Source organism: Sphingobacterium shayense (assembly GCF_013179575.1).
Classification (GTDB): domain Bacteria; phylum Bacteroidota; class Bacteroidia; order Sphingobacteriales; family Sphingobacteriaceae; genus Sphingobacterium; species Sphingobacterium shayense.
Genome location: NZ_JABMCQ010000014.1, coordinates 1 through 43,320 on the forward strand (window position 1 = coordinate 1; position 43,320 = coordinate 43,320).

At 39.2% G+C, this 43,320-nt stretch carries 45 protein-coding genes and 1 tRNA gene; 15 read left to right on the forward strand and 31 right to left on the reverse strand.

Features of this window, described 5'->3' with window-relative positions; genetic code table 11:
* Positions 1 to 596 (forward strand): SbcC/MukB-like Walker B domain-containing protein (locus HP439_RS03295; protein ID WP_281358166.1); only part of this gene is annotated, 596 nt, incomplete at its 5' end.
* Between the two features lie 24 nt (positions 597 to 620).
* A complete protein-coding gene (locus HP439_RS03300) occupies positions 621 to 1,307 on the forward strand; it encodes a 2-C-methyl-D-erythritol 4-phosphate cytidylyltransferase (RefSeq protein ID WP_172388924.1) in 687 nt (228 codons plus the stop codon).
* Positions 1,308 to 1,327: 20 nt separating this feature from the next.
* Here the strand turns inward: HP439_RS03300 and HP439_RS03305 are convergent, their stop codons facing one another.
* The 9 genes from HP439_RS03305 to HP439_RS03345 all read right to left on the reverse strand — a co-directional run bounded on the left by HP439_RS03305 (position 1,328) and on the right by HP439_RS03345 (position 8,025).
* A complete protein-coding gene (locus HP439_RS03305) occupies positions 1,328 to 1,480 on the reverse strand; it encodes a lmo0937 family membrane protein (protein WP_172388925.1) in 153 nt (50 codons plus the stop codon).
* Positions 1,481 to 1,572: 92 nt separating this feature from the next.
* Positions 1,573 to 2,337 carry an MBL fold metallo-hydrolase gene (locus HP439_RS03310; protein WP_172388965.1) on the reverse strand — a complete coding sequence of 255 codons (765 nt, stop codon included), beginning with the start codon at positions 2,335 to 2,337 and terminating at the stop codon, positions 1,573 to 1,575.
* A 1-nt stretch (position 2,338) separates the two neighbouring features.
* Entirely contained in the window at positions 2,339 to 2,605 is a 267-nt protein-coding gene (locus tag HP439_RS03315; protein ID WP_172388926.1) for a hypothetical protein, read from the reverse strand.
* A 58-nt stretch (positions 2,606 to 2,663) separates the two neighbouring features.
* Entirely contained in the window at positions 2,664 to 3,659 is a 996-nt protein-coding gene (locus HP439_RS03320) for a glycosyltransferase family 2 protein (RefSeq protein WP_172388927.1), read from the reverse strand.
* Position 3,660: 1 nt separating this feature from the next.
* Positions 3,661 to 4,608, reverse strand: coding sequence for a glycosyltransferase family 2 protein (locus tag HP439_RS03325; protein WP_172388928.1), 948 nt, complete (start codon positions 4,606 to 4,608; stop codon positions 3,661 to 3,663).
* 61 nt (positions 4,609 to 4,669) lie between these two features.
* Positions 4,670 to 5,302: a DUF4199 domain-containing protein gene (locus HP439_RS03330; protein WP_172388929.1), complete on the reverse strand. Its 633-nt coding sequence runs from the start codon at positions 5,300 to 5,302 to the stop codon at positions 4,670 to 4,672.
* Positions 5,303 to 5,306: 4 nt separating this feature from the next.
* A complete protein-coding gene (locus HP439_RS03335; RefSeq protein WP_172388930.1) occupies positions 5,307 to 5,975 on the reverse strand; it encodes a hypothetical protein in 669 nt (222 codons plus the stop codon).
* A gap of 3 nt (positions 5,976 to 5,978) precedes the next feature.
* Positions 5,979 to 7,247, reverse strand: coding sequence for a dihydroorotase (locus HP439_RS03340; protein ID WP_172388931.1), 1,269 nt, complete (start codon positions 7,245 to 7,247; stop codon positions 5,979 to 5,981).
* 211 nt (positions 7,248 to 7,458) lie between these two features.
* Entirely contained in the window at positions 7,459 to 8,025 is a 567-nt protein-coding gene (locus HP439_RS03345; protein WP_216657753.1) for a UbiX family flavin prenyltransferase, read from the reverse strand.
* A gap of 501 nt (positions 8,026 to 8,526) precedes the next feature.
* Between HP439_RS03345 and HP439_RS03350 the strand changes: the two genes are divergently transcribed.
* A complete protein-coding gene (locus HP439_RS03350) occupies positions 8,527 to 9,180 on the forward strand; it encodes an ankyrin repeat domain-containing protein (protein WP_172388932.1) in 654 nt (217 codons plus the stop codon).
* A gap of 214 nt (positions 9,181 to 9,394) precedes the next feature.
* Positions 9,395 to 10,270, forward strand: coding sequence for a PPK2 family polyphosphate kinase (locus HP439_RS03355; RefSeq protein ID WP_172388933.1), 876 nt, complete (start codon positions 9,395 to 9,397; stop codon positions 10,268 to 10,270).
* A gap of 53 nt (positions 10,271 to 10,323) precedes the next feature.
* Here HP439_RS03355 and HP439_RS03360 read toward each other — a convergent pair whose 3' ends face one another.
* The 3 genes from HP439_RS03360 to HP439_RS03370 all read right to left on the reverse strand — a co-directional run bounded on the left by HP439_RS03360 (position 10,324) and on the right by HP439_RS03370 (position 16,361).
* Positions 10,324 to 11,112, reverse strand: coding sequence for an SDR family oxidoreductase (locus tag HP439_RS03360; protein ID WP_172388934.1), 789 nt, complete (start codon positions 11,110 to 11,112; stop codon positions 10,324 to 10,326).
* 134 nt (positions 11,113 to 11,246) lie between these two features.
* On the reverse strand, positions 11,247 to 13,115 hold the full coding sequence (locus HP439_RS03365; RefSeq protein ID WP_172388935.1) for a RagB/SusD family nutrient uptake outer membrane protein: 1,869 nt from the start codon (positions 13,113 to 13,115) through the stop codon (positions 11,247 to 11,249).
* A 12-nt stretch (positions 13,116 to 13,127) separates the two neighbouring features.
* Positions 13,128 to 16,361, reverse strand: coding sequence for a SusC/RagA family TonB-linked outer membrane protein (locus HP439_RS03370; RefSeq protein ID WP_216657755.1), 3,234 nt, complete (start codon positions 16,359 to 16,361; stop codon positions 13,128 to 13,130).
* Between the two features lie 761 nt (positions 16,362 to 17,122).
* Between HP439_RS03370 and HP439_RS03375 the strand changes: the two genes are divergently transcribed.
* Complete coding sequence (locus HP439_RS03375) at positions 17,123 to 17,503, forward strand: hypothetical protein (protein WP_172388936.1); 381 nt, start codon at positions 17,123 to 17,125, stop codon at positions 17,501 to 17,503.
* Here the strand turns inward: HP439_RS03375 and ribD are convergent.
* A complete protein-coding gene (gene ribD, locus HP439_RS03380; protein ID WP_172388937.1) occupies positions 17,500 to 18,558 on the reverse strand; it encodes a bifunctional diaminohydroxyphosphoribosylaminopyrimidine deaminase/5-amino-6-(5-phosphoribosylamino)uracil reductase RibD in 1,059 nt (352 codons plus the stop codon). The two genes, HP439_RS03375 and ribD, sit on opposite strands and share 4 nt — an antisense overlap.
* Positions 18,559 to 18,621: 63 nt before the next feature.
* On the opposite strand from ribD, the gene prmC reads away from it, so the two are divergent.
* Both prmC and HP439_RS03390 read left to right on the forward strand, forming a co-directional pair.
* Positions 18,622 to 19,491: a peptide chain release factor N(5)-glutamine methyltransferase gene (gene prmC / locus HP439_RS03385; RefSeq protein WP_172388938.1), complete on the forward strand. Its 870-nt coding sequence runs from the start codon at positions 18,622 to 18,624 to the stop codon at positions 19,489 to 19,491.
* A gap of 144 nt (positions 19,492 to 19,635) precedes the next feature.
* A tRNA-Lys gene (locus tag HP439_RS03390) sits at positions 19,636 to 19,708 on the forward strand.
* 98 nt (positions 19,709 to 19,806) lie between these two features.
* Here HP439_RS03390 and HP439_RS03395 read toward each other — a convergent pair.
* The 6 genes from HP439_RS03395 to HP439_RS03420 all read right to left on the reverse strand — a co-directional run bounded on the left by HP439_RS03395 (position 19,807) and on the right by HP439_RS03420 (position 23,193).
* The gene (locus HP439_RS03395) at positions 19,807 to 20,352 is read right to left on the reverse strand and encodes an OmpA family protein (protein ID WP_172388939.1); all 546 of its coding nucleotides are present in this window, start codon (positions 20,350 to 20,352) and stop codon (positions 19,807 to 19,809) included.
* A 461-nt stretch (positions 20,353 to 20,813) separates the two neighbouring features.
* Positions 20,814 to 21,287, reverse strand: coding sequence for a helix-turn-helix transcriptional regulator (locus tag HP439_RS03400; RefSeq protein ID WP_172388940.1), 474 nt, complete (start codon positions 21,285 to 21,287; stop codon positions 20,814 to 20,816).
* A 175-nt stretch (positions 21,288 to 21,462) separates the two neighbouring features.
* Positions 21,463 to 21,867: a VOC family protein gene (locus HP439_RS03405; protein WP_172388941.1), complete on the reverse strand. Its 405-nt coding sequence runs from the start codon at positions 21,865 to 21,867 to the stop codon at positions 21,463 to 21,465.
* An 11-nt stretch (positions 21,868 to 21,878) separates the two neighbouring features.
* The gene (locus HP439_RS03410) at positions 21,879 to 22,328 is read right to left on the reverse strand and encodes an SRPBCC family protein (protein WP_172388942.1); all 450 of its coding nucleotides are present in this window, start codon (positions 22,326 to 22,328) and stop codon (positions 21,879 to 21,881) included.
* A gap of 45 nt (positions 22,329 to 22,373) precedes the next feature.
* Positions 22,374 to 22,751 carry a DoxX family protein gene (locus HP439_RS03415; protein WP_172388943.1) on the reverse strand — a complete coding sequence of 126 codons (378 nt, stop codon included), beginning with the start codon at positions 22,749 to 22,751 and terminating at the stop codon, positions 22,374 to 22,376.
* Positions 22,752 to 22,767: 16 nt separating this feature from the next.
* The gene (locus HP439_RS03420) at positions 22,768 to 23,193 is read right to left on the reverse strand and encodes an SRPBCC domain-containing protein (protein ID WP_172388944.1); all 426 of its coding nucleotides are present in this window, start codon (positions 23,191 to 23,193) and stop codon (positions 22,768 to 22,770) included.
* Between the two features lie 141 nt (positions 23,194 to 23,334).
* On the opposite strand from HP439_RS03420, the gene HP439_RS03425 reads away from it, so the two are divergent.
* Positions 23,335 to 24,312 (forward strand): GlxA family transcriptional regulator, encoded by a 978-nt coding sequence (locus HP439_RS03425; protein ID WP_172388945.1) that lies wholly within the window; start codon positions 23,335 to 23,337, stop codon positions 24,310 to 24,312.
* A gap of 111 nt (positions 24,313 to 24,423) precedes the next feature.
* Here the strand turns inward: HP439_RS03425 and HP439_RS03430 are convergent, their stop codons facing one another.
* Positions 24,424 to 24,783: a DUF2200 domain-containing protein gene (locus HP439_RS03430; RefSeq protein WP_172388946.1), complete on the reverse strand. Its 360-nt coding sequence runs from the start codon at positions 24,781 to 24,783 to the stop codon at positions 24,424 to 24,426.
* A gap of 465 nt (positions 24,784 to 25,248) precedes the next feature.
* On the opposite strand from HP439_RS03430, the gene HP439_RS03435 reads away from it, so the two are divergent.
* Together HP439_RS03435 and HP439_RS03440 are read left to right on the forward strand one after the other, a co-directional pair.
* A complete protein-coding gene (locus HP439_RS03435; protein ID WP_172388947.1) occupies positions 25,249 to 26,238 on the forward strand; it encodes an aldo/keto reductase in 990 nt (329 codons plus the stop codon).
* Between the two features lie 104 nt (positions 26,239 to 26,342).
* On the forward strand, positions 26,343 to 27,191 hold the full coding sequence (locus HP439_RS03440; RefSeq protein ID WP_172388948.1) for an aldo/keto reductase: 849 nt from the start codon (positions 26,343 to 26,345) through the stop codon (positions 27,189 to 27,191).
* 236 nt (positions 27,192 to 27,427) lie between these two features.
* Here HP439_RS03440 and HP439_RS03445 read toward each other — a convergent pair whose 3' ends face one another.
* The 9 genes from HP439_RS03445 to HP439_RS03485 form a co-directional block, all read right to left on the reverse strand.
* A complete protein-coding gene (locus tag HP439_RS03445; RefSeq protein ID WP_172388949.1) occupies positions 27,428 to 28,582 on the reverse strand; it encodes a glycoside hydrolase family 130 protein in 1,155 nt (384 codons plus the stop codon).
* Between the two features lie 34 nt (positions 28,583 to 28,616).
* Positions 28,617 to 29,894, reverse strand: a complete 1,278-nt coding sequence (locus tag HP439_RS03450; RefSeq protein ID WP_172388950.1) for a sugar porter family MFS transporter — start codon at positions 29,892 to 29,894, stop codon at positions 28,617 to 28,619.
* The gene (locus tag HP439_RS03455; protein WP_172388951.1) at positions 29,891 to 30,748 is read right to left on the reverse strand and encodes an ROK family protein; all 858 of its coding nucleotides are present in this window, start codon (positions 30,746 to 30,748) and stop codon (positions 29,891 to 29,893) included. Before HP439_RS03455 ends, HP439_RS03450 begins: the two co-directional genes overlap by 4 nt.
* A 590-nt stretch (positions 30,749 to 31,338) precedes the next feature.
* Positions 31,339 to 32,556 (reverse strand): mandelate racemase/muconate lactonizing enzyme family protein, encoded by a 1,218-nt coding sequence (locus HP439_RS03460; protein WP_172388952.1) that lies wholly within the window; start codon positions 32,554 to 32,556, stop codon positions 31,339 to 31,341.
* A 498-nt stretch (positions 32,557 to 33,054) separates the two neighbouring features.
* Entirely contained in the window at positions 33,055 to 34,263 is a 1,209-nt protein-coding gene (hmpA, locus tag HP439_RS03465; protein WP_172388953.1) for an NO-inducible flavohemoprotein, read from the reverse strand.
* Positions 34,264 to 34,321: 58 nt separating this feature from the next.
* Entirely contained in the window at positions 34,322 to 34,759 is a 438-nt protein-coding gene (locus HP439_RS03470; RefSeq protein ID WP_172388954.1) for an RrF2 family transcriptional regulator, read from the reverse strand.
* A 36-nt stretch (positions 34,760 to 34,795) separates the two neighbouring features.
* Positions 34,796 to 35,134: a cupin domain-containing protein gene (locus HP439_RS03475; RefSeq protein WP_172388955.1), complete on the reverse strand. Its 339-nt coding sequence runs from the start codon at positions 35,132 to 35,134 to the stop codon at positions 34,796 to 34,798.
* A gap of 181 nt (positions 35,135 to 35,315) precedes the next feature.
* Positions 35,316 to 35,831 (reverse strand): DinB family protein, encoded by a 516-nt coding sequence (locus tag HP439_RS03480; RefSeq protein ID WP_172388956.1) that lies wholly within the window; start codon positions 35,829 to 35,831, stop codon positions 35,316 to 35,318.
* A gap of 76 nt (positions 35,832 to 35,907) precedes the next feature.
* Positions 35,908 to 37,152: an aminotransferase class I/II-fold pyridoxal phosphate-dependent enzyme gene (locus HP439_RS03485; RefSeq protein WP_172388957.1), complete on the reverse strand. Its 1,245-nt coding sequence runs from the start codon at positions 37,150 to 37,152 to the stop codon at positions 35,908 to 35,910.
* A gap of 301 nt (positions 37,153 to 37,453) precedes the next feature.
* Between HP439_RS03485 and HP439_RS03490 the strand changes: the two genes are divergently transcribed.
* Positions 37,454 to 37,735: a GNAT family N-acetyltransferase gene (locus tag HP439_RS03490; RefSeq protein ID WP_172388958.1), complete on the forward strand. Its 282-nt coding sequence runs from the start codon at positions 37,454 to 37,456 to the stop codon at positions 37,733 to 37,735.
* Positions 37,736 to 37,775: 40 nt separating this feature from the next.
* Here the strand turns inward: HP439_RS03490 and HP439_RS03495 are convergent, their stop codons facing one another.
* Both HP439_RS03495 and HP439_RS03500 read right to left on the reverse strand, forming a co-directional pair.
* Positions 37,776 to 38,771 (reverse strand): metallophosphoesterase family protein, encoded by a 996-nt coding sequence (locus HP439_RS03495; protein WP_172388959.1) that lies wholly within the window; start codon positions 38,769 to 38,771, stop codon positions 37,776 to 37,778.
* Between the two features lie 801 nt (positions 38,772 to 39,572).
* A complete protein-coding gene (locus HP439_RS03500) occupies positions 39,573 to 39,980 on the reverse strand; it encodes an NUDIX hydrolase (protein ID WP_172388960.1) in 408 nt (135 codons plus the stop codon).
* 127 nt (positions 39,981 to 40,107) lie between these two features.
* Here HP439_RS03500 and HP439_RS03505 point away from each other — a divergent pair, with 127 nt between their 5' ends.
* From HP439_RS03505 to rimK, 4 genes are all read left to right on the forward strand, one after another.
* On the forward strand, positions 40,108 to 40,605 hold the full coding sequence (locus HP439_RS03505) for a DNA-deoxyinosine glycosylase (RefSeq protein WP_172388961.1): 498 nt from the start codon (positions 40,108 to 40,110) through the stop codon (positions 40,603 to 40,605).
* A gap of 116 nt (positions 40,606 to 40,721) precedes the next feature.
* Positions 40,722 to 41,900 carry an AIR synthase related protein gene (locus HP439_RS03510; protein WP_172388962.1) on the forward strand — a complete coding sequence of 393 codons (1,179 nt, stop codon included), beginning with the start codon at positions 40,722 to 40,724 and terminating at the stop codon, positions 41,898 to 41,900.
* A gap of 2 nt (positions 41,901 to 41,902) precedes the next feature.
* Positions 41,903 to 42,349 (forward strand): ATP-dependent zinc protease family protein, encoded by a 447-nt coding sequence (locus HP439_RS03515; RefSeq protein WP_172388963.1) that lies wholly within the window; start codon positions 41,903 to 41,905, stop codon positions 42,347 to 42,349.
* A 46-nt stretch (positions 42,350 to 42,395) separates the two neighbouring features.
* A partial coding sequence (rimK, locus tag HP439_RS03520) for a 30S ribosomal protein S6--L-glutamate ligase (protein ID WP_172388964.1) occupies positions 42,396 to 43,320 on the forward strand: 925 nt, incomplete at its 3' end.

Here is a 43,320-nt window from a genome sequence, read left to right on the forward strand (position 1 = left end):
GTCTCACAGCAACGTTAGACAAAGAAAACCTTAGATTGCAGTCCGAGTTTTCTAAAAAAGAAAAACTACTAGAAAACTATGAGCGTCTAAACACACGAAAAAGTAACCTCACTACACTCGAAAACCTATTCCGTGGTTCTGGCTTTGTAAACTATGTTTCAAGCATACATCTACAACGACTCTGTGAGATCGCTAACATACGATTCCATCGACTAAGTAAAAACAGGTTAAGCCTTGCAATAAATGACCAAAATGAATTCGAAGTTATTGACTTTCTTAACAACGGCCATCGTCGCTCAATAAAAACCCTTTCAGGGGGACAAAGTTTTCAAGCATCATTATGCTTGGCTCTAGCGCTAGCTGAGAACATACAGTCGCTAAACAAAGCCGATAAAAATTTCTTCTTTATAGATGAAGGTTTTGGAACGCAAGATGCCGACAGTATAAATATCGTGTTCGAAACACTTCAATACTTACAACGGGAAAATCGCATCGTAGGTATTATCTCCCACGTAGATGAGTTAAAAGAGAAAATAAGCCGAGCTATAACTGTGGTCAATGATCCTGAACTAGGAAGCCAGGTTAGTTACAGTTAGCTCGGAAAAATGGTAACTTCGAAGATGATGAAAAAATATGCAATTATTGTAGCTGGAGGAACTGGAAGCCGTATGGGCGGTGAACTACCTAAACAACTCCAAAATCTAAATGGCAAGCCGATACTCATGCACACAATAGAAAAATTTGCTAACTCCAAGAGCAATCCGATAATCATTGTAGTGCTTAATGAGTTGATGAACGAGAAATGGACTGAACTGTGTGGGATACACGATTTCAATGTTCCCCATAGCGTAGTATTCGGGGGACAAAGTAGATTTAAAAGTGTCCAAAACGGATTAAAAGAAATCCAATCGCTAGAAGAGCTTAATATCAATAACGCGTACATTGCAATACATGATGCTGCGCGCCCACTAATCACCAGCGCATTAATCGACAAGTGTTTTGATTCAACAAAAATAAATGGTGCGACTGTACTTGCTGTCACTAGTAATGACTCCGTGCGCAAAGGGAGCTCCACGCTGAACGAAACTGTCGATAGAGATTTAGTGTGGCTGGTGCAAACACCACAAACCTTTAGAGGTGATATACTAGAAGAAGCATTCAGACAGAAAGAATCCCCCTCATTTACCGATGACGCTTCAGTTGTAGAAAAATTAGGCTATCCAATTTATCTAATTCAAGGGGATCATAAAAATATTAAAATCACCTATCCTGAGGATATAAAGATAGCCCAATTATTTTTGCCTTAAATAATGTAATGTCTAAGCGATTAAACGCTACCTCGAATAACCCGTAACAGAATAGCTATAACGGCAATTACCAATAACACGTGGATAATACCACCTGTAGCATATCCGCCGAAAAAACTCACGGCCCAAATTATCACTAGGATAACGGCAACTAAATAAAGAATATTTCCCATAACTTTTCAAATTGATGTATGTTGTTTCATTAAAATCTATTAAAACAACAGTCATCTCCGAGGAAATGTTTTTAAATCTTTAAGATTTCTAGTTATATGTCGAGTATTAGACCATCATAGGCGAGCAAAATACCCTCAGGAAGCCGTTTTTGAATTTCATCGTGTTTTCCAAAACGGTGACTAATATGAGTAAAATAAGTTGTAGTCGCTCCAATCTCCTGGGAAAAATCGATAGCCTCGTCTCTCGTCAAATGAGAAATATGAGGCTCTTCTTGCAGTGCATTGACTACCAAAATTTGAACCCCCTTCAAAAGTGATTTAGATTCTGATGAAATGGTCTTTGCGTCAGTAATATAGGCAAAATCCCCCATTCGAAAACCTATAACCGGCATTTTATAATGAAGTACTTCTATAGGCATCACGCTCAGATTACCTATACGAAATGGCTCTCCTTTGGAAATTTGTCGTAATTCTAATCGGGGAACTCCAGGGTATTTAATTTCTCCAAAAGCATAATAAAACTCTCTTTTTAATGCAGCATGAGTCTCTTGTGTCCCATAAATTGGTATGGACTGCTGCTGTTGATAATTAAATGCCCGCACGTCATCCATCCCAGCAATGTGATCTTTGTGCGAATGGGTTACAAGTACAGCATCCAGTTGCTGAACATTCGCACGGAGCATCTGGTATCTAAAATCGGGCCCCGTATCAACAACAATATTTAAATCTTCATATTGTATTAAGATCGATGTTCGCAGGCGTTTATCGCGCCTATCGTCGGATAAACATACCGAACATCCACACGCTATCACTGGGACACCTTGAGAAGTTCCAGTACCTAAAAATGTAATTCTCAGATTAGGCATTTAACTTATTTAGTGTCTTATAAAACTCTTTCTTTTTTTCATCTAAACTACTGATATCAATAGTCATACTTAAAAGTAGTTGAATTAATGACTGAATTTTAATCTCGAGATTAGAAAATCGGTTCACAACGATAACTTTTGTGTGTTGGAGCACACATGCGCCTGTTCTAAATGAACCTTTTTCATACCGTACCTTATACCCCAGGTCCGAAAAAAGATCCTCAATTTTCCCCAAATTATGTTGTGTAAATGCAATCACGTCTTTAAATTTCTGACAAAATATAAAACTTTATTTACTTTATCGCTCACGATCCAGGCTATTTTTTCAACACTACTTTTTCCACATAATGGCTAATAAATCCTATTCCATACGCGCATAATTGAATGTAAGCCGCTATAACAGACAACCCCGCGATCCGTAGGCTTCTAGTTTTCGTTAAGGAATGTAAAAATAAAAGTAACGTATATATAACGACCGACGTACATCCTAAAATGCTTAAAAAAGAAAATATATTATTATGGCCTTTAAACATAACATTTATCGCCACACAGAAAAATAGCGCAGCAAGTCCCATGACGAAAACTGCTGGCAAAGTGTGCACCAATTTTAATTCATTCGGGAAGAGTTGATATATATCGATCCTCCCTCGACCGAACGACTGTGTTTGGTAAAAAAACTGGACAAAAGTAGCTCGTCGCTTATGGTAGACAAATGCATCTGCAATGAGTCCAACGCGAAAACCAGATTCGATCATCCGTATACTGAATTCTATGTCCTCTGAGCGTCGTGACAACTTAAATCCGCCTGTTTTTTCATACACTTCGCGCGAAATTCCCATGTTAAAACTGCGGGGGTGGAAGGCACCAACATGACTTTTATTTCCCCTAATTCCACCTGTGGTAAACGGACTTGTCATAGCGTACGATATAGCTTTCTGAATGGGCGTAAATGATTCATGCGCCGCATCAGGCCCGCCGTAAGCGTCTAAATTTTGCGCAGATATCCCTTGAAGCACACGGTTTAGATAACACTCAGGAACGATAATGTCAGAGTCAAAAACAATGAACCAATCGCCTTTGGCCCTTGCAAAACCATCATTTCTGGCGAAACCCTGTCCTTGGTTATCTTTACGGCAATAGCAAATGTCTAGCCTGTCCTTGTATCCTTCAACAACACTCTTCGCAGGTATATTTGAACCATCTTCAATCACGATCACTTCAAAATTAGTATAGCTTTGCCTCGTCAACGAATCAAGCATTTCGTCAATTTCTTGCGGTCTGTTATAAAGAGGAACAATAATTGAAAAAAACATATTATAACACCTTCTCAATATGGTATTTGTTGCGTTCAGTTGCGTTCCGTGACAATAATTCAGCGATAAAACCGGTCAAAAACAACTGTGTCCCAATCAATATAGCTACCAACGACAGATAGAATAACGGCTGATCCGTCACATTCCTATAAACTGTACCGTGCGCAATACTGATCAGCTTTTCTACGATAAGATAAATCGTGATTACAAAACCTACAAGGAAGCTTAATACGCCAATAGCGCCAAAAAAATGCATAGGACGTTTTCCAAATTTCCCAACAAAAAAAATGGATAAAAGATCTAGGAATCCTTTGATAAATCTCCCCGGACCAAACTTAGTTGTACCATATTTTCTCGGGTAGTGTTGTACGACCTGCTCTTGAATATTTGTAAATCCCGCCCATTTAGCAAGTACCGGGATGTATCTGTGCATTTCGCCATAAACCTCGACACTTTTCACCACGGCTTTCCTGTAGGCTTTCAAACCACAGTTAAAATCGTGTAGATTATGGATCCCAGACATACTTCGGGTCACCGAATTAAATAGTTTTGTTGGAATAGTTTTTGTCGGTGGATCGTATCGTTTCTGCTTCCAACCGGAGACTAAATCCGCACCATTCGCGATTCTCTGATACAGTTCCGGAATTTCGTCAGGGCTATCTTGCAGATCGGCATCCATCGTAATGACAACGTCCCCCTCCGCTGCAGCAAATCCTACGTTTAAGGCTGCCGATTTTCCATAATTTCGACGGAACTTAACCGCAGAAATCTCTGAATGAGATTCCTTTAATTTTTCAATAACGTTCCAAGAAGAATCGTTACTCCCATCGTCAATCAAAATAATCTCGTAGGTAAAATTATGTTGATGCATGACACGACGGATCCAATCGGTTAACTCTGGCAAAGATTCTTCCTCATTGAATAAAGGAATGACTACTGATATATCCATATGAAATAAAAAAGAGGGTATTCGGTTAGAGATACCCTACTTAAAGTGCTATTAATTCAAATTAAAGATTCTCTTGCGATAATGCATCTGCGTTATCACTAGACGCATTTGGTACATTTAAGAACCCTGGGCGCTCACGCTTAAGGATCGCGGCAAGTATTAACGCGAAGACAAAATACATAATCAAGCTTATGGCAAGGCCTTTTACTGTTTGACCTATCGAGAAGCCTTTTAATGAATCTCTCGTTTGTTCTAATTCTGCAATCTGACTATCAATAAGGTCTTCGTCCGCCCCCAACCCCTCCATTGTCTCAATCGTCATATTAATTGTTTTGTCAAAAATAACCTGCTGTGGCTCCGGATCCACTAGGTTAAATATTGCCCCGCCGATACTAGAAATAATGACAGCAATAGCAAGCATTACAAATATACCTTTCAAAGCTTGGCTAAAATTCCAAAAACCACCAGCTGCCCGCCGTAACAAAACAGAGAAATAGGCTGAAAGGCCAATCATGATTAAAAAAGTTAACCCACCAGTGATCATCGAACTCGTCTTAAAATCCGTACTATTCATCAGTACATATAATGAAACGATACTAATAACAAGCGCAATTATACCGAGATAAATACCAAATTTAATTCCTTCGGATTTTACTTCCTGACTTGGAAATGAAGTGTTAAAGTCTTGACTCATCTTATTATTTATTAAAGTTTACAATAATTTGGTAAATAGCTGTGTCAAACGACGGGTTAATAGATGCCGCTTTAAATTCGGCGATCTGTTGTTCCGTAGGATCCAATTCGCTAAAAAATGAGACCAACGGATAAAACAATTCTTTAAGGTCATCTTGATAAGATAAACTTGTCGCAACTTTACTAATCTCCCCGTAAGAACTGTCTACTAATATTTGATTAGCAATAACCTGTTCATAAATCGCATACTCATCTTGGAATTCATCCTCCTCGATCAATAAAAATTCTTTAAGATAGTCATCCAATGATGGTTCTACCTCATCATCCGCGCATTCTCTAAGATATAAAAATATATTTAACAGTTCGGTACCTCGATCAATTGTTTCTTCTTCAATTGCTTCCCACTCTGGAGAATCAAGATAATCTTCTTCCAACTTTTGCACATCTTCGGCAAAAAAATTCACCATGAGTAGGTCAAAACTAACTTCACGTAATTCTTCGAACTTTTGGTGATCGTCAAACGTCGCATCAAGTAACGACACCTTTTCCATAAATGACGCTTCATGTTCAAACGCTTTTGTTAAATCTGCAATGATTTCCGCAGCGTCAATATTTTCTGACTGTGCATAAGAGTTAATACCACCAAAAAGTGCCTTTTTTACTTTTACATCCATAATCTATAAGTTTTCGACCAATTGGCCATGATTAATTACCGCTCGAACTTTACCTATTAAAGTTTGTCCAAAAACAGGACTATTTGCACATTTTGACTTATTTGTGCTCGTATCGTATACCCACTTCTGGTTTCTGTCAAAGATAACTAAGTTTGCTGGACTTCCCGCCTCACAAGTTGGCACTTCTTTGCCCACGACTTGACGCGGTCCTATCGAAAGTTTTTGAACAATTTCTTGATCTGTCAATCCCGCTTTCACTAAAAACGGTAACGCGGTTTGTAGCCCAACTATTCCATATTTTGCAATCTGAAATTCCACATTTTTAAATTCAATCTCATGGGGCGTATGCTGAGATACTATTGCGTCGATCGTACCATCCCTCAACCCTTTGATCAGCGCTTTAAGATCCTTCTTAGTACGTAAGGGAGGTGACACTTTGAAGTGACTGTCAAATCCCATTACTTCCTGATCTGTGTAGACCAAGTTATGTGCTGCCACGTCACAGGTAACTTTGATGCCTTTTGATTTTGCCCTTTTTATAAGTTCGACCGCCTCATGCGTGGATATACTGGTAAAATGTATCGGAGCCTCGTTGTATTCGGCCAAAAATAAATCACGAGAAATCATCAATGATTCGGCCAAATTAGGCACTCCTTTCATCCCCAAATACGTGCTAACATCCCCCTCGTTCATTTGGTTATCGGCAGCAATGGAATCATCTTCTGCAAACGCGATTATTAATCCATCAAATCCCTTTGCATAAAGTAAAGCTCGGCCCATTAGACCTGCCTGCTGCACGCTATGATTTCCATCGCTGAACGCAATAGCCCCAACGGATTGCATATCATAAAGTTCAGCGAGTTCTTTACCTTCAGTTTTACGGCTTATCGCTCCAATCGGATAAACATCGACGATATTATTTTTCGCCGTATTTACAATAAGTGACACTTCCGAACGGCTATGAATTGGCGGATTAGTATTCGGAAACACCGCAACAGCAGTAAATCCGCCAGCAACAGCAGCAGCCGTTCCTGTCGAAATATCTTCTTTCGTTTCTAACCCCGGTTCACCAAAATTAGCATGCAAATCAAAGAATCCAGGGCCTACCGAACAACCGGTAGCATCGATTTGATATACTTTGCCAATTTCATGCTTAATTTTTTTGTCTATTCGACTAATATTTCCCTTTTCAACTAAAATATCGACGATCTCCCCGTTTTTAGAATGACCGGGCAATACAAGAGTAGCAGAAGAAATTAAAATATTATTCATAGATTTCATTTATTCAAATAAGTATGTGGTATGTTAGGGAAAATAAAATACAAGGTAAAGCCAGCTCAAGGCAGGAAAAATGTTGATTTTTTTCGATAGAAAAACCAATGAAATATGGCGTGAGTGCATCCAAAACTGCGAGCTGTTTCATTGAAAAACAAATGTACAAAATAAATTGGTAGCCCCCTTTTAAAAAATAATGTTTTTCAAACTATTCTCCCCAGGCATAGCTATCAATTTGGATATCACACAGCGAGAGTACGCGATCAATAACTGTTGCAGCTAAATCCTCCATCGTTTTAGGTTGACTATAGAACGACGGGCTCGCTGGGCAAATAATTCCACCTGCTTGCGTTACTAATCCCATGTTCTGTATATGTATCGAACTTAAAGGCGTTTCTCTTGTAAGTAAAACAAGTTTACGTCGTTCTTTTAAAACAACATCCGCCGCACGAGTCGTTAAATCAGAAGATATTCCATGCGCAATACGCGCTAAGGTCCCCATTGAACAAGGACAAACGATCATCGTATCGTAATTAGCGGATCCGGATGCAAAAGGAGCCATAAAGTCTTGTTTGTTATAAAAATCGAACGGATAATTATTAAAACTCGACGTCTCTAATTCAAACTTCCAAACCTCTTTCGCATTATCGGACATTATAATACCAACATGAGCTATCTGTTCAGATAGCTTCGTTAGTTTGTCCAATAGCACTTTCGCGTAGATTGAACCACTGGCTCCAGTAATTGCAACAACGACTTTTTTCTTTTGCACCATATTCTAAAACAAATCTAACAAAAAAGGGTCGAATATAAATATTCGACCCTACATCTACCTATGAAAAACATGCCCTTGGGGAGGGCAATACAAAAGTACCCTTTACTTTAGTATCTACCAATATCAAAATAGTTTTTCTAGTAACTTGTAGAACAAATACTACGCTTAACCATCGTCGAAAAATCGCCAATCGTCCCACGCAGGCATTGACAAAACTGCAGGCAACAGCATTAGGATTAAGCTTATGACCCGCCGCTTATGTAGAAGAATCATAAGTTACACGCTCGATCCAGACCACATTAACAACAGTTAACTAAACAACTTAATGTAAAAACAAGCTTAAATACTTTGAGATGTAGTCACGTTGCAAGTATATCAATCGCCGATCTCTTCAAACGAGCCTCCCGGAAGTATGAAATGTTAATAAACACCCAAAGTTTCTCACAATTCATCTATTTTTCGTATCTTTTTTGTTTATTCGTAGTCGTCAAAGAACACACGATGAGCTTATACAAGATCGAAGAATATATAGAGACTGGAAATCACCACGATTTAGAAACACTACTTAGAAGCGATTCGTCGCTTTTGCGAGAAAACACGAGTCATGATATTTCTCCACTGTTGTTGGCCTGTTACTACCATAAAGAACAGGTCATAAAGACTATCTTGAACCATTTAACGACCATCACAATTCATGAGGCTTGCGCGATTGGATTAGGGGATCAAGTAGAGCTAATGCTTCATCAAAAGCCTGAAATAATTGATGAGATTTCTTCTCACGGCTTTACACCTTTAGGTATTGCTTCCCATTTTGGACAAGAGGCAGTCGTTCGCATCTTGCTCGCAAAACACGCAGATCCGAATATTTGTTCGCAAAATGGTTTTCAGGTATATCCGTTGCATACTGCATTAACAGGAAAATTTGACAGCATAAGTAAGATGCTTATTGAGGCTGGTGCTGAAGTAAATATCGTTCAAAATGCCCGTATCACTCCATTACATATTGCGGCACAGCAAGGCAATATTGAGCTTATAATATTACTGTTAGAAATGGGCGCAGATATAACGATTAAAACCGATCAGGGCGCTACGGCCTCTGACTTAGCTTTTGAAAAAGGCTTCAAGGAGATTGCGGAAATCTTACAAGTAGCATAATAAAAACCTTTTCGTATTGAGGAAATGACGCATTCTATTGTATGAACGAGTGTGTCTTTTTTAATTGAAAAAAAAGAACATTTTACCTAACACGTCCGATAACCCAACAGCAAGCATAGATTTTTCAATAGGATTAGGTATATTTAGCATAAGGTGTATCAAGTTTTTAGCGATTCTTTTAAAAAGGATGCGCTCTATATTTAAACTTCGACGTATGAGTAAATATTCAAAGAAATTAAAAGCGACAAGGTCGTTCAAACTTAATGCCTATCCAACGGATGTCACCGACGAGATAGACCAAACGCTAGCCAAGCAGGAACTTAAAAACCTAAGGAAGGAATTGGCGAAACTACAGGATGTAATGTATGCGCACAACCGATATAACGTTTTAATATGTTTACAGGGTATGGATACTGCAGGCAAAGATAGTCTAATCCGCGAGGTTTTTGAGGAGTTCAATGTACGCGGAGTAGAAGTAAAAAGCTTCAAAACACCCACTACATTAGAATTACAACATGACTATCTTTGGCGCCACTATGTAAATCTTCCCCCAAAAGGTAAATTCGGGGTATTTAACAGGACACATTATGAAAACGTATTAGTTACTCGGGTTCATCCCGAATACCTATTAAATGAAAATATTCCGGGCATCGAGAAAGTCAGCGATATATCGGCTAATTTTTGGAAATTACGGTACGGGCAAATCAAAAATTTCGAAAAGCATCTGACAGAAAATAAGACGATCGTATTTAAATTTTACTTGCACCTAAGCAAAGAAGAGCAAAAACAACGCCTTTTACGACGGCTTGAAAAGGAAAAACATAACTGGAAATTCTCGCCGGGAGATCTAAAAGAACGTGAACTTTGGGATCAATATATGGAGTATTACGAACAAGCTATCCAAGCTACCAGCAAACCCAATGCTCCGTGGTATATCATCCCCTCCGATAACAAAGAGGTATCAAGATACTTAGTTGCGAAAATCTTATGGGAAGTACTATCCAATTATAAGGACATTAGATATCCGGAATTAGATGAAGATATTCAAGAACAACTAAAATTCTACAAAAAACAATTGGAGAATGGTTAGTATTTAGGCGAATATCCATGAACAAGACGATTACCCCGTAGATACTTAAGAACTTATATCAGTCCCACGCTAGCACCACCATCTAGTGGAATCGCTGTCCCGGTAAGAAAATTAGCATAAGAAGACGCTAAAAATGCCACTAACGAGGCATACTCTTCGGGTTCCCCTAGCCGGCCGACCGGAATGTTCGCGATTTTAAGTTCTTTTACTTTTTCAACCTCCAATCCAGTACGTTCCGCCTGTAAGCGCATTAAACTGTTCAATCTTTCAGTATCAAAAAACCCGGTAAGAATCGAGTTTACCGTTATTCCGTCTTTTGCCACAGCATTTGAGAGGGATTTCGCCCAGCTTACCAAAGCGGTACGCATCGTGTTTGATAAAACAAGCGCATCACTAGGCTCCTTTACAGTCATCGATGAGACGTTGATAATTCTTCCATAGCTCTTTTTCCGCATCGACGGCAACGCAAGATTCGTAGTGTATACAGCATTTTGGAACAACAATTCGAATGCCTGTTGATAGTCTATAGTGCCTTTAGAAAACACATCACCTGCAGATGGTCCATTGGTATTGTTGACTAAGATATCGATCTGATGATCGTCAAAATACGCCTCCATTATCTGCTGATGCTGTAGATGGTTGTTAAAATCTGTCACAATGAAACTATGGGACTGCCCGTGATCGACGGCAAGTTTAGTCATTGCGGACTGCAGTTTCTTTTCATTTCGTGCCATCAGTACAACTTGTGCACCGCATTCTGCCAACACTTTTGCAATCGCAAAACCAATACCGTCGCTACTGCCACCCACAAGTGCCGTCTGTCCTTCTAATGATATTTCCATTAAATTAAAGTTTAAAAATTTCTCAATCAAATCGAACTGACCCGAATATACGACAATGGACTCAAAAAAAACAAAGCGGGAGCGTCCAATCGTTGGAAACTCCCGCCAAATAAAAGCATTAAGCCCGAAGGCTATTAATAGCCTGGATTTTGTACAAGTTTTGTATTCCTATTTAGCTCATCGCGGTGTAACGGCGAAAAATACATTTTGTCGTTCCAATTTCTATTTTCGATTCCTGGGTCAATAGTACCTACAGTGTATGTATAGTCATAATTACTTTTATCGTATTTGTACCTTTCAACAGATTTTCCTGGCTTTAATTTACCTTCAATACGAATAATAGTTGCTTTCCGGCCTAATGTTTCCGGCGCAGTCATCCATCGCCGAGCATCAAAATAACGATGCTCTTCATATGCAAGCTCAACACGGCGTTCATTTCTATAACGTTCCTTTAGTTTTACTCCGGCATCAGTTATCTTTGGCATGCCTGCACGGAATCTGATTTTATTTAGCCATGCTGTTGCTTCAGCTTCTTCGCCTAGCTCAATACATGCTTCAACATAATTAAGCACCGCTTCTGTGTAACGTAAAATGGGCCAGGGGATACTTTGTCTAGTGTTCTGATCTTCTATAGTAGGATCTGAATCGACAAACTTACTATAATAATACCCCGTATATGAGCCGTTCCAATCCTCGACCGGACCGTTTCTTGTGTCTAAGCCAGGCTGAATAACTTTTTTACCTTCAATCACAACCTCATATTGCCCTGTCTGAATTTGATTACTAGGGTCACGTCCCGCAACATCTGCGGCACGTGGCTTCCAATTGGCGCCATCATATAAAATTGATGCATAGAAACGTGGATCACGATTCTCATATGGCGCAGATTTGTGAGTGGCCAACGTCCAATCGAACCTGCTTCCATTAATCATCTCATAATCGTCTACCAGCAATTGCGTCGGCGTATTTCCAGACCAGCTATGGTAACCGTTCGGCCCATTATCGCGTCCGACCCATCCGCCGCGTTCATCTTTTAAATCGATAAAAAAGCGGCCTAATATCAAATCTTGCTTCCCGCTGGCATCAGCAACTTTACTGCCTCCCCCCATAGCGATAGCGCGATAATTTGCCTGCCCCTCAGCTGCGGAAACAGGCGCCGTAAGATTCAATTTATAAGCATACTCAGCATGGTCTAATACAGCTTTACTTGCCGCTTTCGCAAGCTCCCAACGCTCAGTACGGCTTCCAGACTCATACCCAAGCAATTCGGGATTAGAAAAACCTGCAATAGCTGGAGATTTTGCTTTTGCAGTCGAGACATCATGAAGATCGCTGGCAGCGTATGTCAACACTCTTGCTTTAAGAGCTAAAGCCGCTACGTCAGTAGCCCTTCCGTCTACACTCGGAATATCATCAAGCAACATAGCAGCCGAATCGCAATCGTCAATAATAAAATCTATACACTCCTGATAGCTATTTCGAGCTATTGTATAGTCTGCTTCTCCAAGTTCATAAACAACATCCACTAGCGGAACTGCGCCATACAACCGTACTAACTGTTGATAATAGTAGCCCCTCAAAAAATAAGCCTCACCCAATAATCTCGATGCAAGTGCCTCGTCGTCAAACTTCGGTTCGCGAAGGTTTTTGATGGCTACATTCGTCGCCCGTATCCTTGTATACATTTGGCCATACAAATATGTATCCATAATATACCCTGGATCTGCGGCGTTTGCTCGACCCTCGTTGACCGTATTAATCCCTCGACCAGGGTGAGTAAACAGCGCCTCGTCCGTCATAGATGCTAGTTGCTGCTCGTAAAATCCCCCTACACCGAATCCATTATAAATTTCAAAAACAAAAGCCTGTGCCAATGGTCCATCAATCCATACTTCTTCTTCAGGCACCTCCTCTAGAGGCTTCGTGCTGACAAAATCGTCATTACAGGAAGATAACCCACCGGTTATCAACCCTATATATAATAAATATTTTAACTTTTTCATACTTCAATATCATTAAAATGAAACCATTACTCCTGCATTGATCAAACGTGACTGTGGATAATATTGGCCTAATTGATTCGTTGATTCGGGATCGTAGACTTTATTCTTACTCCAAGTCAATAAGTTCATTCCACTTACATATAAACGTAGGTTACTTATTTTAGCTTTCTCTAAGATGCTAGAAGGAAGGTTATATCCCAACTCAACATTTTTTAAACGAATATAGTTTGTGCTACGTAGCCAATAAGTATTATTATTCGAATAGTATTGATCACTTCTATCCGTAATACGGGGGTGCTCGCTACTTGGATTATCAATGGTCCAACGGTTTTCATAAAAATCGGCCAAATAGTTACCGATCGCACCTGACTCATCCGTGCCCACACGAAGTTCTCCTCCTGTTGCCCCCTGAAACAACACACTCAGATCAAAATTTTTATAATTCAATCCTAAATTGACCCCGCCTTGGAAAGTCGGATCTGTATTTTTATTGCGTCGTACTCGGTCGTCGGCCGTTATTTTACCGTCACCATCATAATCTTGATATTTCATGTCTCCTGGACGAAGATTTCCTGTAACATCCGTATAATCAATTGTATTCGCATCGATTTCTGCCTGGTCACGAAAAACACCATCGTATATATAGTAAAGGCCTGCATTAATAGCATTACCTGTACTCTTTTGCCATTCTGGTGCACCCGGAGCTTCATCCCAGAAAATAATTTTATTTTTAGCATAACCGCCATTTACGGCCACTCGATAGCCGACTTCTCCAACTTTATCCTGCCATCCGACGTTAAACTCCCATCCCGAGTTATCAACTTTCCCTATATTCTCTGAAGGAAGACTCATGCCTGTACTTGCTGGGACAGACGCATTTCTTCGCCACAAAATACTCGTACGGCTATTTTTGAAAAAATCAATTTCAGCATTCATCTTTCCATCAAAAAACTGAAAATCAAAACCTAAATTGTAATTATTTGCAACTTCCCAAGTAATAAACTCATTAGGAACACGCAATTCCGCTAAAGACTTTTCTTCATTACCACCGATGATATAACTATCAAAACCATACGTTAGAAAGTACTGATATTCCTGAAGTTCATCGTCATAGTAGACGTTATCATTACCCATTTGTCCGTAGGATGCACGAATCTTAAAATAATTTATGAATGGCACATTATCCTTCCAATAGTCTTCATTAGAAACCATGTAACCTAACATCACTCCAGGGAAAAAACCATATCTGGAATCGTCGGGAAACATATAGGATCCGTCATATCTCCAAAGAAATTCAGCGATGTATTTCTGTTTATAATTATACCCCGCACGTCCAAAGTAGTTTAACCGCGCTCGTTCCCACGCGCCCCCCCCATTGTCTTTTTCTAGGTCTCCTCCAGCAAACATATAATCAATGTTTTGCGAAATAAAATACCTTCTATATGCCGATAAGTAGTCATTACGAATTGTTTCTCGGTTCACGCCCGCTAACAAATTTAAGGTGTGGTCCCCTATTGTCTTGTCGTAACTTAGAACTGCCCCCATCAAGATGTTTAGTTGGTCCTCATCCCCTTGCGTTAATCGTGGGTCTGCCGGACCTCGAATTCCTTCGACTAACTTCGGAGTAGTCCCATCAGCTTCATATTCATCCTGCCAGGTATATAAATACCACGGAATCTCCCATCGTTTCGTTTTCTTAATATACTTATCAACTGAAGCATTTAAAGATAGTTTCAATCCGTCTATCCAAGGATTGGTGATATCAACCTGCCCATTCGTTTGAAGGTAGTAACGTTTATCACGATCATATCCAGTCTGATTTGTAGTAATTACGACTGGGTTTTCCCCGTGTTCAATATCAGGTCCGGGTTTTCCATTCGGCCAGAACGCCGGCATTGTCGGGTTACCTCGCATCAACATACGAAATATAGTTCCTGCAGGCTTGGTTGGGAATTCGCGATCTTCCTGCCGTCCAAGTACGCCAAACTGCGTTTTTATATAAGGACTTATTTTTGCATCAAGATTAATCCTAAAATCATATTGACTATATCCAGTGGCCGAATTCTTATAAAACGCGTCTTGATCCTGGTAGCCCAATGACAATAAATATTGCATGTCTTCGGTTCCTCCATCAATCTGTAAATTATGTTTTTGTTGAGGCGACCAATTTTTTAAGGCCGCATCATACCAATCTGTATTCGGATGTCCCCAAGGATCAGATCCATTGGCGAAGGTCTCAATATCCTCAGGTGAGAATGGAGCGTTAAGCATCGTTCCACCTTCTCGACGATAGTTTCCTTCGGTATTAAAACCTTGAAGAGCAGCTTGCCACTCGTTTACCGGTAGCTTATAGATCTCAAGCTCATTACGCATCTCAGCGTACTGCATAGCATCTGCAAGTTTGGGTACCATCGTAGGTTGAGAAAAACCTTGGTTAAAGCTATAGGATAATTTTGGCTTTCCTGTCTTTCCTCGTTTTGTGGTTACCAAAATAACACCATTCGCAGCACGAGCACCATAGATTGCTGCTGACGCGTCTTTAAGCACAGAGATATTTTCAATATCCGCAGGATTGATACGGTCTATACCACCTTGACGAGCAGGTATACCATCAATAACAACCAAAGGCGAACTATCTCCTAACGTATTGGTTCCCCGAATTTTAATATTTGAACCGTCATATCCAGGCTCGGCACTGCCGTTTGTGGCAATCACACCAGGAATACGGCCAGCAATACTATTAGAAACGTTTAAAGCAGGAGATTTTCGCAATTCTTCACCTTTTACTGCGACAACAGATCCCGTTATTGTTTCTCGCTTTTGCGTGCCATACCCAACGACGACAACTTCATCAATACTAGCATTAACGTCAATTAGCATGACATCAATATTCGTTCGTCCTGCTACTTTTTCTGTGATTGATTGCATACCAATCATATCGTAAGAAATTTGTCCTTGAGCAGGGACATCTTTGAGTTCATAGTAACCTCGATTGTCAGTAGTCGTTGCAGTCGATTGCCCCACGATCGATACGGTTACACCTCCAATAGCATCCCCCGAGGCTTGGCTCTTTACGATCCCTTTCACTGTAATTTTCTCTTGGTTAAGGAAAATTGAAGTCACGTCGTTTTTCACATGAGCATACCCATTTACCGGAGTAAAAGAATAGCTCAAGCAGGCCAACACCGATCCTCCCATCCAAAAAAACCGTCTCAGGTCTTTCTTGTAGTTTCGTTTGTTACGCATAAATTTGAGTTTATAGATTTAGAAAATTGATAGTTCGCGTTCTTACTTCGTTTACAGGATCAAAAACATGATTCACTGATTTAAAGCGGAATACTTTGATGTTAGCATTCATAAAACCATTATAATATTTCAGTACAACAGAATGCAGGAATTACCTTATTTGTAAAAAAAATACAAATAAATGTTGCCTCCACCCGTATACGGACAAATTAGATTAGACTCTGCAGCCAGCGGCCAGCGTCATCTCACATTCATAAATAATTGTAGAACTGGTTAAATCATTCCAGTCGAGGAAGTATTCTTCAATACTTTTAGGTAAAAAAAGTTGTAGTGCTGCATCGTGTTTGTTTAAATTGAGTTAAGTTATAGTTTATAGTTGTGGCTTAAAGATATGAATCTTTAATAAAAGAATCTAAACATTTCAAGATTACGGCCGCAATAAATTGTTAATCAGACACTTATTTATAACAAAAAAGTCACAAAGCAACATAAGGAACGCTAACCTTCTCATTATAAATGGCATTAAAGATTATCCGTTAATATCTAAGGCTTAGTCACGATCTTCCGTTTTTGAGTAAAATCGAATCGCATGTGATACAACGTAAAAGCTTCACAACCGCAAATCAACTGTTTATGTTTAAGCTAATATCATCGCATGAAATTCTTAATCTTTTGAACCTACAACTTCAGAAAAACCAAAAAGAGCTTTTATTTTCATTTGATATTTCTTATTTTTAGATACATTATAAACTTCTACAATTATGCACACTAAAACAGAATTCCTTATTTGGGATAAAATCGTCAATAGTGCTAAAAAAAGAATTGATTTATCGGAATACGGAGAGAAAGCAACTACGATACAAGACGAAATATTAGATACGTTAATTCTACACATAATTGCGGCTTTCGCGTCTGGTGAGGAGCACTGTACAATTTCAACAAATTTACATAATGAACTTCAACATATTGGGATAGAAGTCAATGAAGACTTTATAGATCGCATTATTGAAGACAAACATGTAACCTTCAGCGCGGAAATTTATGCTGCATACCTTACGTTTTCTATGCTCGAGGACGGGCATACCGAGCATGAAGTTTTAGGATATGTGTGTGACCTACTCGACAGCCCAAAAATACATTAGCTTTTATTTCTATAATAGCGTTGTAACAGGTCGTTACCAACTTTAGTAGTAATAGAATCAGTCGTAGGCAACAAAGGTGATTTCCTCCCTACACCCCACCTCAAAGGTGACACGAAAACACGCGCTTCGTCCCAAATATCTGCATCGATAAATGACTGCAATGTTTGAATACCTCCTTCTATTATTATCGATTGAATATCCATAAGATATAACTGATACAAAATAGTCTGTGGAAGATAGAAATCAAAATTTTCTAGGGCGATCAATTTTCTGTTACCCCCCCAATCGGATCGAAGCGAATTAAATACGATTGTTTCGGCCAAACCTGTAAATACCGCAGCGGCCTCTGGCACTTTCAGCTCTTTGTCGATCAAAATTCGTTTAGGGTTCTTACCTTTCCACGCACGCGTGGTGAGCGAAGGATTATCTATAAGCGCTGTCGAGGTTCCAATTAGTATACTATCTTCTTCCGCTCTCCATTTATGTGCAAGCTGCTTGCTAGCCGAATTACTTATCCAGCGTTGGATATCATCCAGGGGAGCAAAATATCCATCGCGTGTTTCCGCCCATTTTAATATTACGTACGGACGTTGTTGTTCAAGTCGAGTGAAAAATCTTCTGTTGACAAACTGACTTTTCTTCTCCAATACTCCAACTTGTGTTTCAATTCCCCCCAAACGGAGCTTTTCAACCCCTCTGCCATTTACCTTCACGAACGGATCTAAACAACCGATGACAACTTTCTTAAAGCCGCATTCAACTAACTTGTCCGCACACGGAGGAGTTTTCCCTTGGTGTGCACACGGTTCCAAACTTACATAGATCGTTGAAGATTTAAATAGTAACCTTGCCTCAGTGTCTCCGAATTTCCTTAAAGTCTCTTCTATTGCATTTATTTCGGCATGTGGCCCACCGAATGGAGAGGTATATCCTTCACCAATAACACGACCATCGCAAACTATGACAGCTCCGACCATAGGATTAGGGCTGACAGATCCCGCTCCCAGAACCGCTAAATCAAGACATCGCTGCATATATTTCTCATCATAGTTCATGCTACAAAGCTACTACTTAATTGAATAATTTAGAAAGTGTTTAACCTTTTGTAAGTTTGTAGCATGGAAAACCTTAAGGGAGTAAGCAAGTTATTTGAACAAAGTCTTAATCATTTGTATGAGCAAGACGAAATTCTTCATCTTTGCCGAATGACATACTGTTCTATCACAGGTCGGCCCGCTGTACGGTATGCTCTGGAAAAAAATAACAATTTAACCACCGCGGAATATGAACAGTATATTAACGTCCTTAATCAACTTAAGACCGGACGTCCCATCCAATATATCCTCGGTAAAGCTGATTTTTATGGAAACACGTTCTTGGTGAATGAGTATACACTAATTCCAAGACCTGAAACCGAGGAATTAGTAGACTGGATCGTAAGAGATCTTGAGTCCTCGCGCACAGAAAGTTTAACCATTCTAGATATTGGAACCGGAAGTGGATGCATAGCAATTTCCTTGCAAAAAAGGTTCCCTCGAAGTCGTATCCTCGCACTGGATGTATCTGCGGAAGCCATAAAAATAAGTCGCCAGAACGCAAAAGAACTCGAATCAAACATAGAAATTATCGAAACGGATATATTAGAATGGGACACGGTACTCGCAAACAAAATGAACTTAGATATTATAGTTAGTAACCCTCCATACATTACACCAAGCGAGCAAGCAGAAATGCATAATAATGTGCTACTATTTGAACCTCATTCTGCGTTATTTGTAGAAGAACACAACCCGTTAGTTTTTTATAGTACGATAGCTGATTTTGGGAATTGCCACCTCAACCCCAATGGTCTTTTATATTTTGAAATCAATCAGCACTTAGGTGCAGATACATGTGATTTATTAAGGAAGAAAGGGTATAAAAATATTGAAATTCGTAAGGACATAAATCATGTAGACAGAATGATCAAGGCTCAACTTTCTCCGTAACGATTTTTTTTAACTGAAAAACAACCGTTTAAAGGACAACTAAGAAAAAATAGACCATTCTGTTTGGCACAAATCAACATTTTTTCTACCTTTGCATCACTCCAAACAACGAAAGAGTAATGATTTAGAAGAATGGGGTATAATGATTCTGTAGCTCAGCTGGTAGAGCAATACACTTTTAATGTATGGGTCCTGGGTTCGAATCCCAGCGGGATCACAAAAAAAGCCACTCTATTTTAGAGTGGCTTTTTTAATTTAACGGTGTCGGTTTGATTAGATTATGGAATATGGATCATAACGAATTCTTTAATCCTTCTATTGTACGACTGATATTTCTACCCGCCGATTTTGTTCTCTCCCGCTTTCTGTATCGTTAGATGCAACTTGCTTGGAAGCACCAAACCCTCTGGCACTAAGACTTTCGGATGGCACTCCGGCATTGACGATATAGAGCATGACCGCATTGGCTCTATCTTCGGATAGCGATTGGTTATATTCGGCCGTACCCTCGACGGACGAATGACCATCGATGATAAAATTGGCCGACGTATCTTTCAGCATTTCTCGGACGATATTGTCCAACACAGTGTAGGACTCAGTTTTGAGTACACTAGAATTAAATTCAAACAGGACGTTCTTGAAATTGAAATTCGGTTTTTCGACCACCGGTTCAGGGTCTTTGCGAGGCTCTTCCTGAGCAATGACAGGCTCTTCCACCGTCTCTATAGGTTCTTCCCGTACGGGCGTCTGTTCAATCTGGCTACTTGGATTAATTGCGATTTTTTTAGACTTGCAAGCTGACAGGTTTAAGACCAATAGAGCGCAACTTGTTGCTAAAAGGCTTTTTATTATACGCTTCATAGTATGTTCTTTTATTAATGTGTATACCCCAAAGGTACCATATATTCTCTTATTCTCCCTAGCAAAACGTATGATTTTGGCCTGCGCCGTACCTTTCGTAGGCAAACTATTATTTTATTGCCTCGTCAATAAAATTGGCCTCCTCGGCTAACAATTCTTTTCTCATCCTTGGATTTAGTGAACGATATTTATATCTTTTTGATTGTTGGGCTATCTTTTAGCAGATTTATTGTGCGTAACTCAGCTAAAAAGCGGTTGGGATGAGATACCAATAGGTTCACCTTGAAATAAGTCTAAAAACGACACACGTGTCCGTTTTTTTACCCTAGTATTATGATATATAAGCGTTATCTCAAAATTTACTCGGATCAAGAACAAAAGTTGTTTTTAAGCAAATCTATGGGTATCAGTCGGAATTTTGATTGAGATTATAATTTCCGAAAGCCAATCTCAAACTGTTTTCAATTCTTTTTTTCAATCTTTGGTCCTAAAACGGTGATAAATTCACCCAAACCTAAAATCATTCGTTCTAGCTCAAAATTCAATTGCACGCAAATTCGAAAAGTCGTTCCGCTTTGGTCTTCATCAACAACTACTTGGGAATGATGAAAAGGCTTTGTTATGACATAGGGCGCATGAGCTTTTACCACTTTAAAAAACACATTTTGGCAGCGTTGGCGTTCAGAAATAGTCACGCCAATTACTTCGCTGAAATAGTCATCCGCATTCACATTTTTATCTTGATAGTCTGTTTTTTCATCCGTTTCTATTCCAATAATTCGATCCAATGCAAGATTAATCACTTTATGTTTGTGCCAACAAATCAGAAACCAACGGTTATTATACTCCTTTAATAATTGAGGATGCACAACATAATAATTGCTCTCCAACGCCTTGAAACTTTCAGCTCCTTCGACAGCCACGTATACCGACAACAAAAATAATTTCTTTATCGAAGTGTGAGTTAAATTTTTGCACCAGCAAGAAGCCGTTTCTGGTGTTATCTTTAAAGCACAGCCATTTGCCCCCTCTTTTCCGATAGATCTTCTATTCCCTTCCGAAAACTCCAGCCTGTCTGAACCGCTAGAACACTATCCAGAAACAACGTGGCTAAATCCCTATTACCCACCTTACGTCAAATGCATCGACTATCTCAACTAATTTTTGATCATTCCCTATTTTTTCAAAAACTTCGCTTTTGCCAAGAATTAGTTTGTTAATTAGCGCCTCTCGATCACACATATTTGTACACTGCAAAAAAATGGACATATTATTCCCTAGTTGCCTTCCTTCATCGTGAACTAGATCTGACCCATAAATAATTATGCTATCGGAAACTAGTGACCCACTAACGACAGGTGTCTCTGGATAATCTTTTAGTTCGTTTTCAAAAGTCTGGAATTTCAAGGTGCCACCAAAACAGCTTTGATAATATGTAAGTGCTCTCCTACAGTTCCCAGGAAACGTAATAAGAATCGCACTTGCATATTTATTTCGTTTAGGGTCATCATTCATAACGAATAGGTTTAGGCATCAGGAATTTCTGATTCAACTAGTTTTATAAGTTTCTCCAGTGATTCTTGCCAACCCAAATAACACATTTCCGGGGGAATCGCCGAAGGAATACCCTCCTGCAGCACTTTAAATTCCGTGCCACATGAAACTGCATTCAACCATATTGTTGTCGTTATTTCCCCTGGAAGATTCGGATCATCAAACGTGTCGTTGTATTTGATCAATTTATTAGTTTCTATATCCAAGTATGATCCACCAAAAGAATGCGCAGTTCCAGTGCTAAAGTTGATAAATGTCATGTGGAATTTTCCTCCTATTTTAAAATCCAATTCTTGGACTGTACATATAAATCCATAAGGAGGCAACCACGTTGAGTGAGCTATTGGATCTACGAACGCACGAAATATTTTTTCTGGGCTTGCCTTGATAACCCGATGTAACGAAACAGTTTGATTTTCCATTTTTTTTAAATTTAATGATCGATTATTAATCTCTTCGTATCTTCTTTAATTTCTGTTTTTCAGAATTTTGCGGCTATAAATATAAGAAATCGCTAAAATTGCCAACACCACTAAAGGCAAAAACATATACCAAAAGTTTTGATCGACGCACGCATGACTAATGAACGCAAAAATCAAATTATAAGTAAGTCCAGCATATGCCCATTCCCTTAATTTTTCTGGCGTTTTAGGGAAAGCTATAGCGATCACACCAAGCGCCTTGGAAATAATAAGCGCATAGGCAAAGTAATCAGGATAGCCCAACGGCCGTGTACCAACGGTGGCCTGCTCTGGTGCAAAAAGAAGAGTGCTGAGTGGCATGATACCTTCCCATAGGATGATTATCGTTGTCGCAACCCAAAAGATAGTTTTGCTCTTTTTCATAAGATTAAATAGTAGGTTATAAATCGGTTGATTCAACGTATTTTATAAAGTTCTGCAAAATAGCCTGCCATCCCTGTTTTTGAAACTCGGGATCATTTTCTGTCTCGGCATCGAAAGTAGTTGTTATAAGAGCCTTACCATTTTCTGATGTAAATAACGTAGTGACCGTTCTTCCATCAGACATTGTGTATGTAATCTCTTTATATAGCTCTACCCTATCATAGATCCCTTCAAAGTCAAAACCAAAGCTTCCATCTTTTGCTTCCATTCGATTCTTAAACTTCCCGCCAACTCTCAAGTCGTTTTCGCTGCTTGTCGTGTGCCAGTCAGGCGCGGGAGTGTTCCACTTCATGATGTCGCTTGGGGTATTCCATACTTTCCAAACGTTTACTAAGGATGCATTTGCTACTCCTTCAACTGTAATTCTTGTTACTTGTTCCATGTGATATAATTTTAGTTTATTAATTATTATAATTCAAAGTTAAGACTGTATATAAAAACATGGCTGTTGTGAAAACGACAAACATAGGGGTGGATTATGACAAAACTATTTTTTACCTTGTGATCTAATATTTTCGTGACTATGCAGATTTCTGTTTTTGTACCTGAGTATGGGGTAATTGAAGCGGTTACACCACCCTTCAGGACCTTCCATACGGCAAACGAGTTTCTAACCACATTTGGTAAAAAACCAATTTTTAAAGTCGAATATGTTGGCTTACAAGAATATGTACCCGCTAATAACGGTGAATATGTTATAAAGACAGATCGACTGCTCAAAGATGTGACTACGACGGACTTACTAATCATACCTCCCGCTTTTGGTGATACCTCTAAAGGTATTCGGGCAAATATTGCAGCGATCCCCTATTTTAAGAAATTATACGAACAAGGCTCTAGCCTTGCTAGTTTGTGTATTGGAGCTTTCCTTCTAGCGGAAACAGGGCTGTTAAACGGGAGAAAATGCTCGACACACTGGGCTCATATTAACGAATTTAGAGAAAGATACCCAGAGGTGGAAGTAGAAGATGGGGCAATCATAACTGAGCACGATAATATTTACAGCAGTGGTGGCGCGAGTAGTTTATGGAATTTAATTCTGTACCTCGTTGAAAAATTCGCAGATAGAGAAACAGCGATCATGATTTCAAAATATTTTGCGTTAGACATTGGAAGAGATAGTCAATCTCAATTTGCAATATTCAAGGGGCAACGGAACCATGGACACGAAGATATTACGAAAGTACAGGACTATATCGAAAAACACTACTGTAGTAAGATATCAATAGACATGTTGGCAAAATTGATTAATACAGGCCGCAGAACTTTTGAACGAAAATTTAAAGAGGCCACCAACAATACACCTATAGAGTATATACAAAGAGTTCGAATAGAAGCCGCCAAAATTTTCTTCGAAGCATCCCGAAGGAACGTATCTGAGATCATGTTCGATGTGGGCTATACAGATACGAAAGCTTTTCGAGATACCTTTAAAAAGGTTACAGGCCTTACGCCAATAGAGTATAGAAATAAGTTTGCAAAGGTCGCAAATGAGGTATAACGACTTTTAGACGATTTATCTGTACTGACATTAGGCGCAGATGTAGTGTCTTAAAACATCACAACGCAGGCATTTAAGCTTACGTTGAAAATATTTTCAAATGCTTAATAACTATCTCAAAATTTTTTCCATCTTTTTCCCTTTAGCTAATTCATCTACCAATTTATCTAAGTACCGGACCTGCTTTGTTAATGGGGCTTCGATGTCTTCTATTCGATAGCCACAAATAACACCCGTTATAAGGTGTGCGTGGGGATTAAGTTTCGCTTCTTTAAAAAAGGCTTCGAATGTTGATTTTTTTTCAATGAGTTCCTCTAACTTTTTCCTATCGAAACCGGTCAACCATTCTATTACTTCGTTTAATTCCTCTATTGTTCTGCCTTTGCTTTCCACTTTGGTAACATAATGAGGGTACACCGATGCGAATATCATTTTCGCAATCCGTTGATCGTTTTGAGTACTCGTTTTCATGTCGTATGTTTTTGCTGGTTTACGAATTTACAAAAAGCTTAAATAATAAAACAATTTCCAATGCAGATCGCAAAGAACCCTAAGAGAAATCTCAGCGTAAAGCGCTATTTTTAACTCAAATCTTTAGTCGCTGGTTTAGTCGACAAAAAATTAGAAACTTTTGACCAAAAAATCTGTCATCGAATAACTATATTTAGTAGATTGTTCGTTCAATAGGAGACGTTCCGAACAGATAGTATCCGCGGAGATTGCTATGAACCCTGTGCGAAAAAGAAATTAATATGGCTGGCTTAAAAAGTGTATCGCCATATTATAACGATAAGGGTTTCTAAATTTATCGAATCATCGACAATAGTTATTAATGATGACAATTTTCGCTGCATCGTCTAACTAAATCCGGGCTATTTCTTACAGCGGAGAAAGTAGATTAAATTATAGAAGCGAAGACACTAAATAATACATAAAATGAAATATATAAAATTAGGGAATAGCGATTTAGAGGTGTCAACAATTACCTTTGGCGCCTGGGCGGCAGGAGGATGGATGTGGGGAAGTACCGACAGAGACGAGGCAGTAAGAGCTATAAAAGCCTCATACGACCTTGGTGTAACCTCGATCGATACTGCACCAATATACGGACAAGGAACAAGCGAAGAAATTGTCGGGGAGGCTATAAAAGGAATTGAACGCGATAAAGTTCAAATTCTGACAAAGTTTGGTATGCGATGGGATATAACAAAAGGAAACCTTGCTATGCATACAAAGAATAATAGCGGAGAGGAAATCGACGTTTATAAATACGCTGGAAAAGAAAGTATTATATATGAATGTGAACAAAGTTTAAAAAGATTGGGCACAGATTATATTGACCTATATCAGATCCATTGGCCTGATATTTCCACACCCATTGATGAAACATTTGAAGGTGTCTCAGCGCTGATAAAACAGGGAAAAATTCGTTTTTCTGGGGTTTGCAATTATAACGTAGAGCAAATGGCTGAAGCCGAAAAGATCCTACCATTAGTATCGAATCAAGTTCCCTTCAGTATGGTAAATCGCGGAATAGAAAACGAAATCATCCCGTACTGTATCGAACATCAAAAATCGATTTTGGCTTACAGCCCATTAGAACGAGGTCTTTTGACGGGGAAAATCCACAACAATTATAAATTTCAGGAAGGCGATCACCGCGCTAATCATAAACATTTTCAACCCGAATTTATTGAAAAGACAAATGCCTTATTGGAAAAAATTAAACCAATTGCAGAAGAGCATAATGCTACATTGGGCCAGTTGGTCTTACGCTGGACAGTCGAAAGATCAGGAATTACTATAGCTTTAGCCGGCGCTAGAAATGCAAAACAAGCCATTGAAAATGCAAAAGCTATTGCCATTAATTTATCAAAAAAAGAAATTGCCACAATTGATAGGTACGTCAACGCATTTAACCTATAGTTGGGGCTTCAGCTACGAGGTCGCCAAGAGGTACCCGAAGAATACTATACTTAATTGATAATGAAACTCGACGCCTTTAATACGGCGTTTTAAAAACACTTTGTATGAAGGATATAAAATTAAATGACGGTCATATCATTTCACCCATTGGATTCGGAACTTACAAAGCTATTGAAGTGGAAGGAATCGAATCGGTACAAAGAGCATTGCAAAGCGGCTATCGTCTGCTTGATACCGCTTCGCGATATCAAAACGAAGAAGCTGTTGGAAAAGGTATTAAACTGAGCGGGATTCCGCGCGAAAACATTTTTGTATCAACCAAAGTGTGGCGGGAGAATTTAGGCTATAAAGAAACCAAAGAAGCGTTCGAGACATCCAGAAAAAAACTAGATTTAGATCATGTTGACCTATATTTAATTCACTGGCCGGCCAATTTCAAAAACTTCGGACAAAACTGGAAAAAAGCGAACGCAGACACATGGCGCGCAATGGAAGACCTACAAGCGGAAGGAAAAATAAAATCTATCGGTGTTAGCAATTTTTGGGAAGAACATATTGATGCTTTACTCGAAACGGCAAGAGTAGTACCCGCAATCAATCAAATTGAGTTTCATCCAGGCTATTGGCAGCCGGAACTAAAAAGATATTGCATGGATAGAAACATTATTATAGAAGCGTGGTCGCCCCTGGCACGGGGACGTGTTTTCGATAATAGACTCCTTCAATCTATTGCAGAAAGACATCAAAAATCGATTTCCCAAGTTTGTTTAAGATGGTGTCTTCAGCACGATACTATTCCTATACCAAAATCCACAACGACCGAAAGAATAACAGACAATATTCAAATTTTCGATTTTGAATTAACCCCAATAGAAATGGAACAGATCAATCAAATTCCCAAAATGGGTTTTAGTGGAGAACTTCCGAACGAATGGCCCGATTATGTTCAATGAACATCCCATAATTGATTTTAAAACGACTTGCTTTTTCACTGTCGATCGCCATTCGCTTATTATTCTCTGGTTAATGGTAGAATCGTACCTGAAGGCTATATAGTGACTGTATTCTTACTTTGTCCCGACTATTCCTTTTCACAAAATATAAAAAAACTTCTACCGCGAAAAAAGCCTTCGCCTGCGGGCCAATCACCAAGGTTTTCCACCACAAATGTCATAAGATTAGGGTTCCTTTAGGGTAAAGGATCTAAATTCGCTGGTTTTTCGGGATCATAAATTGCAACGCCAACTTTAGAGTCTGCACAACCGTAATACAGCAACCATTTCCTTTTAAAATATACAAGACCCTCGATGAACACAGTTCCGTCGACATACTGCCCACTTTTCTCGAATGATTCCAATGGTCTCAGAAACGGAACATCTAAGCGGTTCAAAACCACTGTAGGGTCGTTAGAATCGAAAAGAACTTGCCCTGCGGAATAAGTACCTTTATTAAAGCGCTTATCTCCATTTTTTAAATCGTTCTTGCCATTATACAATAGCAAAATGCCTTTCTCTGTCTTTACTGCAGGAGGACCGCATTCAGTGAGTGCACTATCGAAATACCCCACCCGTGGACGGATAAATGCCTTCAGCGCTCCATAATCATCAACTATCGGTTCCCAGTCTATCAGATTGTCCGAGGTCGCGCCGTATACGCCATTTTCACCCCAATACAACCAATATTTTCCATTGACTTTTGCAATCACCTGCTTGTTATTTATAACCTCAGTAACTATCGACGCAGATTTATGGGGTTTATCCACCAGTGAAGGAAACATCTTTGATTTGCGAAAGATGGGTCCGTGCTTAACCCATGTTTTCAAATCTTTTGAAATAGCAACACCTATACGAGGTGTTTTTCGATTCCATTGCGTATAAAACATAACATACTGACCATCGGTAGTCTCCGCGATACGCGGATCTTCTGTGCCTCCGGGCCATTCATACGCTTTTTGGTTATCGTTATCTGGATAGAAAACAGGCGTGCTTTGACGTATAAAACGTATTCCATCAGCACTTCTTGCAAAACCTAAGCGTGATGTTCTATGTCCAATTTTAACTCCGGATTTATCTTCTGCCCGGTATAATACATACACACTATCTCCTTTCACTATGGCGGCCGGATTAAATGTATCATTTGCTTCCCAGCGAACGCGTTTTCCACTCATTGGATCAAGAAAAACGGTTGTACTATCAGGCTCAATTATAGGGTTAACGCCTTCGGGCCGAACGAACCCGCCGAACACCCAATCAGGGGTTTTATACCTCTGTTGAAATTGAGAGCTACAACTAAATACGGTCGATAATACCGCGATAAAAATAATCGGCTTAAATAACTTCGTCATCTCTATCTATTATTAGAATTCATTTTCGGGTATATTAACGTATTTCTTCTAGAGATTTACCTTTTGTCTCCGGCATAAAGAGAAAAAATATGAAAGACCCAACAACCATAATCGTGTAGAACAAGAACACATAGTAACCGCCAAGTATACTACCTTCTACAATGACGGGAAATACCCAAGAAATAATTGCTGCAAATACCCAATGCGTCGTACTCCCCAAGGAAGACCCTTGGGCACGAACTTCATTAGGAAAAATTTCTGCGAGAAACACCCAGATAACCGCGCCCTGCGATAATGCGAAAAATGCAATAAAGCCTAGTATATAATAAAGTAAAAATTCCGCGTTTATACCCTTAAGACCAAAGGCAGTAAGCAGCAAGAATATAAACATTCCTACGGCGCCTGTTAACAATAATTTTTTACGGCCAAAACGATCAATTATAGTCATACCGACTATAGTAAAGAGCAAGTTCGTCCCGCCGATAAAAATTGGCTGGAGATATGCTAATTCAGCACTAAAACCCGCCATATCAAATATCCGTGGGGCATAATACAGAATTGCGTTAATACCAGTCATCTGATTGAAGAAGGCTAAAAGAACAGCAAATAATATAGGTTTTGAATACTTAGACTGAAATAGATTAGTACTCGATTTGTTTGTTTGCGGGTGATTCGCATCTATTGTAAACATTTCTCCCAAACGAAGATAACTTGCTCGTGCTTTTTCCAATTGACCACCATGTTGTAGCCAACGTGGGCTTTCCGGAATTTGTTTAAGCAAAAAGATAAAAAAAAGCGCGGGAACAGCCATGATCCCAAGCATATAACGCCACGAATCGAGTTCAACCCCCATAAATAAAAAATTGGTCAGATAGGCTGTAAAAATTCCAAGAACAATCATGATCTGGAATGTACCAGTAAGCTTTCCTCTGTCTTTCGCAGGAGCAATTTCTGAAGTATATACAGGCCCGACGACTGAGCTAATCCCCACAGCCAAGCCACCCAATAGACGAAACAATAAAAAGAGTTCCCATATGGAAGCTAGCGCACATCCGATTGCAGAGAGCAGATAAAAAAGTGCCACAAAGTAAAGTACAGGTTTGCGTCCATAATAGTCCGCGACGCGGCCAGCGAAGATCGCACCTACAATTGTCCCCACCAAAGATATAGACACTGTAAGTCCATGACGCATCGAGTCGAGGTGCCACAGCTTTTGTATGATTTGCTCGGCACCAGATATGACGGCTGTCTCAAACCCGAATAAAAAGCCTCCTAAAGAAGCAATAAGTGTAAATTTCCAAACTGGTCTCATGGGTGTTCTGGAATGAAAGTTAATCCTAAAAATAAATTGCGCTCATCGAACGATGCAATTTCAATGTTTTGCCCTTGAGGTATATTTAAAGATTTATAAAAATACATATGGGCTTTAGCGATACTACCACCTATAACAATCAAGTCCGGAGATAATGGGACTATATATCGCTTAATAAAAAGGCTTAAATTGCGACTTAAAAAATCAAATACCTCTTTTCTTTCCCTTGCAAGCGATTCCTCATCCACGAGTTTTTTGATATTATCCACAGAGACCTCGCCAAAAAGACCCTGTAGATGGGCAAGCATTCCTCGTGTTGAAATAAAATCCTCCGCGATTCCGCCTGCGAATGATGCCGATCCGTAATTTAGATCCCTTACCTTACCATTCTCGTAAATCGAAGATCCTAAACCTGTTCCTAGGGTAAGTCCAACGACGCACTGTCTTTGTATTTTTCGACAATATATCTCCCCCAATAAAAATGCTGTTGCATCATTGTAAAAATGTATATATCCCGAATTAATACCCAGAATATCAGAGAAATGGTCTTTTAAATTATAATTCAGTAGGTCTTGGTATTTATTCATCCCGTCCATCAAAGATATTCCATTTTGATAGTCAAACGGACCGGGACAAGAGACAATCATTTCGGACGGACTAATTTTGTACTTCGATAACGTCTTATGGATAACGTGCTCTATTTGAGAAAGTATTTCTTGTCGACTAGCATTAGAATTAACATCTCCCCGGAAATAGGAGCCCTCGACAACACGCTCTTCTCTACGATTAATAAGAATCGAAGAACAATGGGTTCCCCCCAGATCTATACACAAAGTAATATTTTGTTTAGACATTGATCTAGAATTGGTATATATAACCGGTCCGCAAAACCGGTTTAGCTTAATATCAAATATAGCATTAAAATTATATTATCAGAACTTTTTAAAGGAGAATAGATTATCTCATAAACTACTCGAATATTGTCCTAAGTGCGATCGTTTCAGCAAAAACACGGAGGCCAAACGATGAGAAACGTAAATATACCAACATCGTGTATACTTCTTCATCTTTTATCACCAATGTCGTAAGTCACTTGTTAAAGGAGATTATATGAAACCGAGCTAGATCAAAGTGCATATCTTATCCGGCAGATCTTCTACTTATCTTTTACAAATAGCGGCTAGATCGAACCAAGAATCTATTCGTCGAATAGTGCTAGTACCTCCGGCATTAATCGGTGAGTGTGTTGGCACAAAAATATTTCTCACTCAGGCTGGGTGCTTTGTTCGGTCAAAAGCTAAGGCGTCTCTTAATATCACTCCAGAACACACAGTCAAAAGGTTAGAATATCGCGTAAACCCCATCCACCAATAACTGGAAGATGGGATTTACACTCATTCTTCTATAAAACATGCCCCAACACGCTGATAAAACAGTGGGCCTTCTATACTTTCTTTAAGAGTGGTATCCCAAAACCAGCGGTAGCCGGAGGGATTAATTTACCATTGGAAACTTTATAACCTGAAAAGTCAACGTCATCCGACGTACTAGTAACGCCTTCGATCGTCACAGTATTCCCCAGACCGCCTGCTAAATGCGCAGTATAATATGTTTTCAACAAAGAGCCCCAGGCATGTGGCGATGCTTGCGCTCCCAATTGTTTCAATTCCGGCATCAATTTCCTCCAATTGGTAAAACCAAGCCCTTCAATATCGGTCAAATGTACATCCAAAAGCTTTTGCTCAAAGAGTTGCCGCAACAATACGGGATCCGGATCTGCCTCTCCGTCGGCCAGCAACGTACTGATACCTTCACTTCGAACATAACTCCGCAGTTTTTTATAATCAACAACCGTTTCATGAAACGGTTCTTCAATCCAAAATAAATCCACGGTGGGTATCCCTTTGAGGTATTGGATAAATTGGTCAACCGAAAATCCATTATTTCCATCCACTAAGATCCTACAATCCGGAAAGGCTTCTGCAACCGCATTCGTCACCTCAATATCTCGCTGCAACCCTTCTTTAAATGGCATCCATTTATGGCCTCGCCCGATTTTTAACTTAAACTGCCTGTATCCAACACCATAGTCGTACTTACATTCTTCCAAGATACGATCGATTCCTGCCGGTTTATCTTTAGGTTCCAAATCATCGAAATAAATCATACCGCTATAATAATCTGTTATAAACGGTTTCTCTCTTCCAAGCAACTGGTATACTGGCTTTTGTAATATCACGCCTGCGAGATCATGTAAAGCGATATCAAAAGGGATATACCTATCCTCGGAGATACCACTATTGACAGCAAACACTTCTGAAACTTTTTTTCCCAACATATCGCTAGCTATACTTTCTGCATCCCGTTTCGATCCACGCAGCGAAGCCCATCCCATAGCCCCTTGATCTGTTCTTATCACACAAATCTCGACGTTTGGACCATATCCATGAAGATCAAGGCGAGCATTTTTTCCAACCAGACGCGGATACTTCAGTTGTACGTTCGAAAATTTTATCTCCTGGATACGATGATAGTCCAACTCTTTCTCTCGATCGGAAAAGTTCGGAAACGATGTTAGTGTCGTCCCAAATATGTCACCGTTATAAAGTGTAGCAGATGCAATTCCGAGGTTTAGCGCTTGTAAGAATGTTCTTCGTTTCATAGTTAACTTCTTTCGTGTGTTTAAGAAAATGGTTTATTTCGGTTATTATCGTCTAAATAAATAGGCGTATTAAAGATTTGCATTCCATCGGGTTATATCCGCCGAAACTTAAAATCTTTTCAGTAAATATACATGGTAACCTACACTCTTTTATAGCAACTACAGTTCAATAGATTGACAATTTGTATCAAAAAAAATCAATTAAATGTTTTTACAGGACGGAGAAATTAGTTTTTGAACCTAAATAATTACTTTGATGCCCCATAGACAAAACTGCGGTTTTTAACTGACCCTATTAAAAAAACAAAAGTGTTTACCTATCGAAAGAAATTTAATTCTCGCACCCCCGTCACAAATACATTTATCTTCGGACCCTTCTCAATTAGTGATATGATCCGTTTTTGTTCTGGAAAATTCTATGCCTACCCGAGAATAGTGACCCGAAGAAATAAGGCATTAAAACCCACCTAGATTTCTTCGGATTAATTACATAAACTATTAATTCATGTTCAACGACGCTGGTCCGAATTCTTCAAAGTGAATAGCCTCTCTAGGAACACCATTCCCCACGAGATAGTCATAGTGTTTCGCAATAAATGGAGCCGGACCACAGATATAGTATTCAGCCTGTTCGTGTAAAACATGCTCCTTAATCCTTGCTAATTCCACCCATCCCTTGTGAACAACTCCACTCTCCTCTTCGAGGTCATCGTAAAAAATATGTGGCCTAACATTAGAGAATGTATTTGCAATTTCCTTAACGCGGTCTTTAAATGCATGTACAGCCTCATTTCGACAACCGTGAATCCATGTGATAGGGTTGTTTTGACTGCGTTGCTCACTCAACAACTTTTCTAGCATTGCGATCAATGGTGTTTGTCCTACCCCCCCACTAATGAATACTTTTGCCGATATTGACCCTTCGTCCAAGATAAACACTCCCGCAGGAGCAGAAAGATCAACGATATCACCTTCATTAACAAAATCATGTAAACGGTTGCTAATCATTCCATCGGGATGTGTACTTCCACTTTCGCGCTTGACTGAAACACGATAGAATTCTCCGTTTGGCGCGCAAGATATACTGTATTGACGTGGCTGTAAAAGATTCAGTTCCGGAAGAAACAAACGCAAGCTAATATATTGCCCTGGTTTATAGTCAGCAACGGCTCCACCATCGGCAGGATAAAGATAAAACGAAGTAATTTCGTTCGACTCTTTAATCTTTTTACGTACCGTAAATGGCCTCCATCCTGCCCAACCTCCCACTTTGTCAATTTGCTTTTGATATAAATCTTTCTCGTGGCCTGTCATTAGGTCTGCGAGTTGACCGTACGCTACTGTCCATGCATCAACCAATTCAGGTGTCGCGGCCTCTCCCAACACCTCCCCTATGGAGGCAATTAAATGTCTCCCGACTATCGCATAATGTTCAGGACGTATATCAAGACTTGTGTGCTTATGTCCTATATTGTTTATTACGGGTAACAACACCGATGGATCATCTATATGTTCAGCATAGGCTAAGACAGCTGTTGCTAGGGCCGTCTGTTGTTTACTATTTTGCTGATTACCCATATTAAATACGTGTTTTAATTCGGGGTTATGGTCGAACATACGTTTGTAAAAATGCGTAGTTAACAATACACCGTGTTCTTTCAATACTGGCACAGTGGCCTTTACCAATTGTTTTTGTTCTGTTGTCATATTAATTGTTAAAAAAATAAAAGACATTTTTGTCCTCTATTGTGATAAAAAAATTTTTCTACTTATTTAAAGTTAACTGCCCACGAATTAATTCGTTATCGAACTGACTTATACTAGTCTTGTATAGCATATTTGTGATACGATTGCGTACGTTTTTAAAATCATTATGTAATGGGCACGGGTTTAGCTCAGAGCAATAGCTTAATCCCATCGCGCACCCCGTGAATATCTCATCGCCATCGATTGCGGTGACTATATCGGAAAGTGGTCGCTTAAAACTATCAGCGTCAATATAAAATCCGCCGTTTGGACCTTTTACGGAATGGACAATCCCCGCTTTCGCCAATTTTTGTAGAATTTTAGCCAAAAAAGGTTCCGGCGAATCTATACTAGCCGCTATTTCCTTTATTCCAGCCTTATACCCTTCATGTGTCCGTTGCGATATATAAAATACGGCACGAATTGCATATTCACATGTTTTAGAAAATATCCCCATGATCGTTTTTTTAGTTTTCGCGTATAACAACTTTGCTTATACTCCGATTCCCGATTTCGCTTGGTCCTTAGAACCTTTATGAATGCTCAGCCGTACGATACTACGCTCAATCGCAATTAAGTCATGTGGGATATTTGCCTCCAACGCAACTAATGCTCCTTGTTTGAGTATATGGCGTTCATTTACAAAACCAAAATCGATAATACCCTTAATAATATGCACAACAATAGGAAATTGCGATTCATGCTTTTTCATCTGCTGCCCCTGGTCAAAGACTATCCGAAATTCTTTCACTGAGTTATTTTCTAGCAATAACTCAACGGATGGTCGGCCATCGCGGTATTCAATTTTATCTAATATCGAAATTATCTTCATATCAAAATAAGCTATCAATATACTAACCGTCTTACTGCTGTTGAAGTCTGACGTCTCAAATACAAAGATAGAAAGTAGTTTTAAAATAAAAGACTAAAAAGTCTTTTATTTTAAAACTACTTTAATAATTAAAATTCTTCCTCTCGTACTGACCTCTCTGCCAATTCAATTAACGATCTGTTTATGCAAACATATCAACTCTGTCTTTATATAAATTCCAAAAATTGTAATCAGTTAAAGGGGCATCGACGACGCCGAGTGCTCTGCCAATCGTCACAACCTGCCCCCTATGATAAGCCGCATGATACGTCAGCTGCTGAACATATTCAAATTTCGAGAAATTACAAGTAAACCACTCGTTTTTTATTTCAACAGTTTTAAGCAACTCCTCTTGATCAAGTTCCTTGAAATAAGAGACTAGAAGTCTAGAGCTACCAATTAGCGAATCAAATATTTGACCCCTATCTAAATCTGTTACTTCTCTCTCAACAGCTATATCCTGCTGTTCCTTGATGACGGACCACCAATACTCTTGGGTTTGTAAAATGTGATGCAAAGTATGTAGAATACTTGAGAAACTCGATTCTACGTGCGTCGTCAACAGGATATCGCTTTTGTCCGACAACCATTTATAGTACTGTTCGTTAACCCATAAATTATATTCTAGGCTGTTTAAGATAATTTGTTTTAGGTACATGTTTTTCAGTTTAATTCCTTTAACAAAAATACCCAGGAGATTGACAACAGTATGTCAGCATCCGATAAAAAATCTATTAAACAAATTGCTTTTCATTTAAAAACACAGATTCAATAACAGAAAGAGCCGTATTCAGCTGCTCCGTGGTGTGCAAGGCCGAGAGACTCATTCGAACCCTAGCATCTTTTTTAGAAACAGCAGGGTACAATATCGCATTCGCGTAAATTCCTTTTTTGAAAATTGCTTTGTTCATAGCGACAGTTAGATGCGGGTCTTTTAATTTAAGAGGGAAAATTGCTGAACTCGTCGTACCAATATCAATGCCTATGTCTAGCAATCCAGAACGGAAGTGGGCCATATTTTGTCGCAATTTTTCTTGCCACTGTGGTTCTTCATCGATCAGTTCTATTGCTTTAACGATTCCCAAACTAACTGGGCCAGCGGTAGCGGAAAATATTTGCTGGCGAGATTGGAACTTCAAAAATGCCGCATTCTCGGCGCTACAGATCACATATCCTCCAATGGCACCAAAGGTTTTACTAAATGTACCTGTAATAAAGTCCACTTCTTCCAAAAGTCCTGCCTCTTCTAACGCCCCTCTTCCGGTCTTACCTATTACACCTACACCGTGTGCATCGTCAACCATGACATAAGCTCCATACTTTTTACATAACGCAACGATTTCCTTCAACGGCGCAACATCTCCGTCTTGTGAGTAAACGCCATCTACAATAACCATACGCGTACGGTATTTATCTACTGTATTCTGCAGTATACGTTCTAAGCTTTCAGTGTCGTTATGTAAAAATGTTTTCTTGTTGGTCAAAATACATCCCTCATGGACGCTGGTATGAACAGCCATGTCAACTATGGCAATATCTTCTTTCTGTAATAAGCTTTGTAAAGATGCGCTATTGGCGGTGTACCCTGTCGTATAAATAACAGAACAATCTTCTTGTCTACCGAAAAATGCTGCAATCTTTTTTTCTAATAATCTATGATAATCAAAAAAACCACCTATTAACGGAGAAGCCCCCGCACCGGTACCGTACCGTTCAATGCCTTCAATAGCAGTTTGTTTAACTTTAGGATGCTGCGTAAAACCTAGATAATCGTTAGACACAAAACTAATAAAAGAATCTCCGTGCTTACTTTCAAGAGTCATATTCGCATTGCAGCCACTCTTACCAACAATACGATAACTTTGGAAATCATCAAATCCCATATGCGTGAGATACTTTTTAAAAATCTTCGAACGGTCATTAAGATCTAATTCGGGGATATTTTCAAAATCTTTAAAAGTAAGTTTATCAAAATTCATGTTGTGTCAGTTTTATTGATTAAAAAATTATATTAGGTAGAAAATCTAGTTAAAATTATCATTTTTGCATGAAATAGATGTAATTAAATTAAATTATTTTTTTAAACATAAGATTGTTTGATATTTTCCACAAGTTGTCGCATTAAAATTATTAATCATTTAATATACAAACCCTTATAATTTAACAAAACCACTTATCAATACTGATTTTCCAGCGATAGCACGGCAGGTCTATTACATAATTCAAAATCGCCGTATGTTAATCAAAGTTTCTTATATTTAAATAAAAAAGAATCAGTTTATGACAACAATTACGAACAAAGAAGGTAAAAAAGGATTATTCGAAATTTTCGAAGATGGACAACTTGCAGGAGAAATGAGCTACACTTGGGCAGGAAATACAAAATTTATAATCGATCATACAGAAGTGTTCTCGGGAAATGAAGGAAAAGGATTAGGCAGAAAGCTTGTTATGGCCGGAGTTGATTTTGCTCGCGATAAGGACGTCAAAATTTTACCGTTATGCCCATATGCCAAAAATGTATTTGATAAAACGCCAGAAATTAAAGACGTCTTATTTTAAAGAAAAAATCACCTTGCTACCTTGTAACATATAGAGAATATTACTTTTGTTGCCCTAAGTCCGAGCGATATACCACCCCGTTAAAACCAGTGATTGAGTCCGGGAGGTTCCGATGCGGAATTTGCTGATGATCTTCGGCATAAAAGCCTCTAATTGCCCTAAAATCGACACCAGATCCCTTTGGAATATCGATAATACTATAAGATTTGGAACCCTCTAAACTTTGTCCCAACAACCGCCTCGGCCCACCGCCTAAACACCCATTGTGTAGCAGAATTACATTATTTTTTACACCCGGAAAATAGGCATGTTGATGCCCCGATACATAGATCTGAACATTATATCTTTTTAAAAATGCAATCGTCTGATCTGCTCTGTCAAGCACTTCACCGGTTTTATTTTTTGACTCCACAATTGCATATAATGGTAAATGCCCCATAACAACTCTCGCCCGCGCGGAGGTCGCAAGCGTCGAGGTAAGCTGCTGTTCCATCCATGAGACAACGTTTGCAGGAATAATTGAGGAGGATGCATCCCAACTAATGAAAAAGACATCATTCTGTCTATAGGAAAAATAATACGGGTAGTTCGTATCATCAACGAAATCTAGATTTGTTTTATCTTTTTGCTCTTTCCAAAATATAGAAGCCTCTGCTCTGTCATTCTTAAAATTTGGTGAGGCATCGTGATTTCCCATTGTAAACGCAAATGGGATACCTCTAAGAGTGATAGGATCAAACACTTCGCGGGCGAACCCGTGCCACATCGCTCGAATTTCCTGACGAGTTAAACTAGCTTTTTGACCCGCAACCATATCTCCTCCACAAAGAATAATATCAGGTTTAATAGAGTCGATTTTCGCTACAACCTCACGCACGTCCGAACTATAAGTAATCGAACCATAGGAATCATTTAAATCGGAGATAACCATAACGCGCATATTATCACCGCTATCTGTCGCCCGCTCACTTTGCGCAAAACACGGAAAACAAAGAAATGTCGTAAAAACGGCTATTTGATATATCAGAATTTTCATAAAGAGTAGACGCATTTAAGAAAGTTACAAAAAAACATAAAAAGATAAAGGACTAGGTGAAAATAGATATACACTCGCCCATAAGAAAGAAAGTTTTATTTTACACACCTCAACAAAAAAAATTAACCCGAGAACTTTCGCCAGCGGGTTAACTTTTATAACATAATTTTCATAAGCTATATCCGCAGACGGGCTGCCTTCCGGATATACAACAAAACTACACATTAAATACATTCTTTAAAATATTTTTTTTTAAATAATTTGGTAAAAATAAAGATACAATATTTAATCAATAATTAAACAAACAAACCTAAATACGCTAAAAACAGAGTATTTAACATCTTTTAACACTTTTAATTTCTTGAAAAGAAAAATATAACTACACGTATATTAAAATACTATAAGATAAATTAAATACAACCTACAAATGGCTGCAATATTTCATCACACTATTCTTTTTTAGCAAAAAAAACGTTTTAGTATAAATTATTGGTTATCTTTTTTTCACGCAGAAAGAAATTAGCTTCTAATCCGCAAAAAGAAGTTACCAATGCAACCATCAACGTCTTTCATAAATATCAGAATAAACTATTAAAATTCACCCAAACAGTTCATAGTTCGCGGCAATTACAAAACTAAAAAACAGAACGTCGTCAGCTACACTGATACGATATGGCAACTTAAAATGTTCGCTAAAATACTCCAACATAATATGAGCGACTATTTAGTATTTAGATATAACGACCGCTCCTCCTTCTTTGCGCATCTCTAGCGTTAAAACAAACTCGACATAAATATCATCTATACGCCGGCATTCAACCAACGGGGTAAAGCAAATTCTTCTAAAAGATGTGCTAATTTATATTGACGATAAGTATCCCTAGTTAACCATACGATCTCTTCTATTTCCGATTTTGCAGAAATCTTAAACGGATCAAAAATATGTAACAAAAAAATATTAGCCTCAACCATAGTATGCTTTTCGTTTACCGCGATAGCTCGATGAGAACCTATAAAATGCAAATCCGTTAACTGAATCGCTAGCCCCAGCTCTTCATTCAGCTCTCGCGCCAATGCTTCAGGATAAGTTTCATTCGGTTCAATTTTACCTCCCGGCATCATATAATATAACGACTTCTTCTTTCGCACTGCCAGTAATCGACCTTCTAGGTCCATTATCATTACCGTAGCTAAATTGATTGTATCCATATTAAACTTGATTTATAATTTCCAACTTCGCCAATAATATACCCCTTCTCAAAGGCCTAGTTAAGAAATTAAATCTTTGTCAAACAAAGGTATTAAATACCAGAAAAGAAAGTACTATTTTTGAGGAATGCTCAAAAAATCATTCGCCCCTGTTATTGCTACTAATCCTAAAATTTTAATTTTAGGGAGTCTCCCTGGAGACCGCTCACTAAAAGAAAATGAGTATTATGCCCATCCACAAAACCGATTTTGGCCGATAATAACGGATATTTTGAACGCCAACCCTGGGCTCGATTACAATAAACGCATCCACTTGTTGCAAACCAGCGGAATTTGCCTATGGGACGTCTGTGAAACTGCACTGCGCATGGGGAGCATGGATACTGACATCCTTAAAGAAACACCGAACGATATCTCTACCTTACTCGATAAAAACCTGTCAATATTCGCAATTTTGTTTAATGGCAAAAAAGCGGAGCAACTGTTTGATCGGTATCATCGGCGCCGTGCGAATCTACAATACTTTACCCTCCCCAGTACAAGTCCAGCAAATGCTCGATACCGTAGAGATCAGCTAGTTCAGGCGTGGGACATCATTTCTGAACTGCTACGCTCCGATAACTAAAAATCCACCAGTTGAATGTCATTTGTGAAACAAATCGTCCAATAAATGTTATACTGGATACTTTTTAAACAGAAGGTTATAAGAATATCATTGTGTTTGTTATTTTTGCAAACGAGATGTCAGATTTAAAATACAACCAAAGAGGTGTGTCCGCAGGAAAAGAGGATGTACACAATGCGATAAAAAATATCGACAAAGGACTATTCCCGAAAGCCTTCTGCAAAATCATACCAGATATTTTAGGCGGTGATGCTGCTTGGTGCAACATTATGCATGCTGATGGCGCCGGTACAAAATCGTCCTTAGCATACATCTATTGGAAAGAAACCGGTGACATCTCGGTATGGCGAGGTATTGCACAAGACGCGATCATAATGAACGTTGATGATCTTCTTTGTGTTGGCGCTGTTGACAACATACTACTTTCTTCAACAATCGGAAGAAATAAAAATCTCATTCCAGGCGAAGTTCTGGCTGAAATCATTAATGGCACGGAGGAAATTCTTGCTGAATTACGTGGATTAGGACTAGGTATTTACTCTACAGGTGGGGAAACAGCTGACGTCGGTGATTTAGTACGCACCATTATCGTTGACAGTACCGTCACCTGTCGAATGAAACGGGATCAGGTCATTTCCAATCATAATATTAAAGATGGAAACGTGATAGTTGGTTTAGCTTCCTCTGGACAAGCAAGCTACGAAACGGAATATAATGGTGGCATGGGTTCAAATGGATTAACTTCCGCTCGACATGATGTCTTTCATAAATATGTTGCTGAGAAATATCCCGAGAGTTACGATCCGGCAGTACCTTATGAGCTGATATTTTCGGGGAGCTGTAAACTAACTGACGAGATTCAAGTGGAAACGGGTGAGCGCGTTACAGCCGGCAAGCTAGTACTCTCTCCAACACGTACCTACGCACCCGTTATTAAATCCATCTTAGATAAATATCGTAAACAGATCGATGGAATGGTACATTGCTCGGGCGGAGCGCAGACTAAAGTACTTCACTTTGTCGACGAAGTTCATATAATTAAAGATAATTTATTTCCGATTCCAACACTTTTTAATCTTATACAAGAACAGTCCCAGACACCTTGGGAAGAAATGTACAAAGTTTTCAATATGGGACATCGCATGGAGCTTTATGTGCCACAAGAAATTGCAGAGAGCATTATCAACATTTCGGAATCCTTTGGTATCCCGGCGCAAATTATTGGTCGAGTTGAAAAGTCTGAATCAAAAAAAGTAACCATTCGCTCTGAATTTGGCGAGTTCATCTACGAATAACTATGGTCGTCCTCAAGGATAAACCCATAATCGGCGCTGTTGAAGTTGTAGACCTGCCAGAGTTAGGACTGTACAACATTTATGCAAAGATAGACACCGGGGCTGAAACATCAGTACTCCACTGTGAACACTTTGAGGTGTTTGAAAAAAATAACCACCGATATATCCGTTGTTACGTCAACGAGCATCCAGAAAGCCAGTCGGAAAATCTCATGACGTTAACCTTTCTTATCCATCGGGAACGAGAAGTAAAAAATTCATTTGGTCAAGCTGAAACGCGGCATATCTTTATTACCAAGATTAGATTGTTTGACACCCTATTCGACATAAAATTATCTGTAAGAGACCGTTCAACGATGTCTTACCCGATGCTGCTTGGCAGAAACTTTATAAACGGTAAGTTTCTGGTTGACGTATCCAAAAAAGAGCTAGCAAAAAATAGCCTTTAAAACTTATTCTAGATTTATCTGTTCTTAACCTTAAAAGAATTATCCAGTGAACATCGCCGTATTATCGACGAATAGAAATCTCTATTCAACCAAACGCTTAGTCGAGGCAATCGAAGCATCAGGACACGAAGCTCAAGTTATAGACCACAGTAAATGCTACGTGGGCATACAACAGGGGAAACCTACTATACATTACAGGGGCCACGACTTAGCGCATATAGACGCAATAATTCCACGAATTGGTAACTCTTTAACATTTTATGGTTCTGCCATTGTGCGTCAATTTGAGGTAATGGATGTCGTCTCAGCGAATCCTAGCCAAGCAATTACCCGGTCTCGCGACAAACTTCGTTGCATGCAAATCCTATCTGGCGCTGGCTTAGGTTTACCCATAACAGGGTTTGCACGGTCTGTTTCCGATGTAGACGACCTAATTAGTATGGTCGGAGGTGCTCCATTAGTGATCAAATTATTAGAAGGCACTCAAGGTATCGGCGTCGTATTAGCGGAGACAAAAAAAGCGGCTTCCTCAGTAATAGAAGCTTTTTACGGCCTGGGAAACAATATACTAATACAGGAATATATCAAAGAAGCAAAGGGCACCGATATTCGCGCATTTGTCGTGGATGGAAAAGTTGTGGGCGCGATGAAAAGAACCGCTAAAGAAGGCGAATTCCGCTCCAATTTGCACCGTGGAGGGTCGGCCGAAATTGTAAAATTAACCAGAGCAGAAAAAGAGACTGCAATATCCGCGGCAAAGGCCATGGGATTGACAGTTGCTGGTGTAGACATGCTTCCCTCTGCCCGAGGACCTCTAATCCTTGAAGTGAATTCTTCGCCTGGTCTAGAAGGAATTGAGGCAGCCACTGGAAAGGACATTGCAATTGAAGTGGTCAAATATCTAGAACGGCAATATGCAGTAAAACAGGCCGCAAGACCGGCAACGGTAAAAAGAAAAGTCAAGAAAGAAA

Bases quoted from the DNA above. Each gene is read 5' to 3' on its own strand.
- HP439_RS03300 (WP_172388924.1), top strand. From the start codon at position 621: ATGATGAAAAAATATGCAATTATTGTAGCTGGAGGAACTGGAAGCCGT.
- HP439_RS03305 (WP_172388925.1), bottom strand. From the start codon at position 1,480: ATGGGAAATATTCTTTATTTAGTTGCCGTTATCCTAGTGATAATTTGG.
- HP439_RS03320 (WP_172388927.1), bottom strand. From the start codon at position 3,659: ATGTTTTTTTCAATTATTGTTCCTCTTTATAACAGACCGCAAGAAATT.
- HP439_RS03325 (WP_172388928.1), bottom strand. From the start codon at position 4,608: ATGGATATATCAGTAGTCATTCCTTTATTCAATGAGGAAGAATCTTTG.
- HP439_RS03330 (WP_172388929.1), bottom strand. From the start codon at position 5,302: ATGAGTCAAGACTTTAACACTTCATTTCCAAGTCAGGAAGTAAAATCC.
- HP439_RS03335 (WP_172388930.1), bottom strand. From the start codon at position 5,975: ATGGATGTAAAAGTAAAAAAGGCACTTTTTGGTGGTATTAACTCTTAT.
- HP439_RS03340 (WP_172388931.1), bottom strand. From the start codon at position 7,247: ATGAATAATATTTTAATTTCTTCTGCTACTCTTGTATTGCCCGGTCAT.
- HP439_RS03345 (WP_216657753.1), bottom strand. From the start codon at position 8,025: ATGGTGCAAAAGAAAAAAGTCGTTGTTGCAATTACTGGAGCCAGTGGT.
- HP439_RS03350 (WP_172388932.1), top strand. From the start codon at position 8,527: ATGAGCTTATACAAGATCGAAGAATATATAGAGACTGGAAATCACCAC.
- HP439_RS03355 (WP_172388933.1), top strand. From the start codon at position 9,395: ATGAGTAAATATTCAAAGAAATTAAAAGCGACAAGGTCGTTCAAACTT.
- HP439_RS03360 (WP_172388934.1), bottom strand. From the start codon at position 11,112: ATGGAAATATCATTAGAAGGACAGACGGCACTTGTGGGTGGCAGTAGC.
- HP439_RS03365 (WP_172388935.1), bottom strand. From the start codon at position 13,115: ATGAAAAAGTTAAAATATTTATTATATATAGGGTTGATAACCGGTGGG.
- HP439_RS03370 (WP_216657755.1), bottom strand. From the start codon at position 16,361: ATGCGTAACAAACGAAACTACAAGAAAGACCTGAGACGGTTTTTTTGG.
- HP439_RS03375 (WP_172388936.1), top strand. From the start codon at position 17,123: ATGCACACTAAAACAGAATTCCTTATTTGGGATAAAATCGTCAATAGT.
- ribD (WP_172388937.1), bottom strand. From the start codon at position 18,558: ATGAACTATGATGAGAAATATATGCAGCGATGTCTTGATTTAGCGGTT.
- prmC (WP_172388938.1), top strand. From the start codon at position 18,622: ATGGAAAACCTTAAGGGAGTAAGCAAGTTATTTGAACAAAGTCTTAAT.
- HP439_RS03395 (WP_172388939.1), bottom strand. From the start codon at position 20,352: ATGAAGCGTATAATAAAAAGCCTTTTAGCAACAAGTTGCGCTCTATTG.
- HP439_RS03405 (WP_172388941.1), bottom strand. From the start codon at position 21,867: ATGAATGATGACCCTAAACGAAATAAATATGCAAGTGCGATTCTTATT.
- HP439_RS03410 (WP_172388942.1), bottom strand. From the start codon at position 22,328: ATGGAAAATCAAACTGTTTCGTTACATCGGGTTATCAAGGCAAGCCCA.
- HP439_RS03415 (WP_172388943.1), bottom strand. From the start codon at position 22,751: ATGAAAAAGAGCAAAACTATCTTTTGGGTTGCGACAACGATAATCATC.
- HP439_RS03420 (WP_172388944.1), bottom strand. From the start codon at position 23,193: ATGGAACAAGTAACAAGAATTACAGTTGAAGGAGTAGCAAATGCATCC.
- HP439_RS03425 (WP_172388945.1), top strand. From the start codon at position 23,335: ATGCAGATTTCTGTTTTTGTACCTGAGTATGGGGTAATTGAAGCGGTT.
- HP439_RS03430 (WP_172388946.1), bottom strand. From the start codon at position 24,783: ATGAAAACGAGTACTCAAAACGATCAACGGATTGCGAAAATGATATTC.
- HP439_RS03435 (WP_172388947.1), top strand. From the start codon at position 25,249: ATGAAATATATAAAATTAGGGAATAGCGATTTAGAGGTGTCAACAATT.
- HP439_RS03440 (WP_172388948.1), top strand. From the start codon at position 26,343: ATGAAGGATATAAAATTAAATGACGGTCATATCATTTCACCCATTGGA.
- HP439_RS03445 (WP_172388949.1), bottom strand. From the start codon at position 28,582: ATGACGAAGTTATTTAAGCCGATTATTTTTATCGCGGTATTATCGACC.
- HP439_RS03450 (WP_172388950.1), bottom strand. From the start codon at position 29,894: ATGAGACCAGTTTGGAAATTTACACTTATTGCTTCTTTAGGAGGCTTT.
- HP439_RS03455 (WP_172388951.1), bottom strand. From the start codon at position 30,748: ATGTCTAAACAAAATATTACTTTGTGTATAGATCTGGGGGGAACCCAT.
- HP439_RS03460 (WP_172388952.1), bottom strand. From the start codon at position 32,556: ATGAAACGAAGAACATTCTTACAAGCGCTAAACCTCGGAATTGCATCT.
- hmpA (WP_172388953.1), bottom strand. From the start codon at position 34,263: ATGACAACAGAACAAAAACAATTGGTAAAGGCCACTGTGCCAGTATTG.
- HP439_RS03470 (WP_172388954.1), bottom strand. From the start codon at position 34,759: ATGGGGATATTTTCTAAAACATGTGAATATGCAATTCGTGCCGTATTT.
- HP439_RS03475 (WP_172388955.1), bottom strand. From the start codon at position 35,134: ATGAAGATAATTTCGATATTAGATAAAATTGAATACCGCGATGGCCGA.
- HP439_RS03480 (WP_172388956.1), bottom strand. From the start codon at position 35,831: ATGTACCTAAAACAAATTATCTTAAACAGCCTAGAATATAATTTATGG.
- HP439_RS03485 (WP_172388957.1), bottom strand. From the start codon at position 37,152: ATGAATTTTGATAAACTTACTTTTAAAGATTTTGAAAATATCCCCGAA.
- HP439_RS03490 (WP_172388958.1), top strand. From the start codon at position 37,454: ATGACAACAATTACGAACAAAGAAGGTAAAAAAGGATTATTCGAAATT.
- HP439_RS03495 (WP_172388959.1), bottom strand. From the start codon at position 38,771: ATGAAAATTCTGATATATCAAATAGCCGTTTTTACGACATTTCTTTGT.
- HP439_RS03500 (WP_172388960.1), bottom strand. From the start codon at position 39,980: ATGGATACAATCAATTTAGCTACGGTAATGATAATGGACCTAGAAGGT.
- HP439_RS03505 (WP_172388961.1), top strand. From the start codon at position 40,108: ATGCTCAAAAAATCATTCGCCCCTGTTATTGCTACTAATCCTAAAATT.
- HP439_RS03510 (WP_172388962.1), top strand. From the start codon at position 40,722: ATGTCAGATTTAAAATACAACCAAAGAGGTGTGTCCGCAGGAAAAGAG.
- HP439_RS03515 (WP_172388963.1), top strand. From the start codon at position 41,903: ATGGTCGTCCTCAAGGATAAACCCATAATCGGCGCTGTTGAAGTTGTA.